This is a genomic window from Sphingomonas sp. Ant H11, from assembly GCF_000797515.1.
In the GTDB taxonomy this organism is placed as follows: domain Bacteria; phylum Pseudomonadota; class Alphaproteobacteria; order Sphingomonadales; family Sphingomonadaceae; genus Sphingomonas.
Genome location: NZ_JSBN01000075.1, coordinates 1 through 44997 on the forward strand (window position 1 = coordinate 1; position 44997 = coordinate 44997).

43 protein-coding genes, 1 tRNA gene and 6 pseudogenes are annotated in these 44997 nt (G+C 64.6%); 19 read left to right on the top strand and 31 right to left on the bottom strand.

What is annotated here, in order from left to right:
• Positions 1-1294, top strand: a pseudogene (locus tag NW75_RS14740) (ATP-dependent DNA helicase RecG); the annotation flags it as partial.
• A 137-nt stretch (positions 1295-1431) separates the two neighbouring features.
• Here NW75_RS14740 and NW75_RS14745 read toward each other — a convergent pair.
• From NW75_RS14745 to serS, 5 genes are all read right to left on the bottom strand, one after another.
• Complete coding sequence (locus NW75_RS14745) at positions 1432-1752, bottom strand: pilus assembly protein PilZ (protein ID WP_033965937.1); 321 nt, start codon at positions 1750-1752, stop codon at positions 1432-1434.
• 113 nt (positions 1753-1865) lie between these two features.
• Complete coding sequence (gene tyrS, locus NW75_RS14750; RefSeq protein WP_033965939.1) at positions 1866-3092, bottom strand: tyrosine--tRNA ligase; 1227 nt, start codon at positions 3090-3092, stop codon at positions 1866-1868.
• A 29-nt stretch (positions 3093-3121) separates the two neighbouring features.
• The gene (locus tag NW75_RS14755) at positions 3122-4225 is read right to left on the bottom strand and encodes a M23 family metallopeptidase (protein ID WP_331386154.1); all 1104 of its coding nucleotides are present in this window, start codon (positions 4223-4225) and stop codon (positions 3122-3124) included.
• 32 nt (positions 4226-4257) lie between these two features.
• Entirely contained in the window at positions 4258-5022 is a 765-nt protein-coding gene (surE, locus tag NW75_RS14760; protein ID WP_033965940.1) for a 5'/3'-nucleotidase SurE, read from the bottom strand.
• A gap of 126 nt (positions 5023-5148) precedes the next feature.
• A complete protein-coding gene (serS, locus tag NW75_RS14765) occupies positions 5149-6429 on the bottom strand; it encodes a serine--tRNA ligase (RefSeq protein WP_033965941.1) in 1281 nt (426 codons plus the stop codon).
• 44 nt (positions 6430-6473) lie between these two features.
• On the opposite strand from serS, the gene NW75_RS14770 reads away from it, so the two are divergent.
• The 4 genes from NW75_RS14770 (at position 6474) to NW75_RS14785 (ending at position 9060) form a co-directional block, all read left to right on the top strand.
• Positions 6474-6737 carry a hypothetical protein gene (locus NW75_RS14770; protein WP_137902296.1) on the top strand — a complete coding sequence of 88 codons (264 nt, stop codon included), beginning with the start codon at positions 6474-6476 and terminating at the stop codon, positions 6735-6737.
• A 39-nt stretch (positions 6738-6776) separates the two neighbouring features.
• A complete protein-coding gene (locus NW75_RS14775; protein WP_033965943.1) occupies positions 6777-7391 on the top strand; it encodes a hypothetical protein in 615 nt (204 codons plus the stop codon).
• A 742-nt stretch (positions 7392-8133) separates the two neighbouring features.
• Positions 8134-8598, top strand: coding sequence for an RNA polymerase-binding protein DksA (dksA, locus tag NW75_RS14780; RefSeq protein WP_033965945.1), 465 nt, complete (start codon positions 8134-8136; stop codon positions 8596-8598).
• Between the two features lie 81 nt (positions 8599-8679).
• Positions 8680-9060: a PilZ domain-containing protein gene (locus NW75_RS14785; RefSeq protein ID WP_033965977.1), complete on the top strand. Its 381-nt coding sequence runs from the start codon at positions 8680-8682 to the stop codon at positions 9058-9060.
• A gap of 52 nt (positions 9061-9112) precedes the next feature.
• Here the strand turns inward: NW75_RS14785 and NW75_RS23900 are convergent, their stop codons facing one another.
• Entirely contained in the window at positions 9113-9268 is a 156-nt protein-coding gene (locus tag NW75_RS23900) for a YdcH family protein (protein ID WP_081988780.1), read from the bottom strand.
• Positions 9269-9443: 175 nt separating this feature from the next.
• Between NW75_RS23900 and NW75_RS14790 the strand changes: the two genes are divergently transcribed.
• Together NW75_RS14790 and NW75_RS14795 are read left to right on the top strand one after the other, a co-directional pair.
• A complete protein-coding gene (locus NW75_RS14790) occupies positions 9444-9641 on the top strand; it encodes a YdcH family protein (protein WP_033965978.1) in 198 nt (65 codons plus the stop codon).
• Positions 9642-9759: 118 nt separating this feature from the next.
• Entirely contained in the window at positions 9760-10197 is a 438-nt protein-coding gene (locus tag NW75_RS14795) for a DUF1465 family protein (protein WP_231565226.1), read from the top strand.
• 44 nt (positions 10198-10241) lie between these two features.
• On the opposite strand, the gene NW75_RS14800 is transcribed toward NW75_RS14795, so the two are convergent.
• Positions 10242-11201 (bottom strand): NAD(P)H-dependent flavin oxidoreductase, encoded by a 960-nt coding sequence (locus NW75_RS14800; RefSeq protein ID WP_033965979.1) that lies wholly within the window; start codon positions 11199-11201, stop codon positions 10242-10244.
• Between the two features lie 106 nt (positions 11202-11307).
• On the opposite strand from NW75_RS14800, the gene NW75_RS14805 reads away from it, so the two are divergent.
• Positions 11308-13914 (top strand): M1 family metallopeptidase, encoded by a 2607-nt coding sequence (locus NW75_RS14805; RefSeq protein ID WP_033965948.1) that lies wholly within the window; start codon positions 11308-11310, stop codon positions 13912-13914.
• Here the strand turns inward: NW75_RS14805 and NW75_RS14810 are convergent.
• Positions 13911-14435: a gamma carbonic anhydrase family protein gene (locus tag NW75_RS14810; RefSeq protein WP_033965950.1), complete on the bottom strand. Its 525-nt coding sequence runs from the start codon at positions 14433-14435 to the stop codon at positions 13911-13913. The genes NW75_RS14805 and NW75_RS14810 overlap by 4 nt on opposite strands.
• Before the next feature lie 90 nt (positions 14436-14525).
• Between NW75_RS14810 and NW75_RS23905 the strand changes: the two are divergent.
• Positions 14526-14974 (top strand): annotated as a pseudogene (locus NW75_RS23905) (YaiI/YqxD family protein).
• Here NW75_RS23905 and NW75_RS14820 read toward each other — a convergent pair.
• On the bottom strand, positions 14971-15819 hold the full coding sequence (locus tag NW75_RS14820; protein ID WP_033965954.1) for a class I SAM-dependent methyltransferase: 849 nt from the start codon (positions 15817-15819) through the stop codon (positions 14971-14973). The pseudogene NW75_RS23905 and the gene NW75_RS14820 sit on opposite strands and share 4 nt — an antisense overlap.
• A gap of 44 nt (positions 15820-15863) precedes the next feature.
• Here NW75_RS14820 and NW75_RS14825 point away from each other — a divergent pair, with 44 nt between their 5' ends.
• The 5 genes and pseudogenes from NW75_RS14825 to NW75_RS14845 all read left to right on the top strand — a co-directional run bounded on the left by NW75_RS14825 (position 15864) and on the right by NW75_RS14845 (position 18297).
• Positions 15864-16589 carry a ComF family protein gene (locus NW75_RS14825; protein ID WP_033965955.1) on the top strand — a complete coding sequence of 242 codons (726 nt, stop codon included), beginning with the start codon at positions 15864-15866 and terminating at the stop codon, positions 16587-16589.
• 58 nt (positions 16590-16647) lie between these two features.
• Positions 16648-16905: a glutaredoxin 3 gene (gene grxC, locus NW75_RS14830; protein WP_033965957.1), complete on the top strand. Its 258-nt coding sequence runs from the start codon at positions 16648-16650 to the stop codon at positions 16903-16905.
• On the top strand, positions 16902-17723 hold the full coding sequence (locus NW75_RS14835) for a carbon-nitrogen hydrolase family protein (protein ID WP_033965958.1): 822 nt from the start codon (positions 16902-16904) through the stop codon (positions 17721-17723). The genes grxC and NW75_RS14835 overlap by 4 nt, the downstream gene beginning before the upstream one ends.
• Positions 17720-18185, top strand: a pseudogene (locus NW75_RS23025) (DUF1178 family protein). The gene NW75_RS14835 and the pseudogene NW75_RS23025 overlap by 4 nt, the downstream one beginning before the upstream one ends.
• A 35-nt stretch (positions 18186-18220) precedes the next feature.
• Positions 18221-18297: transfer RNA gene (locus tag NW75_RS14845), tRNA-Arg, on the top strand.
• An 11-nt stretch (positions 18298-18308) separates the two neighbouring features.
• Here the strand turns inward: NW75_RS14845 and NW75_RS14850 are convergent.
• The 7 genes and pseudogenes from NW75_RS14850 to NW75_RS14880 form a co-directional block, all read right to left on the bottom strand.
• The gene (locus NW75_RS14850; protein ID WP_033965960.1) at positions 18309-19112 is read right to left on the bottom strand and encodes a TrmH family RNA methyltransferase; all 804 of its coding nucleotides are present in this window, start codon (positions 19110-19112) and stop codon (positions 18309-18311) included.
• A gap of 108 nt (positions 19113-19220) precedes the next feature.
• The gene (locus NW75_RS14855) at positions 19221-19493 is read right to left on the bottom strand and encodes an HPr family phosphocarrier protein (protein WP_033965981.1); all 273 of its coding nucleotides are present in this window, start codon (positions 19491-19493) and stop codon (positions 19221-19223) included.
• Positions 19493-19900, bottom strand: coding sequence for a PTS sugar transporter subunit IIA (locus NW75_RS14860; RefSeq protein WP_033965982.1), 408 nt, complete (start codon positions 19898-19900; stop codon positions 19493-19495). The genes NW75_RS14855 and NW75_RS14860 overlap by 1 nt, the downstream gene beginning before the upstream one ends.
• Before the next feature lie 13 nt (positions 19901-19913).
• A complete protein-coding gene (rapZ, locus tag NW75_RS14865; protein WP_033965961.1) occupies positions 19914-20852 on the bottom strand; it encodes an RNase adapter RapZ in 939 nt (312 codons plus the stop codon).
• Entirely contained in the window at positions 20852-21277 is a 426-nt protein-coding gene (locus NW75_RS14870) for an HPr kinase/phosphorylase (protein WP_033965963.1), read from the bottom strand. The genes rapZ and NW75_RS14870 overlap by 1 nt, the downstream gene beginning before the upstream one ends.
• A pseudogene (locus tag NW75_RS14875) lies at positions 21274-22877 on the bottom strand (ATP-binding protein). The gene NW75_RS14870 and the pseudogene NW75_RS14875 overlap by 4 nt, the downstream one beginning before the upstream one ends.
• Positions 22846-23553, bottom strand: a pseudogene (locus NW75_RS14880) (response regulator). Before NW75_RS14880 ends, NW75_RS14875 begins: the two co-directional pseudogenes overlap by 32 nt.
• A gap of 178 nt (positions 23554-23731) precedes the next feature.
• Here NW75_RS14880 and NW75_RS14885 point away from each other — a divergent pair.
• The 3 genes and pseudogenes from NW75_RS14885 to NW75_RS14895 all read left to right on the top strand — a co-directional run bounded on the left by NW75_RS14885 (position 23732) and on the right by NW75_RS14895 (position 26209).
• A pseudogene (locus tag NW75_RS14885) lies at positions 23732-25338 on the top strand (phosphoenolpyruvate carboxykinase).
• An 81-nt stretch (positions 25339-25419) separates the two neighbouring features.
• Positions 25420-25842, top strand: coding sequence for a hypothetical protein (locus NW75_RS14890; RefSeq protein ID WP_033965965.1), 423 nt, complete (start codon positions 25420-25422; stop codon positions 25840-25842).
• Between the two features lie 37 nt (positions 25843-25879).
• Positions 25880-26209 carry a hypothetical protein gene (locus NW75_RS14895; protein ID WP_033965966.1) on the top strand — a complete coding sequence of 110 codons (330 nt, stop codon included), beginning with the start codon at positions 25880-25882 and terminating at the stop codon, positions 26207-26209.
• A gap of 14 nt (positions 26210-26223) precedes the next feature.
• Here NW75_RS14895 and NW75_RS14900 read toward each other — a convergent pair whose 3' ends face one another.
• Positions 26224-26673 carry an NfeD family protein gene (locus tag NW75_RS14900; protein WP_081988781.1) on the bottom strand — a complete coding sequence of 150 codons (450 nt, stop codon included), beginning with the start codon at positions 26671-26673 and terminating at the stop codon, positions 26224-26226.
• Positions 26670-27641: an SPFH domain-containing protein gene (locus tag NW75_RS14905; RefSeq protein WP_033965968.1), complete on the bottom strand. Its 972-nt coding sequence runs from the start codon at positions 27639-27641 to the stop codon at positions 26670-26672. The genes NW75_RS14900 and NW75_RS14905 overlap by 4 nt, the downstream gene beginning before the upstream one ends.
• 213 nt (positions 27642-27854) lie before the next feature.
• On the opposite strand from NW75_RS14905, the gene NW75_RS14910 reads away from it, so the two are divergent.
• Complete coding sequence (locus tag NW75_RS14910; RefSeq protein ID WP_033965969.1) at positions 27855-28748, top strand: HpcH/HpaI aldolase/citrate lyase family protein; 894 nt, start codon at positions 27855-27857, stop codon at positions 28746-28748.
• A gap of 63 nt (positions 28749-28811) precedes the next feature.
• Here NW75_RS14910 and NW75_RS14915 read toward each other — a convergent pair whose 3' ends face one another.
• Positions 28812-30002 carry an acetyl-CoA C-acyltransferase gene (locus tag NW75_RS14915; protein ID WP_033965970.1) on the bottom strand — a complete coding sequence of 397 codons (1191 nt, stop codon included), beginning with the start codon at positions 30000-30002 and terminating at the stop codon, positions 28812-28814.
• Between the two features lie 356 nt (positions 30003-30358).
• On the opposite strand from NW75_RS14915, the gene NW75_RS27825 reads away from it, so the two are divergent.
• Positions 30359-32692 (top strand): MFS transporter, encoded by a 2334-nt coding sequence (locus NW75_RS27825; protein WP_331386155.1) that lies wholly within the window; start codon positions 30359-30361, stop codon positions 32690-32692.
• A 58-nt stretch (positions 32693-32750) separates the two neighbouring features.
• Here NW75_RS27825 and NW75_RS23030 read toward each other — a convergent pair whose 3' ends face one another.
• The 12 genes from NW75_RS23030 to NW75_RS14970 form a co-directional block, all read right to left on the bottom strand.
• A complete protein-coding gene (locus NW75_RS23030; RefSeq protein WP_052192429.1) occupies positions 32751-33311 on the bottom strand; it encodes a hypothetical protein in 561 nt (186 codons plus the stop codon).
• Positions 33308-35200: a TonB-dependent receptor domain-containing protein gene (locus tag NW75_RS14930; RefSeq protein ID WP_052192430.1), complete on the bottom strand. Its 1893-nt coding sequence runs from the start codon at positions 35198-35200 to the stop codon at positions 33308-33310. The genes NW75_RS23030 and NW75_RS14930 overlap by 4 nt, the downstream gene beginning before the upstream one ends.
• Positions 35201-35512: 312 nt before the next feature.
• On the bottom strand, positions 35513-37024 hold the full coding sequence (locus tag NW75_RS14935) for a hypothetical protein (RefSeq protein WP_137902301.1): 1512 nt from the start codon (positions 37022-37024) through the stop codon (positions 35513-35515).
• Positions 37021-38274, bottom strand: coding sequence for an ATP-grasp domain-containing protein (locus tag NW75_RS14940; protein ID WP_197057832.1), 1254 nt, complete (start codon positions 38272-38274; stop codon positions 37021-37023). The genes NW75_RS14935 and NW75_RS14940 overlap by 4 nt, the downstream gene beginning before the upstream one ends.
• A 10-nt stretch (positions 38275-38284) precedes the next feature.
• Positions 38285-38743, bottom strand: coding sequence for a pyridoxal-dependent decarboxylase (locus tag NW75_RS27430; protein WP_197057834.1), 459 nt, complete (start codon positions 38741-38743; stop codon positions 38285-38287).
• Entirely contained in the window at positions 38740-39810 is a 1071-nt protein-coding gene (locus NW75_RS27435) for a pyridoxal phosphate-dependent decarboxylase family protein (RefSeq protein WP_197057836.1), read from the bottom strand. Before NW75_RS27435 ends, NW75_RS27430 begins: the two co-directional genes overlap by 4 nt.
• 166 nt (positions 39811-39976) lie before the next feature.
• Positions 39977-40369, bottom strand: a complete 393-nt coding sequence (locus NW75_RS14950; protein WP_033965971.1) for a hypothetical protein — start codon at positions 40367-40369, stop codon at positions 39977-39979.
• 304 nt (positions 40370-40673) lie between these two features.
• Positions 40674-40916, bottom strand: coding sequence for a helix-turn-helix transcriptional regulator (locus NW75_RS23910; RefSeq protein WP_033965972.1), 243 nt, complete (start codon positions 40914-40916; stop codon positions 40674-40676).
• Positions 40913-42337, bottom strand: coding sequence for an AAA family ATPase (locus NW75_RS23035; protein ID WP_052192432.1), 1425 nt, complete (start codon positions 42335-42337; stop codon positions 40913-40915). Before NW75_RS23035 ends, NW75_RS23910 begins: the two co-directional genes overlap by 4 nt.
• Complete coding sequence (locus tag NW75_RS24535; RefSeq protein ID WP_156143042.1) at positions 42334-42477, bottom strand: hypothetical protein; 144 nt, start codon at positions 42475-42477, stop codon at positions 42334-42336. Before NW75_RS24535 ends, NW75_RS23035 begins: the two co-directional genes overlap by 4 nt.
• 529 nt (positions 42478-43006) lie before the next feature.
• The gene (locus NW75_RS14965) at positions 43007-44185 is read right to left on the bottom strand and encodes a hypothetical protein (RefSeq protein WP_052192433.1); all 1179 of its coding nucleotides are present in this window, start codon (positions 44183-44185) and stop codon (positions 43007-43009) included.
• A partial coding sequence (locus NW75_RS14970; protein ID WP_231565227.1) for a hypothetical protein occupies positions 44185-44997 on the bottom strand: 813 nt, incomplete at its 5' end. The genes NW75_RS14965 and NW75_RS14970, both read right to left, overlap by 1 nt.

Here is a 44997-nt window from a genome sequence, read left to right on the forward strand (position 1 = left end):
ACGCGCTGACCGGCGCGCAGGCGCGGACGGTGCGCGAGATCGAGGGCGATCTGGCGCAGGCGCAACCGATGCTGCGGCTGCTGCAAGGCGATGTGGGTGCCGGCAAGACGCTGGTGGCAACGCTGGCGATGCTGACGGCGGTGGAGGCGGGCGCGCAGGCGGCGTTGCTCGCGCCGACCGAAATCCTCGCGCGGCAGCATTATGAGTCGCTGCGGCGGATGCTGGCGGGCTTGCCGGTCGAGGTCGCGGTGCTGACCGGACGCGACAAGGGCCGGGTGCGCGAGGCGACGCTGATGGGGCTGGCGGCAGGCACGATCGACATTCTGATCGGCACGCATGCGATCTTCCAGGAGGCGGTGTCGTATAAGGATCTGGGTCTCGTCGTGGTCGATGAGCAGCACCGCTTTGGCGTCGCGCAGCGCATGATGTTGCAGGCCAAGGCCAAGGCCGCGCCGCATTTGCTGGCGATGACCGCGACGCCGATCCCGCGCACGCTGACGCTGGCCAATTACGGCGAGATGGACGTCAGCCAGCTCGACGAAATGCCGCCGGGGCGCCAGCCGATCGAAACGCGCGTCATTTCGGAGGACCGGCTGGCCGATGTCGTCGATGCACTGGGTCGGCACCTGTCCGATGACGGCCAAGCCTATTGGGTGTGCCCGTTGGTCGAGGAGAGCGAGAAGAGCGATCTCGCGGCGGCGGAAGCGCGGGCCGAGACGTTGCGCGCGCGCTTTGGCGACCGCGTCGGGCTGGTCCATGGCAAGATGAAGCCCGCCGAAAAGGATGCGGTGATGGCGGCCTTTGCCAGCGGGCACTTGGGCGTGCTGGTGGCGACGACGGTGATCGAAGTCGGGGTCGACGTGCCCAATGCGACGCTGATCGTGATCGAACATGCCGACCGCTTTGGTCTCGCGCAATTGCACCAGTTGCGCGGGCGCGTCGGGCGCGGGTCGGGTAAGTCGAACTGCCTGTTGATCCGTGGCGGAGCGCTGAGCGAAACGTCGCGCGCGCGGCTGGCGCTGATGCGTGAGACCAATGACGGCTTCCGCATTGCCGAGGAGGATTTGCGGTTGCGCGGTGCGGGAGAGTTGCTCGGCACCAAGCAATCGGGCGAGGCGGGTTTCCGCCTGGCGACGCCCGAGATGCTGACCACCTTGCTGCCCATCGCGACCGACGACGCACGCCTGCTGATCGACCGCGACGGTGGCCTGCAAGCGCGCGCGGACAAGCGGCGCGAACGGCGCTCTATCTGTTCGAGCGCGAGGCGGGCGTTGCCTTGCTGCGATCGGGGTGAGGCGCGCCTAGACTCGATTTTGCTTAAACCGGATCACCCAAAGTCCGTTCGGGCTGAGCCTGTCGAAGCCCCCTCGCCAAACGCGAGCAGATTTCTTGGGCACGGCCCTTCGACAGGCTCAGGGCGAACGGCTTGAGCTATTTACCCCGCACCATCACCGCCAGCACCTCATAATAGTCCGCAAGGTCGATCGGTTGATCCAACTCGCATCCGATTCGGCCGCCAAGTGCCCAGCGGATTTCCGCTACCACGACACCGACCACCGGCAACGTGACGCGTAACCGGTCCCCCTCGCGATACGGAACCTCGGCGCGCGCCATGAGGCCGAGCGCCGACAGGTTCACGATCAGCAACGACACCTGTTGTGCGTCCGGGCCATAAGCCCGAGCGCGATAATGTACTTCGTCGCGGGCCAGGGCGCGCTTGTCCGCGACCTGTCCAGCCAGTGCCTTCGCCATTGCCAAACCCCTCTAATGGGCCGGGCAAAAATACGACAAAGGATGTAAAACAGGTCGCAACGAAGCCGCTTAACGTCCGCTAACCGTTATATTTTTTGAGGTTCTGTCGAGATTTACGCACGGACCAGCAGGCCGTGATGCTTCTTGCCCGCAGCGATACGGACCGGGTCGTCGCCAACCTCGACCATCAATGCCTCATCGCTGACCTTGTCCGCGCCGACACGTGCGCCGCCGCCCTTGATCAGCCGCTTGGCCTCGCCCTTCGAAGCCGCGAAGCCAAGGCCGATCAGGGCATCGACAATACCGATCGGGCCGGCGACCGCGAAGGTCGGCAGCGCGCCGCCCGCACCGCCTTCCTCAAAGGTGCGCCGCGCGGTTTCGGCGGCTTCGGCAGCGGCGGCTTCGCCCCGGCACATCGCGGTCGCGGCATTGGCGAGCACGATCTTTGCGGCATTGATCTCGGCACCTTCCAACGCTTCGAGGCGCGCGATCTCCTCGAGCGGCAGATCGGTGAACAGCCGCAGGAAGCGGCCGACATCGCGGTCGTCGGTGTTCCGCCAGAATTGCCAGTAATCATAATGCGGCAACTGGTCCTCATGCAGCCACACCGCGCCCGACATCGTCTTGCCCATCTTTCCGCCATCGGCGGTGGTGATGAGCGGCGTGGTGATGCCGTAAACCTCGGTCCCGTCCATGCGGCGCGACAGTTCGATGCCGTTGACGATATTACCCCATTGGTCGGACCCGCCCATTTGCAGGCGGCACCCGGCGCGGCGCGACAGTTCCAGGAAATCATAGGCCTGGAGGATCATGTAGTTGAATTCGAGGAAGGACAGCGATTGCTCGCGGTCGAGCCGCAGCTTGACCGAATCGAAGCTGAGCATCCGGTTGACCGAGAAATGCTGCCCGACATCGCGCAGGAAGGGGATGTATTCCAGCCTGTCGAGCCACTCGGCGTTATCGAGCATGATCGCATCGGTCGGGCCGTCGCCGAACACCAGAAAGCGTTCGAAGATGCGGCGGATCGAGGCGACGTTGGTGGCGATGCCATCATGGTCGAGCAGCTTGCGCGCTTCGTCTTTGAAGCTCGGGTCGCCGATCTTGCCGGTGCCGCCGCCCATCAGCACGATCGGCTTGTGCCCGCTTTGCTGAAGGCGGCGCAGCAGCATGATCTGGACGAGGCTGCCGACATGCAGCGACGGTGCGGTCGGATCGAAGCCGATATAACCGGGCACGGTCTGCTTGTTCGCCAACGCATCGAGCGCGGCGGCGTCGGTCGTCTGGTGGATGTAGCCACGCTCGGACAGCAGGCGGAGGAGGGCGGAGGTGTGCTCGGTCATTCCGGGCGAATAGCCGATTTTTCCCCGAATTAAATCCCCGGCAATTGCCGCTGCGGATCGACCGGGGTGCGGCCCTTGCGCATCTCGAAATGGAGTTCGGGTCGGTCGGCCAGCCCCGAATCGCCCGACAATGCGATCGTCTGCCCGCGCCGGACCGATTGGCCGCGCTGGACCAGCAACTGGCTGGCATGGCCATAGACCGTCGTCCAGCTATCGCCGTGCTTGACGATGACGAGGCCGCCCAGCGTCGGGATGCCACTGCCGGCATACGCGACCACGCCATCTGCGGCGGCGAGAATGGGCGTCCCGATCGGCACGGCGATCTTGATGCCGTTATATTTTTCGCCCGACGCGCCGGGGCCGAAATGGGCGACGATGCGCCCCCGCACTGGCCAGGCGAAACCGCCGCTAAAACGGGTCGGCTCGGCAATCGCCTGGGTGGGAGAGAGCACGCGCCGCGATGAGGGCGATGGCCGCACCGGGCGGTCGTTCGCGGCCAGTGCCGGTTCACTACCGGTGACGATATCGTCGATGTCGAGCCGGAACGCCGCGGCGCGCTCGGCGGCTGTGCTCCCATTGGCGGTGCCGGGTATGACAATGCGCATGCCGACACGCAGCGTGTACGGCTCGTTCAACTCATTCGCGGAAACGATGCGTGACCAATCCACGCCGTAAGCGCGCGCGATCGCGATCCCGGTCTGTCCGGCGCGGACAAGGTGATAGCGCCCGCCGGGAATGTCGAGCCGCTGCCCGGGCCGGATCACGAACGGTGGGGTCAGGCCATTCGCACGCGCGATCGCCTCCGACCCCGCGCCCGTACGATCCCCCACGGCGCGCAACGTGTCGCCGGGTCGGACGATATAGCTGGTCGCGGAAATGGTCTCGGCATCGGGGGTTACCGGCCGCGCCTGCCAGGCTGGTGGCGGAGCGGGAAGGGCGGAAACGCCCGCATCGATGCGTTGCGGTTCGTAGCGCTCCTGCTCGCGCTCGGCGCGATCCCCGCCTTGCGGTTCATAGGGCCGTTGGTCGTCGCGCGGCTGATAGGGGGGCGGGGTGTCGTAACCGCGTTGTGGCCGGTCGGGGGTTCGGAATGCAGGCGGTGAGTGTAGAAAGGACCAGGATCGCGATACCAAACGTCTTGCCGCGATGCCCCATACTCTACCCCCTAACCGTACAATGCCCCAAGCATAGCAAGCGAGGGGCGGTGTGTCAGGTCGAGATGCAGCGGCGTCACGGCAATGTACCCATCTTGCACAGCTTCCAGATCGGTGGCGTGGGCCGGTGTTTCCTCCGTCGGGCCGAGCGCGAACCAGTGATAGTCATACCCGCGCGGATCGCGGTTGGTGACGATCTGCAGGCGGCCATAGTCGCGAAGGCCCTGCTGCACGATCTTGATCCCCTTCACCGCGTCGGCAGGTCCGGCCGGGAAGTTGATGTTGACCAGGCTGCGCGGCTCCAGCGGGGCGTCGATCAACGGGCGCAACACGCGTTCGCCCCACGCAGCGGCGGCTTCGAACGGCACCGCGTCCCCCAGTCCCTCGCGATCATAGACCTGGCTCAGCGCGATCGAACGTACCCCCGCCAGCGCGCCCTCCATCGCGGCGGAAACCGTGCCGGAATAGGTCACGTCCTCGGCCAGATTGGCCCCGCGATTGACCCCGGACAGGATCAGGTCGGGCTTGGCCTCCCGCATGATCCGGGCCAGCGCCATCATCACGGCATCGGTCGGCGTGCCGGCCACGGCAAAGCGCTTTTCGCCATGCTGGCGCACCCGGATCGGGCGCGTCAGCGTCAGCGAATGGCCAGCGCCGGACTGTTCGTCGGCGGGGGCAACGATCCAGACATCGTCGGAGAATTTCGCGGCAATCGCCTCCAGGATTTTGAGCCCGGGCGCGTGATAGCCATCGTCATTGGTCAGCAGAATCCGCATCGTGTCGTCCTTTATGCGTGACGCCCTTTTCCGTTCGTGCTGAGCTTGTCGAAGCACCGCTCTCCCTTGCATGCCAGGCGCGGGAAGAGGGCTACCCTTCAACAGGCTCAGGGCGAACGGGCGATGTCAGCGCGCCGGTTCCAACCGGTTGAGGCCCTTGAGGTAAGGCTGCAGCACATCGGGAATCGCCACCGCGCCATCCTCCTGCTGATAGTTTTCCAGCACGGCGACCAACGTCCGTCCGACCGCGAGGCCGGAACCGTTGAGCGTGTGGACAAAGCGCGTCGCTTTCTCGCCCTCGGGCCGGTAGCGCGCGTTCATGCGACGTGCCTGGAAATCGGTGCAGGTCGAGCAACTCGAAATCTCGCGATACTGGCCTTGTCCCGGCAGCCACACTTCGAGATCGTAGGTGCGCGCGGCGGTGAAGCCCATGTCGCCGGTGCACAATTTCATGCGGCGGAACGGCAGGCCAAGCGCGTTGAGCAAGCCCTCCGCGCACGCCGTCATCCGCTCATGCTCGGCCTCGGAGGCATCGGGCGTGACGATCGAGACCATTTCGACCTTTTCGAACTGATGCTGGCGGATGAAGCCGCGCGTGTCGCGCCCCGCCGCGCCCGCTTCCGAACGGAAGCAGGGGGTGAGTGCGGTGAAGCGCAGCGGCAGTTCGGCCTCGCTCAAAATCTGTTCGCGCACGATATTGGTCAGGCTGACTTCGGCAGTCGGGATCAACCACCGGCCATCGGTGGTCTTGAACAGATCTTCGGCAAATTTGGGGAGCTGCCCGGTGCCGAACACCGCCTCGTCGCGGACCAGCAGCGGGGGCACGACTTGCTCATAGCCATGCTCGCCCGACAGCGTATCGAGCATGAATTGTCCAAGCGCGCGGTGGAGCCGCGCCGCAGCGCCGCGCACCAGCGTGAAACGCGCGCCCGCCATTGCCGCGCCGGTTTCGAAATCGAGCCCGAGCGCGGGGCCGATCGCGTCGTGCTCGCGCGGGGTGAAACCGAAGGTGCCGGGGGTGCCGTGACTTGCGACCAGCATATTGCCGGCCTCGTCGGCACCCTCGGGCACGTCGCCGAGTGGCAGATTGGGGATCGCCGCGAGTTGGGCGTTCAACGACTCGCCGAGCGCCTTTTCTTCGGCTTCGATCGCGGGCAGCCGTTCTTTCAGCGTCGCAACCTCGGCCATCAACGTGGCGGCGGTCGCCTCGTCCTTCGCGGCCTTCGCGGCACCAATCGCTTTCGAGGCTTCGTTGCGCCGGGCCTGCGCAACCTGCGCCTCGGTCATCAGGGCGCGACGGCGTTCGTCGAGCGCGACCAGTTCGGAAGCGACGGGGGGAAAGCCGCGCCGGGCGAGGCTTGCGTCGAAAGCGGCGGGATCGTCCCGGATCAGGCGGATATCATGCATGACCGGGCTATGGCGTCGCCCCGTGCCCTACGCAACCCGTTCGCGTGGGGAAGACCCGCTACGGTCGCTTTTCGCCTGCTCAGGCGAGGTTCGCGCTCGGTTTGGCGAAGCGCTTGCGCGCCACCAGCGCGGCTGCGGCCGCCCCGAACAGCAGGACCATCGGCGGTGCGGGGACGGGGGCGGGTGGGCCGCCGCTGGAACCCGTGCTGCCGCTGCTCGCGCTGCTCGATGCGCTGCTTCCGCTACTGCCGCTGCCCGATGATCCCCATCCGCCATTGGAGCTCCAGCCATGGCTGCTTGAGCCATAGCTGCTCGAGCTTGCCGAGGAACTGCTGCTGCTCGAACCATTGGACGAGCTGGCCGAGGACACGTTGCCACTCGAAGAGGAGGAGGTGCTTGAGGATGAGGAGCCGCTCGAGGCCGAGGAGACGTTCCCGCTCGAGGCCGACGACACATTACCGCTGGAGGACGAGGAAACGTTGCCACTCGACGCCGACGAAGAGGAAACGTTCCCGCTCGAGCCGCCCGAGGCAGACGAGACGTTGCCGCTGGAACCGCCCGATGCCGAGGAGACATTCCCGCTCGACGAGGAGCCGCCGGTTGACGACGTGCTCGATACCGTTGCGCCGCCTGTGCTCGTGGACGAGGATGATCCGCCCGAGCCGCCCGACGAGGAGGTGCTGCTGACCGAACCGCTGGACGACGTGCTCGAAACGCTGCCGCTCGACGTCGATGATCCGCCGGTCGAGGTCGACCCGCCGCTGGTGGAAGAACTGGTCGAAGATCCGCCGGTCGAGGTCGATCCACCGGTCGAAGTCGAAGAGATGACGATGCTGCCGCCGCCGCTGCTGCTCCCGCCGCCGCCAAAGAAACCGCCGGCGAAGAAACCACCGCCGCCGAAACCACCGCTGCCGCCGATCACGGTCAGCCCGCCGCCGCCACCGCCGCCTGAGCCCGAATAAGGCGGGTCCACAGGAACGGGGGCACCCTGTGCAGTCAGATACACAATTTGGGGCTGCGTCGTGGTGGTGGTCTGGGTCACCACCTTGCGAACGCGCGCGCCAGCGTGTCCGACCCGCATCTTGCTGGCGGCGACCGTCGTGGTGCGGCGGACGATTCGTTTGGTGACCTTGTGCGTATAGGCGCTGCGTGCCCGCGCGCCGTCGGCCACATGCACGGCGCCACCGCCGACAATCGCGCCCCCACAGGCACATGCACACAGTTTCGCCAAAGCCATCCGGACGGACATGATGCTATTCTCTCACTAACGGCGCAAATATCGCCTGGACGATACATCTCGCGCAGACTTGCATTTGATATTCCGCAAAGTGCCGAACAAAGCGTTAAGTGCAATTGCGTTAACCAACTTTTTCGTGATCCTTTGGCCACAAAACGTGACTAAGCAGTGTGCAGTATGGTTAACGTTTTCATTGTGGAACGATCCCCGCGTTAACATTTGTTTCGCACGTGACCGTGAAGACGTTTTTGCCGAGTCTGCGTCCCCGATCTCCGCACGCCCGAATGGAGTCGGCGTGAGCGTCTGGCAGTATCAATTTTGTCCGATCCTATTTTCCCGTGTCGCCCGGCATCAGGATTGCTTGTGGTGCTTCAATGGCATGGCTATAGGCCCGCATCAGGTGGGTTGACCTTGGCTCGGTCCGGAGGTGCGCAAAGCATCGGGTGACCGTGAGGGGAGAGAGTGGGATGGCGACTGTCTTGAATAGATTGGACGATTCCGAAAAGTTCGCGGTACCGCAGGTCGGTAGTGACGACGGCTACCGGCCAAGCGCCGACGAGGAGTTCATGAACCCCCGTCAGCAGGCGTATTTTCGCGCAAAGTTGCAAGGCTGGAAGGATTCGATCCTGCGCGAGGCAGCGGGTACGATCTCGCAGCTTCAGGTCGATACCCTGCGGGAGGCAGATCTTACCGACCGGGCGTCCAGCGAGACCGATTGGTCGATCGAACTGCGCACCCGGGACCGGCAGCGTAAGCTAATCTCCAAGATCGAGGCCGCAGTGCGTCGAATCGATGAAGGGGAATATGGCTATTGCGAAGTGACCGGCGAGCCGATCTCGCTGGCTCGCCTGGAAGCGCGGCCGATCGCGACGATGACGGTCGAGGCCCAGGAGCGTCACGAACGGCACGAAAAGATTTCGCGCGAGGATTGAGCGAACGGTCGCTGCCTTAAGATGTTGGATACCATTGCGCGAGTAGTCTTGCCGCGAACCAAGATCGGCAATTTGCACGCAATGGACCAATATTCGCAAGATCCGCTCAGTCCCTCATTCGATGAAGGGGCGCATAACCGTCAGGACACGCGCGACAGCTTGTTTCTGATGGCGGATTTTCGCGTGGCTGGGCAAAGCGCTACTCACTCGGTGCGGGTTCGCAACCTTTCTGCCGGGGGGTTGATGGCAGAGTTTCCAGACGGCTTGGCGCAAGGCCTGCGAGTCGAGTTCGACGTAAGGGGTGTTGGTTGGGTGCCCGGGCAAATCGCTTGGTCGGCAGCCGGACGCATCGGAGTCGCGTTCGATCGTCAGATCGATCCGCTGCTCGCGCGAAAGCCGGTCGGTCAGGGCGGGCAGACACCCGTTTTCGTGAAACCGATTTTCCCGCGCGCGCTTCGCTAATCGAGAGGTCGGTTGGTGACCCGGACGCGCCTGCGTCCGGGCCCGTCTCACGCTAGATTTGCGCAAGTTCCTGCTTGATTCGAAGCTTTTGTTTCTTTAGCGCGGCCAGTGTCGCGGTGTCCGGCAACGGTCGCTGCGTTTCGGCGGCGATCTGGCGATCGAGGACTGCATGCTTGGCCGAAAGGGCCGAGTGATGCGCGGTCTGCATGGGATGCGTACCTCCTTCATGTGCTGTTTGGGGTAGCCAATAGAACATGCGGAGCGCCGCTTGTCTCTCCCCAATTATAACGAAGTACGATGTGCGCACCGATTCGCGCGACAGGTCGATTTTATCCGTGCTGCGCGTCTGTGATTTGCTAAGGCGAGGCATCGAAGGGGGCACGATGGACGAAAGCCTGATCGCAAAACGGCTGGAGGTGTTACGCGTCGAACATCGCGATCTCGATTCTGCGATCGGGGCCTTGATCGGTTCGGGTGCGCTCGATCAGCTTCAATTGGCACGCTTCAAGAAACGCAAGCTGCGTCTGCGCGATGAAATCGCGATGCTCGAAGATCAACTCGTCCCGGACATTATCGCGTAAGGCGATGGCGTTCCCGAAGTGGGACAAGCGACAAATGGGGCGCGCGCCACAAGGCGCTACCGTTAAGGTTTTGTATATGTATGGTGGTGGCATGGGGTCCCCAGCCTATGATTCGCGCATGCAGCGCCGCGTTATCGACACGCTGTACATCGATGCCATGGTCCTGGCGGATGAGGCGCGCAGCTATTTCGACGAAGGCGGCCGCTCTGATCGCGAAGCCCTTGATCCGCTCGCGCGTGTATCGTTCAGCTGCGAATCGTTGAAGGTCACCACGCGGTTGATGCACGTCATCGCCTGGTTGTTGACCCAGCGCGCGGTTGACGCGGGCGAGATGGCACCGCGCGAGGCGCTGGATGAGTCGCGTAGATTGGGGGCTGCCCCGATGTCCGAGAGCGCGGTCGTCCAATCGATGCCTGCGACCGCTCAAACGCTGATCCTTGCGAGCATCGATCTTCACCGGCGTGTCGCGCGGCTGGACCAAATCCAGGCGGCGGAGATCGAGAGCTTTGAGAGCCCCGCCCGCACGATGCAGGATCGTCTCGCGCTCGCCTTCTGAGTCGCGGTCGCCCGGTCGCGCGCCCTAATAGAGCTACAGCAGAGCTACAGCTTCAGGCGTTCGCGTGCGGCACGATATTGGCGCTCCAGCCGGTCGACCATGTCGGCAACGGGCTCGACTCGGTCGATGACCCCAATGCCTTGGCCAGAGCCCCAAATTTCCTTCCACGCCTTGGGCTTCGCTCCGTTGCCGGTGCCGAAATCCATGGTTTTGAGGTCCCCCTCCGGCAGATTGTCGGGGTCCATCCCGGCCGCGACGATCGACGCGCGCAGGTAATTGCCATGCACGCCTGTGAACAGGTTTGAATAGACGATGTCGGCGGCCTTGCCCTCGACGATCCCCTGCTTGTACGCGGCTTCCGCATTCGCCTCGACACTCGCGATGAAGGGCGAACCGATATAGGCGAAGTCGGCACCCATCGCTTGCGCCGCCAGAATGGCGTCTCCCGTCGCGATCGATCCCGAAAGGGCGAGCGGGCCATCGAACCATTGGCGGATTTCCTGGATGATCGCGAAGGGCGACAAGCGACCGGCATGGCCGCCCGCACCCGCGGCCACCGCGATCAAGCCGTCCGCGCCCTTTTCGATCGCCTTGCGCGCGAAGCGGTCGTCGATCACGTCGTGCAGCGTGATGCCGCCCCAACTGTGGACGGCGGTGTTCAAATCCTCGCGCGCGCCAAGCGAAGTGATGACGATCGGCACTTGCCACTTGGCGCAGGTCGCCAGATCGGCCTCCAGCCGCTCATTCGAGCGATGGACAATCTGGTTGACCGCGAACGGCGCGGCCGGGCGTTCGGGATGTGCGCGATTATGGGCGGCGAGCTCTTCGGTGATGCGGTGCAGCCACTCGTCGAGCAATCCCTGCGGACGCGCATTAAGCGCCGGGAAGGACCCGACGATCCCCGCCTTGCATTGCGCGATGACCAGTTCCGGCCCGGAAATGATGAACAGCGGCGAACCGATGACCGGGAGCCGCAACGATGCGAACAAGGGGGGAATGCTCATGTCCGTTTCATAGCGCAACCGAAACGCCTGTCCAGCGGCGTTGATTTGCCACGGCGCACGAAAGGGTTATGGGGCGGAATTCTGCGTTTGTTTCCGGAGCACCCTAGTGAAGCTGACCCTTGCTGCCGCCTTGTTGATTGGAGTCGCGTCGCCCGCCTTTGCGGTCGGTCAGTTGCCGGAAGGCGTAGCACCCGTCTCGTATGACATCACCATCCGCCCAGATGCCAAAGCGATGACGTTCTCAGGCGAAGAAACCGTTACGATCTCTGTCGCGCGAGCAACCAAGACGATTGTGCTGAACGCGGCGGACCTCAAAATTACCGGGGCGACCCTCGACGGAACAGCGGTTCCGTTCACGCTCGACACCGGTAAGCAGCAATTGACGCTGACGCTGCCGACGCTCGCGCCGACCGGCCAACACCGCCTGCATTTCGCCTGGACGGGCACGATCAATACCTCGGCGTCGGGCCTGTTCGCGATCGACTATACCAATCCGGACGGATCGGCCGCGCGGATGCTGGCCACGCAGTTCGAGGCCCCCGATGCCCGTCGCTTCGCGCCGATGTGGGACGAGCCCCAGTATAAGGCGACCTTCACGCTCTCGACCGTGGCACCCGCCGCGCAGACCGCCTTTTCCAACATGCCCGCCACGAGCATTACCCAACAGCAGGACGGGACCACGCTCTATCGGTTCGCGGAAACGCCCAAAATGTCGAGCTACCTCCTGTTCCTCGGAATGGGGGACGTCGAGCGCAAGACGGTGATGGCGGGAAAGACCGAAATTGGCATCATCACCCGGCGCGGGGTGGCGGATCAGGGCGATTATGCGCTCGCCCAGGCCAAGCGCCTGCTGACCTATTATAACGATTATTTCGGTCAGCCTTATCCCTTGCCCAAGCTCGACATGATTGCCGGCCCGGGTTCGAGCCAGTTCTTCGGCGCGATGGAAAACTGGGGAGCGATTTTCTATTTCGAGCCCGAGTTGCTGTACGACCAGAAGCGCGCGACGCAGAGCGGCAAGCAGCGCATCTTCACCGTGGTTGCGCACGAAATGGCGCACCAATGGTTTGGCGATCTCGTCACCATGAAATGGTGGGACGACCTGTGGCTCAACGAGGGCTTCGCCTCTTGGATGGAAAACAAATCGAGCATCGATCTCAACCCCGATTGGAATGCGGCGGCGACGGCGGTGGCGCAGGACCGTGAAGCCGCGTTGCAGGCGGATTCGACCTCGGGCACGCATCCGATCATCCGCCATGTCGAAACCGTCGACCAGATTGGCGAGGGGTTTGACGGGATCACTTATGCCAAGGGCCAGGCCGTCATCGGCATGATGGAGTCGACGCTGGGGGCAGACACCTTCCGCGATGGCATCCGCCGTTACATGGCGAAGTACAAATATTCGAACACCGTGACCGACCAGCTGTGGACTGAATTGTCGGCGGCTGCGGGCAAGCCGGTGGCGGATATCGCGCATGATTTCACGCTGCAGCCGGGCGTGCCGCTCGTCACCATGACCAGCGCCCGTTGCGTCGGCGGAGAAACCAAGGTCACTATGACGCAGGGACGTTTCGCTTATGACGGCAGCGCCAAGCAAGTGCTGACATGGCATGTTCCGCTGACGCTTGGTGTGGTTGGGAAGCCAGTGGCGCGCGCGATCGTGCGCGGTGCCAAGCCGACCACGGTCACCGTGCAGGGATGCGGCACCGTGGTGCTCAATCGCGACGAGGGCAGCTATGCGCGCGTGGCCTATGATGCGTCGGCGCACGCGGCGATCGTCCGCGATTTCGCCAGCCTTGCGCTGACCGACCAGCTCGGCACGCTGGGGGATGATTTCGCTCTGGCGAAGGGCGGCAATCAGCGGCTCGACCGTTATTTCGCCGATGTCGGAGCGATCGAACCCGGTGCCAATCCCCTCTTGTGGCAGACGCTCGCCGGGCAGCTATCCGACCTGGGCGGGCGCTTGCCCAAGGGGGCGGCCAAAACCGCGATGCGCGCGCGCATCGTCACGACGCTGGCACCGGCGCTGGAACGCGTCGGGTTCCAGGCCAAGCAGGACGAATCGCCGCTGATCTCCACGTTGCGCGAAACGCTGATCGCGGTGCTGGGCGACAATGGGGACCCCGTCGTCGCTGAGAAGGCACGGCGCTATGTCGCCGCGCTGGCGACCGACACCAACGCGATCCCGGCGGCGATCCGGCAACCGATCCTCGGCACCTATGCCACGAACGCGACCCCTGCCGAATGGGACGCGCTGCTGAAGCTGACGCTGGCCGAAAAGAACCCGGTGGTGAAAAACGGCTATATACGCTTGCTGGGCTATAGCGATGACGATGCGCTGGCCCGTCGCGCGCTCGGCCTGCTGTCGACCGGCGACCTGACCACACCACAAAAGGCCAGCCTGTTGCGCTCGGTCGCGAGCAGCCATCCCGACATGGCGTTCGACTTTGCCGTCAGCAATCTCGCGCTGGTCAATACGCTGGTGGAAACCAGCAACCGGGCGGGCTTCGTGTCCAGCCTGGGGGCCGGTTCGGACGATCCGGCGATGCCCGCCAAGATCACCGCCTTCGCTGCCGCCAATCTGCCGCTCGCCGCACGCGGGGCCGCCAAGGCCACGGTTGCGACGATGGCGGCGCGCCGCCTTGTGAATGCGCGCATTCGCGGCGACATCGCCGCCTGGGCGACGCGTGGCGGCAGCAAAAGCGGGTCTTAATCGAATCGCTTCAACCCGGCGGCATATTTGCGGCCGTTGGCGACATAATGTTCGGCGGAGACGCGCAGCATCGCCTGCGCGTTTTCGTCGAGTTCGCGCACCGCACGGGCGGGGCTGCCGACGATCAGGCTGCCCGGCGGGAACACCTTGCCTTCGGTGACCAGCGCGCCTGCGCCGACAATCGAGCCTGCGCCGATCTCCGCCCGATTGAGCACCACCGCGCCCATTCCGATCAGCACGCTGTCGCCGACGGTACAGCCGTGCAGGATCGCGTGATGGCCGATCGTGCAATCCTCGCCGATCGTCAGCGGCGCGCCGGGATCGGAATGGCACATCGCGCCTTCCTGGATATTGCTGCGCGCGCCCACCACGATCGGCGTATTATCGCCGCGGATCACCGCGCCGAACCAGATGCTGACATCGGGGCCGAGCTGTACATCGCCGATCAGTTCGGCGCTGGGTGCGACCCAGGCATTGTAGCCTAGCGTGGGCCGCAGCCCGTCGATTTCATAGAGCGGCATCTCTCGGTCTCCTAGGCGCGGTTTCTCCCCCCGATGCCAGCACGACGGGTTCCTGTCGATCCGGCGCGGCTTTTCGCCTAGGCGCACAGTATGAGCCTGCACATCTATGTCGACGCCGATGCCTGTCCGGTGAAGGACGAAATCTACAGGGTCGCGTTGCGACGTTCGGTGGCCGTCACCATCGTCAGCAACAGCCCGATCCGCATTCCCGCCCATCCATTGCTGTCGCGCATCGTGGTCGGCGACCGCTTCGATGAGGCGGATGACTGGATCGCCGAACGTGCCGATCGCGCGAGTGTGGTCATCACCAACGACATCCTGCTCGCCGATCGCTGCTTGAAAGCAGGGGCCAGCGTGCTTGCGCCCAACGGCAAGCCGTTCACCACGGCGTCGATCGGCAATGCGATCGCGGTGCGCGCGATCATGGCCGATTTGCGCGCGGGCGGCGATGTCGTGGGCGGGCCCGCACCCTTTGCCAAGGCGACCGTTCGCGCTTCCTCTCGGCGCTCGACGAAATGCTGGTGCGGCTCGCGCGCTAGGCCTCGCTCGGCGGAAAGCGCCGCAGCGCGCCTTCGAGCGAGGCGGTCGCGCTGCCGCGGCGCGCCGGTTGCGGTTGCGTCGGGGCCGGGGACCAGCCGGTCAGATAGAGAATGTCGAATCGCTCAGGCGTCTTGCCGTCGGGATCGGCCCGCTCAGTAAAAAGTTCGGCCGCGCGCGCGAGCGTATCGCGGCGCAGCGGTGTGCGGTCGCGCAGGATATTGGAGGCACCCATGCCGCGCAGATCGCGCAGCAGCCCGCCGATCCCGCGATAGCGAACGGTCAGCGGCTCGATGTCGGCGACGGGCAGCGTGAAGCCTGCGCGCATCAGTAAATCGCCCGCCGAGCGCACATCGACTTGCGGATGGATCCGCGCCGCCGGGCGATCCCGCTCTGCCTCGCGCAGAACGCTGCGCAAGGTCGATAGCGTACCCGCGCCACAGAAGGCGGCGAGGAACAGGCCGTCGGGTCGAAGTGCACGCCGGGCGAGCGTGAGCGCGCCGGGCAAATCGTTGACGCTGTCGAGCACGCCTGCCGAAACCACCAGGTCGAACGATTCGGCGGGGAAGGGGAGGCGATCCTCGTCCGCCTGCACCCCGCCGGATTGGACAGCAAACAGCGCGCCCGCGTCGCACCGCGTGACCTTTGCCCCCGCTGGAACGGGCAAGGCCCCGTCGAAGCACCCGAGATCGAGCATGTCGGTGAAACGATGGGTCACGCTCGCCAGCCGTTCCGCAATCCCGTCGAGCATCGCCGCACGCAGGAAATCGAACTCGGCGAAGGTCGGGGCGGCGCGGTCGCGGTGGAGGCGGCGTGCCGCGCGGTCGAAGATGTCGGGAACGCTCATCGCGCGGCTTGTGCCGCTCTAGGCGTCGGGCGACAAGGGGGGCCGTGTCGCCCTGGCTCGCCCCTTTGCGCCTGATCGCCGATTTCGCGCTGCCGCCGCGCTGCCCCGGCTGCGGTGCGGTCACGGGGGAAGATCATCGCTTCTGCGCGGTGTGCTGGGGCGCGCTGCGCTTTCTCGCGCCGCCGTGGTGCGCAACCTGCCATGCGCCGTTCGCTTATGATCGCGGGGCCGAGGCGCAGTGCGCGACCTGCATCGCCGATCCACCGCGCCACGCCGGGGTGCGCGCGGCGGTGGCTTATGGCGATGTCGCGCGCACGGTCGCGCTCCGCTTGAAATATGGCGGTCGCACCGCCTTTGCCGAGACGGTCGGTCGGCAGATGGCGCGGTTGCTGCCGGACGATGCCGACGTGCTGGTGCCGGTGCCGCTCCACCGCTGGCGTTTATGGTCGCGCGGCTTCAACCAGGCCGCATTGATTTCCGCCGCGCTAACCCGCGTGAGCGGTGTCGCAAACGATCCGCTGCTGTTGCGCCGCGTGAGGGCCACGCCACCGCTGCGCGCGATGGGGGCAAAGGCGCGCGCCCGAGCCGTCGCCGGGGTTTTCCGCGTGATCGACCCGAAGGCGCAGCTGCGCCGCAAGTCGGTGGTGTTGATCGACGACATCTACACCAGCGGCGCGACAACCGACGGTTGCACCGCCGCCTTGCTGCGCGCGGGCGCGGCAAAGGTGACGATCCTGTGCTGGGCGCGGGTGCTCGATTCGGCGGATTGATGCGCCCGACATTGACCCCGACATTGACAACGACCGGTGCACCCCACATTTCTTGGCAATGCCAAAGATCGAAATCTACACCAAAGCCTTCTGCCCGTATTGCTCGCGCGCGATGAAATTGCTCGCCTCGAAGGGCGTCACGCCCGAGGAATATGACATTACGATGGGTGGCCCGAAGCGCGCCGAGATGCTCGAGCGCGCCAATGGCGGCACCACCGTTCCGCAGATTTTCATCGATGATCGCCATATCGGTGGGTCGGACGATCTGGCCGCGCTGGAGCGCGCCGGGAAATTGGACGCCTTGCTCGCGGCATGAAGATCGCGCTTGCCCAGGTCACCAGCGGGATCGATCCCGTTGCCAATGCCGAAACGCTCGTCGCGGCGGTGGCGGAGGCGGCGCGGGGCGGCGCGACGATGCTGTTCACCCCCGAAATGTCGGGCTTGCTGGATCGGGACCGCGCGCGCGCCGCACAGGTCTTGCGCAGCGAAGCGGACGATGTCGTGCTGGCCGCGGTGCGTACCGCAGCGGCGGAACACGGCATCTGGGTTCATATCGGGTCGCTGGCGGTATTGGGGGAAAGCGGGCGGCTCGCCAATCGGGCGTTCGTGATCGACGACAATGGCGAAATCCGCGCGCGGTACGACAAATTGCATTTGTTCGACGTGGATTTGCCGACCGGTGAGAGCTGGCGCGAATCCGCAAGCTACGCACCCGGTGAGGGCGCGGTGGTGGTGCAGACCCCGGTCGGCGCGCTGGGCCTGTCGATTTGTTACGATCTGCGCTTTGCCGATCTGTACCGTGCGCTGAGCAACGCAGGCGCGACCGTGCTGGCTGTGCCCGCTGCCTTTACCCGTCCGACCGGCGCGGCGCATTGGCACGTGCTGCTGCGCGCCCGCGCGATCGAGGCCGGGGCCTATGTTATCGCGGCCGCGCAGACCGGTGTCCATGCCGATGGCCGAGCAACCTATGGCCATTCGCTGGTGATCGACCCGTGGGGAGAGGTTGTCCTCGATATGGGCGAGACGGCTGCTTTGGGCTTTGCCGAGATCGATCCGGCGCGTGTCGCCGATGTTCGCGCGCGCATTCCGGTGCTGGCGCATCGGCGCGCGATCCCGGAGGTCGAATCGGCGTGATCGTGTTCGATCTGCGCTGTCGTCAGGCGCATGTGTTCGAAGCCTGGTTTGGCTCAACTACTGCGTTCGAGGATCAGCAGGCGCGAGGCCTGCTCGCGTGCCCGATCTGCGGTGATGATGAGATCGTCAAGGCCGTGATGGCCCCGAATGTGGGCGCAAAGGGCAACAGCCGCAGCGTTCCGGCGCCAAACGTCGAGGCGGCGGCTCCTCCAGCCCTCACCCCGGAGACGATGAAGGCCGCGCTCCACGCGCTCGCTCAAGCCCAGGCTCAAGCGCTGGAGAAGTCGGAATGGGTCGGGCGCGCCTTTGCCGATCGCGCGCGCGCGATGCACGTCGGGGAAACCGCCGCGACGCCGATCCACGGCGAAACGACCCTGGCCGAGGCGAAGGCGCTGGTCGAGGAAGGCGTACCGGGTCGCGGCCTTGCCGTTCCCGGTAATTCCACCCGATACGGTCAATTGATTTCGTCAGCGCCGCACAGTACCACCGCGCGCGGCGCCCCCGTAGCTCAGTCGGATAGAGCGACGGTTTCCTAAACCGCAGGCCGGTGGTTCGAATCCACTCGGGGGCACCAGCCTAAATCGGTCACGTACCCCGGCTTTGCGCCAGCACCTCATACGCCATCACTGCGGTCGCGACCGCCGCATTCAGGCTGTCGGCCTTGCCCAGCATCGGGATCTTCACCAACAGATCGCACTGCGCCGCATAAGCATCGGGCATGCCTTGCGCTTCGTTGCCGGTCAGCAGGAAGGTCGGGGCGGTGTAGCTGGCGGCGCGATAGTCGCTGTCGGTGTCGAGGCTCAACCCCACCAATTGCCCCGGTCCACTGCGCAACCACTGCGTGAACTCCGCCCATTCGCACTGCACGACGGGCACGGTGAACAAAGCGCCCATGCTTGCGCGCACGGCTTCGACCGAGAAGGGATCGACGCATTCGCCGATCAGAATCAGGCCGCCTGCACCGACCGCATCGCCGGTGCGCAGGATCGTGCCGAGGTTACCGGGATCGCGCAGTCGCTCGGCCACCAGCCAGATCGCCGCGCTCGAGCGATCGAGGCTGGCCAGATCGCGCGTAAATTCGGGGAAGACACCGACCACCGCTTGCGGATTGTCCTTGCCCGACAGTTTGGAGAGGATGTCGGGCACCGTTTCGATCGCTTCGCCGCCCGCCGCCTCGACATCGGCGACCAGCGCCTGCACCAGCGGATGCGCCGCGCTGTCGCGGGCGAAGAACAAATATTGGGGAATACGCCCGGCTTCGCGCGCCTCGGTCAGGATGCGCAAGCCCTCCGCCAGGAACAGCCCTTCCTCGCGGCGATGCCGCTTCTCGCGCAGCAAGCGCACGCGCTTGATCAGCGGGTTGGAATAAGCCGTGATTTCACGCGGCATTACAGGCGCTCCGGTGCGGCGGCGGGAGCAAGGCAGGGGATGTCGACGTCCATTCCCGCCACATGCCCTCCGCCAGCGCAGCCCGCAAGCCGGGGCGGTGCAGGCCGGTCAATCCTCGCCGAACTTGGCTTCGACCAGATCGCACAGCGCGCTGACGGCCGTCTCGGCATCTTCGCCGTCGGCGGAGATCATGATCGTGTCGCCCATCGCTGCGCCGAGCATCATCAGGCCCATGATCGACGTGCCCGTGACCGACCCCGCGCCGTCTTTTTCGACCAGCACTTCGCACGGTTGCGTCGCCGCCAGCGTCACGAACTTGGCGCTCGCCCGGGCATGGAGCCCACGCTTGTTGGAGATCAGGACGCTGCGGCTGACGGCCATCAAGCCGCCGCCTCGCCCAACACCTCGGATGCGACCGAAATATATTTGCGACCCGCCTCGCGCGCGGCAGCAACGGCATCGACGACCTTCATCGACTTGCGCGCCGATTCGAGCCGGATCAGCATCGGCAGGTTAATCCCCGCAATCACCTCGATCCGCCCGCGTTCGAGCAGCGAAATAGCGAGATTGGAGGGCGTGCCGCCGAACAGATCGGTAAGCAGGATGACGCCGCGCCCGGCGTCGACACGGGCGATCGCGGCGGCAATGTCGTTGCGCCGCGCCTCCATATCGTCGTCCGGACCGATCGCGACGGTGGCAACACGCTCCTGCTTGCCCACGACATGTTCCATCGCGGTCACAAATTCGTCGGCCAATCGGCCATGAGTCACGAGAACAAGCCCGATCATCGCTCCGCCCAGCTCATGCAACACGCGCCCCATTATTTTGCGTCTCGTCCGGCGCGCCTTCCAGTGAGTCCTGGGGAGCAGCGTCAAGATCTCGATGCGAGACCGTGGGCGAAAATCCCTCCGCGCGCAACCTGGCACCTACCCGCTCTGTCACATGCACCGAGCGATGCCGCCCGCCGGTGCAGCCGAACGCGACGGTGACATAGGATTTTCCTTCGGCTCTGTAGCGCGGAAGCAACAGCAGCAGCAGCGACTCGATCTGCCCGACTGCGGATTCATAAGCAGGGTCTGCTGCGACATAGGCGGCGACATCGGCGTCCAGCCCGGTACCGGGGCGCAGCTGCGGCACCCAGTGCGGGTTGCGCAGAAAGCGCATATCGAAAACGAGGTCAGCGTTGCGGGGCAGGCCGCGGGCAAAGCCGAACGAGGTTACGGAAAGCGTCGGTTCCCCCAGCCCTTCGCCAGAAAACGTCGTGCGGACCTGCTGCGCCAGTTCATTGGCGGTAAGCGTGGTCGTGTCGATCAGTCGATTGGCCCATTTCCGAAGGGGAGCCAGCAATTCGCGCTCGCGCGCGATACCGTCCGCCGCGGGCCGATCCAGTGCCAGCGGGTGGCGACGTCGTGTTTCGGAATAACGCCGCTCAAGCTCGCTGCCAGCGCAATCCAGGAATAGCGTACCGATGTCGTGCCCATAGACGTCCTGCAATTGCTTGATCCGCTGGACAATGCGTTCTGGATCGAAATCGCGGGTCCGCGCGCCAATGCCGAGCGCGAGCGGCTGCGTCGATTGGTCCGCTCCTTCTGGGAGGGGGGCACCTAGCAACCGATCCAGCAACAAGAGGGGGAAATTATCGACCACTTCCCACCCGAGATCCTCGAGCGTTCGGAGCACCGTCGACTTGCCGGCACCCGACATGCCAGTGACGAGCAAAATGTCCTTCGGGTCACGCATTATAGTTCCTTTGTAGCGCGGTGCAGCGCTAATTCCACCTTGATCGGGGCAGATTGTTCGAAGGCTTCAAGCTTGGTTTCGGGCAGATCGACCCCCGCGATGGTCATTACGGTCTGGCGCAGTGGCATCCGTTCGACGGCACCGCCCAGATGCACCACGAGCGCGGCGGCGACATTGTCGATATGCGGAATCGCGACGATGCCGATCCCGCGAACTTCGATCTTTCCGACAATCGTTTCTGGAGCCGAGGCAAACAGCGCACCGTCGCGAACCTCAAGGATCGTGTAATCGTCGCTGATCAGATTTGCCCCACGATCAATCAGGCGCAAGGCGAGGTCGGACTTGCCCGAACCGGACGGCCCCATCAGCAGCACCGCGTGACTGCCGATCGCAACAGCGGTTGCATAAAGCCGAATCTGCTTCACGTCGCGTTCCTCGCCGGAAGGCGGACGACCAGACGGGCACCCTCCGCGCCGTCGCTACGACTCTCGACATTGATCGTCCCTTGGTGGGCCTCGACGATCGTGCGCGCGATAGCAAGGCCCAAGCCGGAATGCTTTCCGAACGCTTCGCCCGCTGGGCGCAAGGACTGGAATCGACGAAACACCTGCTCGCGCGCGCTTTCCGGAACGCCGGGCCCCTGGTCCTCCACCGAAACCGTCAAAATGTCGTGATCGCGCGACGCCGTAATCGTGATGACACCGCCTTCGGGTGAGAAGGAAACTGCATTTTCGATAAGGTTTTCCAGCACACGTTCCAGGCGCCCGCCTTCTCCGAGCACGATCAGGGGTTCGGCAAGCTTGTTGTCGAACCAGATCCGAATGCCGCGCTCGATCCCGCGCGCGTCGCGGCTGGCGATCAGTGCCATGATCATCATGCCCAGATCGACAGGCTCGAACTTCGCGCGGCTCAATTGTGCGTCCAGGCGTGAGCCTCCGCGATGTCGGTGATCAGCCGATCGAGCCGCTGGACATCATCGCGAACGATCGCCAGCAGACGATCCTGCAGCGCGGGATCCTTGACCATCGCCATGCCCTCGACGGCGGAGCGCAATGAGGCGAGGGGGTTTTTCATCTCGTGCGTGACGTCGGCGGCAAAGGCCTCGATCGCGTCGATCCGCGCGCGCAGCGCGAGGCTCATGTCGGAGAGCGCACGCGCCAACATGCCGATCTCGTCGCGGCGCTCGGGCAGGCGCGGAACCACCACTTCGCGCGCACGCCCAAGCCGCACCCGCACCGCCGCGCGTGCGAGCCGCCGCAACGGTCGCACGATCGTGCGTGCCAGAAACAGGGAGAGCAACACCGACACGATCGCGACGATCAGCAAGACCACGCCAAGGCGAAAGCGCTCGACCCGCACGGTTTGCGTGATGTCGCGCGCGTTGATCGTGCTCATCACCACGCCGCCGCCCGGAAAGGCCGAGGCGGCGGTGATGACGGGCGTGCGATCGGGCGCGCGCCATACCGTCGCGGCGACCTTCGGCTCGGCACGCGCGGTGCGCACGTCGGGCCACGCCATTCCACTGGTTCGCTCGCGATAGAGTGGTGCGCGCGGTGCCCCGACCACGGTGTCGATGACCGCGTCCAGAAAGCGCGCTGCAGCCTGCTGCCAATCCTGTTTGTCGGGGTCTTGCAGCACGAAATTGCGCAGTCCCATCGCGCGCGTGTCGATGATGAGCTTCGCGTCCTTGTCATAAATCCGCAAGCGTGCGCCCATGTCCTGTGCCAGCTTCAGCGCGAGGTCGGGACGCTGCTTCTGCGGTACCGCGACGATCGCCTCGGCGACCAGGCGGGCCTCGCGGATCGATTGGGTGACGCGGCCGTCGACGATGCGGCTGCGGTAGGAATCGAGATAAAAGAACCCGCCCGCGAGCATTGCGAGCGCGAACACGTTCACAAACAGGATGCGGGGGGTGAGCGATACGCGCGCCGACCAGCGCAGCGACAGCGCGCGCGCATCCTCTTCGTCACGAGCCAGATCGATACCGACGGCGCTATTCCTCGGAGAATCGATATCCGGCTCCATAAAGCGTCTCTATCGCATCGAAGTCGGCATCGACTTGGCGAAACTTGCGCCGCACGCGCTTGATGTGGCTGTCGATGGTGCGGTCGTCGACATAAAATGTCGTCATGATAAGCCGCGTCCATCAACTGGTTGCGGGTTTTGACGATGCCAGGGCGCTGCGCCAGCGTTTCCAGGATCAGAAATTCGGTGACGGTCAGGGTTACGGTATCGCCATTCCAGGTAACGCGGTGCCGCGCCGTGTCCATCGCCAATCGGCCGCGCACCAGCGATGTCTCCGGGGTTGCCTCACCGTCGCCCGCGCCGCCCTGCGCAACTTCGGTGCGGCGCAAGATCGCCCGAATCCGCGCGATCAGCAGCCGCTGCGAGAACGGCTTGGCGATATAGTCGTCCGCCCCCATCGCCAAGCCTAGCGCTTCGTCGAGCTCGTCATCCTTGGAGGTCAGGAAAATCACCGGCAACATGCTCTTTTCGCGCAGGCGGCGGAGCAGCTCCAGCCATCCATGCGCGGCATCTTGATATCGAGGATCGCGATGTCGGGCGGGTTGTCGATCAGCGCCTTCAGCGCCGTCTCGCCATCCGAATAGACCCGCGTGACAAAGCCCTCGGCCTGAAGCGCGATCGAGACCGAGGTCAGGATATTGCGGTCGTCATCGACCAAAGCAATCGTTGCCGTCATCGGGCGGGATAGATCCTTGTCGTTCGCGAGTCGGCGTAATCGATTACACGCGCAGCCTCAATGCACGCTGAACAGAGCGTGTTTGACCGCGAGCAAGGCCAACGATATGCGCCACGGTGCAAAAGCATAAAATGCGAGGTCAATTGGCCCGCATGGGACATTGAGGAGACCCCACGCAATGAGCGACCGTACCCCGACCGCAGGGCTGGAGGCCCAGGGCATCGAGACCCGCGCCAACCTGCACTGGAACCTTGTCACCGCCCGCCTGATCCAGTCCGCCATCGCGCGCGGGGAGGGAAAACTGTCGGCCGATGGGCCGCTCGTCGTGGAAACCGGCGCGCATACCGGGCGCTCCGCACAGGACAAGTTCATCGTCCGTGATGCCGAAACCGAGAGCACCGTATGGTGGGGCAAAAGCAACAAGGCGATGTCGCCGGAGCATTTCGCTGTCCTGAAGGCCGATTTTCTGTCCGCCTTGCGGGACAAGGAGGATCTGTTCGTTCAGGATCTGTTCGGCGGTTCGCAGCCCGAGCACCGCGTCAACGTGCGCGTGATCAACGAGCTGGCCTGGCATAACAGCTTCATCCGCACGATGCTGGTGCGCCCGGCGGAATCGGAACTGCGCGGTTTCGTGCCCGATTACACGATCATCGATTTGCCCAGCTTCCGTGCCGACCCCGCGCGGCATGGCTGCCGCAGCGAAACCATCATCGCGGTCAACTTCACCGACAAATTGATCCTGATCGGCGGCACCAAATATGCCGGCGAGATGAAGAAATCGGTGTTCAGCCTGCTCAACTATCTGCTGCCGCCGACGGGCGTGATGCCGATGCATTGCTCGGCGAATATCGGCAAGGATGGTGACACTGCCGTATTCTTCGGCCTGTCGGGCACCGGCAAGACCACGCTCAGCGCCGATGCCAGCCGCACGCTGATCGGTGATGACGAGCATGGCTGGTCCGACACCGCCGTCTTCAATTTCGAGGGCGGCTGCTACGCCAAGATGATCCGCCTGTCGGCCGATGCAGAGCCGGAGATCTTCGCCACCACCAAACGCTTTGGCACCATCCTCGAAAACGTGGTGATGGACCCGGTGACGCGCGTGCTCGATCTCGACGATGCGAGCCTCGCGGAAAACAGTCGCGGGGCCTATCCGATCGACTTCATCCCCAACGCGTCCGAACACAATATGGGGCCGGTGCCGCGCAATGTCGTGATGCTGACGGCGGACGCCTATGGCATCCTGCCGCCGATCGCCAAGCTGAGCCCGGAACAGGCGATGTACCACTTCCTGTCCGGCTACACCGCGCGCGTGGCCGGGACGGAAATTGGCGTGACCGAGCCCGATGCGACCTTCTCGACTTGCTTTGGCGCACCGTTCATGGCGCGGCATCCCTCGGTCTACGGCAATTTGCTCAAGGAGCGGATCGCCAAGGGCGGGGTCGATTGCTGGCTGGTCAACACCGGCTGGACCGGCGGGAAATACGGCGTCGGCAGCCGTATGCCGATCAAGGCGACGCGGGCGCTGCTCAACGCGGCGCTCGACGGCACCTGAACGGCGTGGAATTCCGCACCGATCCGAATTTCGGCTTCAAGGTGCCGGTGGCGGTGCCAGGGGTGGACAGCGCGATCCTCGATCCGCGGGCAACCTGGGCCGACAAGGCGGCCTATGACGCCACGGCGGCAAAATTGGTCGATCTGTTCGTGGAAAACTTCGCGCAATTCGCCGATCATGTCGATGAAGGGGTGCGACAATCGGCCCCGAAGGTTCACGTTCCCGCCTGATGGCCCGGTCTTCGGATCGGGCACGCCCAACCGGAAAGCCCGATCCGATGACCCAATTGCCTTTTCGCCCATTCCCCGACGATGACGCCATTCGCCGCGTCGGGGGAGGGGCTGCTCGACCACAGCCTGCCGCGTGCCGAGTGGACGCATGAGGCGCATCTCGCCGCGACCACGTGGCTGGTGCGCGATCGTCCGGACATCGCCATCGATGTCGAAATTGCCGCTATCATAAGTAGCTACAACGTCGCGGTCGGCGGGGTGAACGACGACACCCAAGGATATCATGAGACGATTACCCGCGCCTACCTCAGTGGTGTGTGCGCCCATGTTGCAGCGCGACCGTCCGGGGAGACGCTGGTCGCGTGCGTTAACGCCCTGCTTGGATCACCGGCAGGACAGCGCGATTGGCCACTACGCTTTTATTCGCGCGATCGATTGTTTTCGGTGGCCGCGCGACGCGGTTTCATCACGCCCGATCTCGCGTCGCTGCCGGGCGCATGCTAATCTTGCTATGCTCGGATCAGCTCGAAAGGATGCACATATGGGATTGCTCGACGGACTGCTCGCCCAAGTCACTGAAAATGTCGACGTAAAGAACCTTGCCGCGAAGGTCGGGCTGACGCCGGAGCAAGTCGAATCGGCAATCACCGCGCTGGGCCAGGCCCATGCCGCGCCGACCGATACGGCCACGACTGCGGCCGAGACGACTGGCCTCCCCGTAGACGTGCTGCAGCAGATCATCGGCCACATCGGCGGTGAAGGGGCGCTCGCCCAATTCGCGACGCTTTTGGACGGTCCGCTTGGGAGCGCTGGCAAGGGCGCGCTTGGCGAACTCGAAGGGCTCGCCGCCAATTTCTTCGGCAAGAAATAACGCGACGGGCAGCGTCAGGCGGGCTCGACCCGCAGGACGCTGCCATCCGCGCCGACGATCCGCACCGTCGTGCCCACGGCTGCATCCGGCCCGGTCGCGCTCCACGCGCCATCGCCAACCGTCACCCGGCCCTCGCCATCGACGATCGCTTCGCAAACCACGACACGCTTGCCGATCAGTCGGGCCGCGCGATCATTGAGGAGCGGGTCGGCCGAGGACCGGTCCGACTGGCGATACCAACGCCACCCAAGCGCCACCAGCGCCCCGGTCACCACCGCAAATATCAACGCCTGGACGATCACCGGCAAGCCCGGCGCGATCAGCGCGACCACGCCGACACTGGCGGCACCGGCTCCCAGAAAAATCAGGAAAAAGCCAGGTGCCAGCATCTCGGCAATGACCAGCGCGAGCGCCGCCGCAAACCACAGTGCACCATCGCTCCATGCCACGCCGAACAGCATCATTGCGGCTTGTCCTCAAACGGTCCGCGCGGTCGCGGCGTAGCGGGAGCCGGCGGCGTCGGACTGCCCGAAATCGCCTCGCGCGCCAGCTCGCCAATCCCGCCCAGCGTCCCCATCAGCTGAGTCGCTTCGACCGGGAACAGGATCGTCTTGGCATTCGGAGACGTGGCGAACTTGCCGATCGCCTCGACATATTTCTGCGCGATGAAATAATTGATCGCCTGAACGCTGCCGCTCTCGATCGCGTCGGACACCGCCTTGGTGGCGCTCGCCTCGGCCTGGGCGGCGCGCTCGCGCGCTTCGGCATCCCGGAAGGCGGATTCGCGACGACCCTCGGCCTCGAGGATCTGCGACTGTTTGGCCCCTTCGGCGCGGTTGATCGCATTCTGCCGCGCCGCTTCGGACTCGAGGATCGTCGCGCGCTTTTCGCGCTCGGCCTTCATCTGGCGCGTCATCGCGTTGACGATGTCGGCAGGTGGGCGGATATCCTTCAATTCGACGCGCGTGATCTTCACACCCCAGCTTTCGGTGGCATGATCGACCACCATCAGCAGCCGCGTGTTGATCTCATCGCGCTTCGACAGCGTCTCGTCGAGATCCATCGATCCCATCACGGTACGCAAATTGGTCGTCGCGAGCTGCATGATGGCGAGGTAGAGGTCGCTCACCTCATAGGCGGCCTTGGCGGCGTCGAGCACCTGGAAGAACACCACGCCGTCGACCGCGACCATCGCATTGTCCTTGGTGATGATCTCCTGTCCCGGAATATCGAGCACCTGCTCCATCATGTTCACTTTGCGACCGATCTGGTCGAACAGCGGCACGATGAAGGTGAGCCCGGGTTGCGCCACAGCGGTGAACTTGCCGAAGCGCTCGATCGTATATTGATAGCCCTGGCGCACCACCTTCATGCCGAGCATGAGATAGAGCAGGACAACGACGACCAGCAGCCCTGCAATGACGAGTGCCATGAAATACCCCCGGAGCGGCGACCGCACGGGCGCGGACGCGACGTGGCACCGTTCTAGCAGATCGGGCGCGGTGGGGTAGGGGAATATAACGGTGGCACCGACACCCAATCGCCCGATCTCGCTTCGATGCAGCGGGTGTTATCAAACGCGGCCATACACCGTATGCGACTTGATGCGACTTGGCTGTTTCGATACCGTGGGAAACCCTGAACAATGAGCGATGTGCCGTCCGATATCCCCGAAGTGCTGACGATGCGCTCCTGGTTGTTCGCGCCAGGCGATAGCGAACGTAAGCTGGCCAAAGCGATTGCGAGTCCGGCCGACATCGTCCTGCTGGATCTGGAAGACGCGGTGACGCCCGAAAACAAGCCGCTCGCGCGGCAGGTTGTTCACGATGCCTTGCAGGCGAACGCGGCGGGACGATCGCGCTTGTGGGTGCGGATCAATCCGCTCGACGGCACTGCTGCGCTTACCGATCTGGCCGCGATCATGCCTGCCCGTCCCGGCGGCATCATGGTGCCCAAGGTCAACGGGCGGGAGGATGTCGAGCGGCTCGATCATTATCTCAGCGCGTTCGAGGCGGCGCACGGCATCCCGGCAGGGTCCACCCCGGTCATCGCGCTGGTCACCGAAACCGCCGCCGCCATGTTCCGCACCGGCGACTATAAGGGTGCGCCGCGCGTCGTGGCGTTGACCTGGGGAGCGGAAGATTTGGCCGATTCGATCGGGGCCAGCGACAATCGCAACGCCGATGGCAGTTATGGCTTCACCTATGAATTGGCGCGCTCGCTGTGCCTGCTCGGTGCGGCGGCGGCGGAGGTCGCGGCGATCGAAACGATCCAGGGCGATTTTCGCGATCTCGACTTGCTCAAAGCGCGGGCGGAAAAGGTGCGGCGCGATGGTTTTCGCGGGATGCTCGCCATCCACCCCGCCCAAGTCGACGTGATCAACGCCGCCTTCACGCCGACTGCGGAGGAAATCGCCGAGGCGCAGGCGATCGTCGATCTCTTCGCCGCCAATCCGGGCGTCGGCGCGATCGGGTATAAGGGCGGAATGCTCGATCGCCCGCATTTGTCGCGCGCAAAGCAGCTTTTGCGGCAAACTTGACCGCCTGTCATCAGGCCGACGCCGGGCCCCCGCGCCCTTGCGTCGGCCTTGCCGATGCGCGGCTTACGGGTGGATCAGCTCAACCGCGATTGCGGTCGCCTCGCCGCCGCCGATGCACAAGGCGGCAACGCCCTTTTCGAGTCCCCGCCGCTTCAACGCCGCGACCAGCGTGGCGATGATCCGCGCGCCGCTGGCACCAATCGGATGGCCGAGCGCGGTCGCGCCGCCATTGACGTTCAGCTTCTCGCGCGGAATGGCCAGCTCGCGCATCGCGATCATCGCCACGGTGGCGAATGCCTCATTGACCTCGAACAGATCGACGTCGTCGACCGACCAACCGGCGCGCTCCAGCACTTTGCGGATCGCCGCGACCGGCGCGGTGGTGAACAAAGCCGGGGCATGGGCGTGTGCGGCGGTCGCGACGATTCGCGCCTCCTGCGACAGGCCGCGCTGTTCGGCCACGCTCGCCCGCGTCAGCACCAGGGCGGCCGCCCCATCGGAAATGGAAGCGGAGGTAGCAGCGGTGATCGTGCCGTCCTTGGCGAAAGCGGGGCGCAGGCTGGGGATTTTCTCGGGCTTGGCCTTACCGGGTTGTTCGTCTTCGCTGACGACGACATCGCCGCCGCGGGTCTTGACCGTGACCGGAACGACTTCGTCGGCAAAGCCGCCGCCGGTGATCGCCGCGTTGGCGCGAGTCAGGCTTTCGATCGCGAAACTGTCCTGCTCGGCGCGGGTAAATTGATAGGCGGTGGCGGTATCCTCGGCAAAGGCCCCCATCGGTTTGCCCCTGTCATAGGCATCTTCCAGACCGTCCATCATCATCGAATCGATGACGACGTCATGGCCAATCCGCGCGCCCGAGCGATGTTTTGCCAGCAGGAACGGCGCATTGGTCATGCTCTCCATACCGCCGGCCACTACTACGTCGACGGTGCCCGCCATCAGCGCTTCGGTCGCCATGATGGTCGCCTGCATGCCAGAGCCGCACATCTTGTTGATCGTGGTTGCTTCTACCGAATCGGGCAGCCCCGCGCCGAGCGCCGCCTGGCGGGCGGGGGCCTGGCCCAGGCCCGCAGGGAGCACGCACCCCATATAAATCCGATCGATGCTGTTCGGGTCGACCTGCGCCCGTTCGACTGCCGCACGCACCGCCGTCACGCCGAGTTCAACCGCGGTGACGCCGGAAAGCGCCCCCTGAAAGCCACCCATTGGCGTACGGGCGTAGCTGGCGATGATGACGGGGTCGTTAGGCATGGATCTTCCTTTTATACATCAGAAGGCGCGGGCGAGGGGCATTCTCTCGATATCGGACATGGGCTCATAGCGGCAGCGTTGCCAGACATCGCGGCAAATTTCGCGAGCTTCCGAGCTTTCTTCGCCGATTTAATGGCAGGCTTGCGCCCAGCCCGACGACGAGATTGTGGTGCAGCCGCACGACTTCCTGATCGTGAAGCGGCGTCCCTTGCGCCGTTTCTCCGACGGGGCTGATGGAAGAAAATGGTCGTAACATTTTGAATATTAACAAATAAGTTAGGTCATATGTAAGTATGGGTTCGCGCGGGGCAAGAGTTGGGTAAAATCCTGTCTTGAACCGCGACAGGATGTGAATGATGACTGATATTCAGAGGGCCAGCCGTACCCCCCCGGAGGAGCGGATCGCCGATGCTGAATCGACCAGCGCGCCGAGCCTCCCGTTAACGCGCGGTGCCACCTTTGCGATGGCGGCCGCAGCCGGGATCGGGGTTGCCAATATCTATTACAACCAGCCGATGCTGGGCATCATCGAACGCGAGTTTCCGGGCGCTGCGGCCGGCATGATCCCGACGGCGACCCAGCTCGGTTATGCGGTCGGCCTGTTCCTGCTCGTGCCGCTGGGTGACCTTGTCGAGCGCAAGCGCCTGATCCTGCTGCAATTCGGTGTGCTGGCGCTGGCTTTGGTCGCCGCTGCGATTGCCCCGACGGTTATCCTGGTGATCCTCGCCTCCTTGCTGGTCGGTGCTGCCGCGACGGTTGCGCAGCAGATCGTTCCGTTTGCCGCCCATCTGGCTGCGCCCGAACGCCGCGGCGCGACCGTCGGCACCGTTATGTCGGGGCTGTTATGTGGCATCCTGCTCAGCCGCACGTTGGCCGGGTTCGTCGCGACGCACGCGGGGTGGCGCGCGATGTTCTGGCTCGGTCTGCCGATGGCGCTGTCCGCTGGCGCGATGATGGCGTTCTCGCTGCCGCGCAGCAAGCCCGACTCGACCCTGCGCTATGGAGCATTGATGCGCTCGCTCGTCCATTTGTGGCGCGAATTCGGCGCGCTGCGGCTGGCGGCGGTAACGCAATCGCTGCTGTTCGCCGCGTTTACGGCGTTTTGGACCATCCTCGCGCTGCGGCTGCAGGAACCGCGCTTTGGCCTTGGGGCCGAAATCGCCGGACTCTTTGGCGTCGTTGGTGCGGTCGGCATCCTTGCGGCACCGATTGCAGGGCGGATCGCCGATCGCTACGGGCCGCACCAGGTGATCGCGATTGGCGCGCTGCTGACGCTGCTTTCCTGGTTGATCTTCGGCGTGTGGACCTTGCTGGCCGGCTTGATCGTCGGCGTCATTCTGCTCGATTTCGCCGTGCAGAGCGCGCTCGTCTCCAATCAGCATATTGTCTACGCCTTGCGGCCGGAAGCGCGCTCGCGGCTGAACACCATCTTCATGGGGGGCGATGTTCCTTGGCGGCGCGGTCGGCTCGGCCGCCGCGATGACCGCGTGGAAGGCGGGGGGCTGGGACGCCGTCGCTGCCCTTGGCGGCGCGTTCGCACTGGTTGCGGTCGCGCTGCAGATCGCCAGCCTGCGCAGAAAGCACTGATGATGCGGATCGTGATCGTAGGCGGGTCGCTCGCAGGTCTGTTCGCTGCAGGGCTGCTGCGAAAGGCCGGGCACGATGTCCAGGTCTATGAGCGTTCGCGCGCCGGGCTTGCCGGGCGCGGTGCTGGACTGGTTCCGCAGGAAGAGGTGTTCGTCGCGCTTCGCGCGCTTGGGCTTGATGATCTGGCAACCATCGGTGTGATGGCGCGCGAGCGCATTTTCCTGGATCTTGATGGCACCATCACCGGGCGCGTTGCCGCGCCCCAGATGCAAATCTCCTGGGACCATCTTTATACCGGATTGCGCGACGTGCTTTCGACATCGGACTATCATGTCGGTCGCGATGCGGTGCAGGCAGGAACCGACGACAGCACGGCATGGGTGCAGTTCGAAGACGGAACGCGCGTAACCGCCGATCTGGTCATCGGTGCCGACGGGATCGGGTCGACGGTCCGCGCGGCCGTGATCGGAACCGCGCAACAGGCGACCTATACCGGCTATGTCGCCTGGCGCGGGTTGGTCCCCGAAAGCGCGCTTCCCGACAGTGCCGCGCAAACGCTGCTCGACCGGTTCGCCTTTTACACGGGCAATCGATCGCAGGCGCTCGGTTATGTCGTCCCCGGGCCGAACGGTGAATTGGAGCCGGGGATGCGGCGGTACAATTGGGTCTGGTATCGGCGCGCGGACGATCTCCAGCGCACGCTCGCAGACCGCACTGGCCAGGTTCATGCGTTCTCCCTTGCTCCAGGACAGCTTTCCGAGCCGGCAAAGTCTGATCTGCGGTCTGCCGGTTCGGCGCAGCTTCCGCCGCAGTTTCACGATGCGCTGCTGGCCGAGCCAAACCCGTTCGTTCAGGCGATCTTCGATTATGAAACCCCGCAAATGGCGCGCGGACGGCTGGTACTCATCGGTGACAGCGCCTTTGTGGCGCGCCCGCACACGGCGATGGGCGTGGCAAAGGCAGCGGGCGATGCGCTGGCGCTGACAAGCGCATTGGCCGAAGCCCCCATCGAAGCGGCGTTGCAGCGCTATCAACGGGCGCGCCTGCGGATCGGCCACGCGATCGTCGACTTCGGGCGGCGGCTCGGCACGTTCATGGAGTGAAGGGCCGCCGTGACATTCCCCGGGGGAGCAGGCCTGCCCTGGCAAGGTGCCGCGCTCTTCAAAACAATTTGCGAAGACCCAGGCGGACGGACCGACCGAGCGGATCAAGACAAGCGGCTTGAAAGCGATTGGGCGTTGCCCCCGTCCGATCGCGCACCTGGATTCGGTCGTTCAGCATATTTTCCACCGTGAACTGGAGCGACATCTGTTTGCTCCAGGGGCGGTGGGCGATCTTGGCGATATCGAGCGATCCGTAGAGCGTGAGCCAGGTTTTCGCGGAGAAACGAAGATCGGAAACTGCCGACGCACTGCGAATGCGGGTTGGTGCTTGCAGTCTGGCATACACCCCGACGTTGAACGGGCCGTAATTTCCGCCGACGGTGCCATCAACATCCCACTCGGGCCGTCCGCTGGTCCCGTCGATTGTCGCTCCATTGAGGAGATCGAGCGATGGTAATCCGTTCCGCAAGACCAGACGATCCTGCAACCGATAGTTGGTCGTCAGGTTTATATATAGGAACGGGCGCGGTTTGGCCGGTTTCGCCGGAGGCCCGTCCTTGTTCGGCGCAGGCGGCGGTGGTGGGGCGCGGCCAATCGGGGTCTGGAGGTTCAGCGTCATCCGCAACTTCTTCTCGTTCTCGCGCGCAGATTGACCGGACGCAGATCGACGCTGATCAGGGTTCCCGCCAAATCCCGGAGGAATAGCCCTGAAAACGCGACCTGAAAGTCCGGTGTCAGGCTTCCCAACGTGGCGGACTGGTTATCGATGGTGGTGTCGAGAAAATCGATCCCGAAGCGGAACTCCCGGTCTTTGAAGGGTTGTAGCGCAAGCCCCAGCGTCGTCGTTCGCCGTCGCTCGGGCATCAGTGACGGGTTGCCCCCCACAAGCGTGGAAACCAGCACACTGGCACCGGCGGTAAAATCAAAAAACGGGGTGTTCGGCGTCGTAAAGGTGGGGCTGACGAGCAGGCCGATCGCAGGCGGCGTTCGCGTTTCGGTGATGGAACCAGTCAACTGCACGGGCCGCACCGGGGTCCAGGTGAATCCATAGTTCGAACTGGTCAGCCGCCCGTAGCGGGAGACATCTGACACACCCACCATGCCGTTTACCGTCAACTGGCCAAGAATGGGCAGCACACCGTTCTGCGCCGAGGCGATGGGTATCACGGTGTTGAAACTGGCTCCGCCGATCGATCGACTGACGGCCCCAAGGTCGATCGCTTCGCCATTGCCATGGGTCCCGCTGACCGAACGACTATAATCCGCAGAAACCGTGACTTGCGCATCACCGGCAGGCAGATGGGCGAGCGAGCCATTCACAACCGCTTTGCTCGCAACCGTACTGGTCGAGGTACGGCTGTGGTTGACGGTGCGTTGCGCCGCGCTCGCGACGTCGAGCGCTGCCATGGGATCTCCGCCGCCCGTGACCGCGTCCTGAAGCGCATCAAGTGGAACACCCGTTTCTGAGTCCGCCCGGGAGAATACGCGGTCATAGCTAGTGGTCACGTTCCACGACCACCGTCGGATACTGCCCTGAAGGGTCAGGCCGCCATGCGCGGTCAGCGTGGAGCTGTTCTGGTGCAGCACCGCCCCGGGAAAGGCGCGATAGACCAGTACTGGCCCGGAAAAGGGCAGCGCCGTTGTACCTCCGGGCACCTGAATGATGCCCGAGGCGAGCCCGCTCAACCCGCTGTTGCGGTCTGCCTGAACGGAAAGGTTGAGCGAACCGTCCACGCTCTTGCCAAGCGGTGCCCCGAAGGCTCCTTCGGCGTGAAGCGTATCTGTACGCTGCTGCAACGTGCGGTAGGCACCGGAATCGGTCATCGCCCGGCCGGAATTGACATAATTGTCGAGCGATTGACGGGCCGCGACGCTTTGAGGAACGGCGGCGATGGTAACGGGATGGCCTGCAAGGCGATCCAGCGAAGGGTCGATGCTGCCACCGCCGACGCCGGTGACGTTGCCGCCAACGGCGAAAAGGGAGTCGGGATCTGGCGCGATCGCTCGCTGGCTTTGTAGCAGGGGATCGAGATGGAGATAGTAGAGGCTGAGCGAGGCCCGCTTCGGCCCCTCGATACGCGCGCCATTCACTTCGACATAGTTGGTCGCACCGCCGCCCTCGGTGGTCGAGCCGCCCAGTTCCTGCAAAGTCACCGACCGAAAATGCTTTTTGGTGATGAAGTTCATCACCCGCATCGTTGGCGGAAAGCCGAAGCGAGCGGCCTCCTGCTCGGGCAGGACCTCGACACGTTCGATCGATTCCGGAGGCAGGCTCATCAAATCGCCGAATCCTGAAACGCGTCGACCGTTAAGCAGGATGGCGGGTTCACCGCCACTGGCGGAGGTTGCCACGCCCTTAAGGCGTTTCATCAGGTCCGCCATGCTTGTCGGCCCCAGCGCCAGCAGCGCGGCGCTGTCGAACACGGCAAGCGGTTTCACCGTCTCGATGGCAGTGCCTGCGGTTCGATGCCCGGTGACGACGATGTCACCTGTATCGCGGTCCGTCATGGAACCTGGCGTCAGCGGGTCGGCGGGTGCGGCAGAGGCTGGCTGGGTTTGTGCAGCCTGGGAAACGTCGGCGAGGCCGACGGAAACGAGCGCGAAAGATGGCCATGCCCAGCTTGAGGCCTTCACGCTGTTCCCCCACGGCCGCGTACCCGCAATGGCGGCGTACCCCTTGGTAAAACGAGCTTATATCAAGCACCTTGGCGGAATTGTGGCGGTCGCGGAAACCGTTCGGGCGGAACCCGCGCGCTGGTCTGATTTCACATGGAGCAGCGCTCGTGCGGGGGGGACGATCGGTCGCAGCCAAAACGCCCGTCAGGCGGCGATCGATCGCCGTTCGACGCTGAATCCACAAGACGCCATCGCGACGCCGTCAAGCGCCTTCATGGCGTGGTTGATGATTGCCACAAGGCCGCCCTCGCGGTCGGACGCATCGACAATCAGCCGCGCGCTCAGGCATAGCCGCAGCGCGGCGACCTTCTCGCCATGGCGTAGGCCACACGCGACCGGCTGGCCCAGCCGGATCGCGGGAACGTTCGGACCGCCTCGCGCAACTCTCTCAAAGACATGCCGCGTTTCGACCGCGTTGAGCGTGCCGATGCCGTTCTGCCGATTGAGCAGGAACGGGAAGATGGTCGGTATGGCATCATAAGACAGATCAAATCCGCTTGGCAGCAGCGGATGCCGGTCAAGCGAGCGGGTTGCCAGCGGTATGAAGGCACCATCGTGCCGCAGGCGATCCTCCACCGCCTTCCCAAACGTCCTGACGGTGCGCTCGATCTCGGATGATGGAATGGCCAGCAGCGCCTGCCACTCATGGAGGGCAGCATGCCAGCGCAACAGCAGGCCGAAATTGGCGCGGTCCGGCAAGGCTTGCCGCGCGCGCCAGCCCGAGGGCAGCTCCGCGGGCGCACAATAGTCCGCCATTTGCGGGGGCAGTTCGCGGTCGCGCCAGCGCTTTGCGAGCGACGGCGGGCAGAACAACGCGCCGCTGAAACTGGGGCCGCCCAGAAATTTCGATCCCGTTATCGCAAGGGCGAACCCCTGCGCGAGATAGGCCCGAATGGTTTCCGGTGTGAGGCGCAGCTGGCAGCCATCGATCAGGAAATCGATGCGGTCGCCATAACGTGCCCTCAGGCGAAACACCGTATCGAGACGGGGGGCGATCAAACCGGTCTTGGACACATCCGTGACGACGACCAGGCAATTGTGGCCGCTTTCAATCGCGGCGGCGATACGGGCGTTGATGTCGTCCTCAACACCGTCTTCATCTCTTAGGCAACCGGCATCGTCCCGTACGGCAAAGGTCGCGTTGGTTATGCCCGATGCAATCGAACTGCCCGGCAACCGGCGCGCGCCGCTTGGCGAATGCGCCATGAAGTGCGAGCCCGAAGCCGCACTCGCCACCGAACTGCCGGTTTCGCTCGGCTCGAGCGTCAGGGTGAAAAGGGGTGCGTCCGGCTGGCGAAACAAAAGCGTCGCCAGCAAGTGCAGATCGGTGCCGGAGGGTGATAGCAGGACCTCGACTCCTGACGATGCCGCACATCCGATACAATCGAGCAGGCTGGCGCGGAGACCGTCACATTCCGCCTGATAAACAGCGGTTTCTCCCCGCGCGACACTCTCGCCCAGAAGATACCGGTGATAGTGTTGGACCGCCGCAAAGGCGCTGCCCGAAATCGACGAAGCGGTGGACGAGCTTAGCGCGCGTTCCGAGGCAGCCGGACGCGGTCCGTATCCATACATATTGCACCCCGTCTGCGGATCGAGCGCAAGCCGCTCATCCCCGCCGCTGACGAGCAAGTGCAGTAAATCGAGGGCGCTCACGCGGCGCACTCATAGCCGACCCTCGCAACGCGCCCGCATAGGTGACGAACGCGTCGAAAAGCTTCTGCATCGCCACTTTTTTTGTACGGGAACGTCTCCCCGTCATCCATGTCGTGAACGAGCATGGCGACATCGACCTCGAAAATCAGCAGCCGTCCGTCGGGCAATTCGGCACAGTCGATCCCGAAATAATCGAGCCCGATTCGACGATTGAGCGCGGCGAACGCAGCAGCGTGCCGGTGAGCGAAATCGGTATCGAAATGCTCCATCCATGCCGCCTCGACGGCGCGTTTATCGGCATTTTCGGCCATGCCGGCGCTCAGATAATGCACGATCCAATGGTCGGAGAGCGCCAAATGACTGGGGAACGCCTTGCCGCCGATAAACACCACGCGTTGTTTGCTGAACAGTCCGTCGTTTCCGCGATAATCGATAAAGGGCGCGATGAAGAACTTCGCACTCTCATCGGTGGCGAGATACGCCAGCGCGGCGTCGGGCGAGTCCAGGCGATCGAGTCCGCCGCCGGCATGCGTGCCGAGGGGGCGCACAATGATGGGGAAGGCAAGGCTCGCGACATGGTCGGCGAGTTCGGTTGCTCCCGAGCCGATCGATTCGAGCACCGCCCGATCGACCTTGGTGGTTGGCGGGACGCACAGCGACGCCTCGGCCGCAAGCGACGCGCTGACGTCATCCCGCGTCAGCCCCGCGATCCGGCGCGGATCGGCATTCATCACTGGACCACCGAGCGTGGGCAATAATTCCGCCATCCGCGCCAGGACGGCGCGATGCTCGGTGGCCTCGCCAATCGCCAGCAAGGCGACATCATGTTCGGGCAGGCCGTCCAGATCTGCGGTGTCGGCATCGACATAGCGCAGCCACAGAACGGCGTCGGAACCGTTGAGCAGGAAATCGACCGGCGTGTTGGCCATGAAATCGCCCGGCGTGACGAAGGCGAGCACCTTCAGGCCCGAGCCATCACCGTGGACGATGCAAAAGTCGCGCTGAAGTGCGATGGCCTGATCGAGCAAGGCACGCGCTTCGTCGGCGCGAAAATGGCAATAGAGCATCATCGACAGATCGATCATCGCTGCCGCGTCGCCCACGTCCGCCTCGATCCGCTGGATGGTGTGTTGCCATAAAGCGGTCATGTCGCGGCGCTCAAAGGCCACTGGCAAAAGGCGATGCATGCCGAGCGTCTCGGTGCGTGGACCGATTACGGGCCGGTTGAGAAGGGGGTGGTTGACTGGCATCGATATATCCTCAGCGCCGCGAAGAATGGCCCGCGCCAAACCGCAATACTCCTTCGACAAGCGCGTCGAGGTCATCTGCGGTGGTGCGGTGATTGACGAAAGCGGCGCGGATTGCGGGCCGATCTTTCACCAGCGTCAGGGACGGTGCGACGCGACCGGCATTGTGCAGATCCTCAACGATCGCACGGTTGATCGCGCCATCCCCGCCAACGCCGTCGGGCGCGTAACCGAAGCAAACGATGTTGAGCGCGACGGGAGCCAGAAGTTCCAGATCGGGTTCGGCCGCGATCCGCGCAGCCAATACGCGGGCCAACTGGCAGTTCGCAGCCATGGCCGCGCCCAATGCCTGGGTCCCGTAGGTCTTGAGCGTGAACCAGGTCTTGAGCGCCCGGAAGCTGCGCGAAAGATCGGGGCCGATATCGCATGGCCAGTCCCCGCCCGCCGCGAGGCCGGTCTCGGCGCGGGTCAATAGCCCGCGGGCGACGCGAAGGTCTCTTTCAGCCAGATGCCCTCGCGAACGAGCAGGAAACCAGCGTCGTAGGGGACATGCCCCCATTTGTGGAAATCGAACGCCAGGCTATCGGCGCGCTCGATTCCGTGCAGGAGCGGCGCGATCTCGGGCGACATCATGCCCAGCGCACCCAGCGCGCCATCGATATGAAAGTGCAGGTCCTCCTCGCCCGCAAGATCGGCCAGGGCGTCCAGGTCATCGATCGCGCCGCTGTTGACCGTACCGGCGGAGCCCACCAGCAGGAAGGGCGTCAGGCCGGCGGCGCGATCCGCCCGGATGTGTGCCCGGAGCGAGCCCATATCGATCCGCCCCGCAGCGTCGGTCGCGACGCGGGTGAGCGCGTCGGAGCCAAGTCCCGCCATTTCCAATGCTCGGGGAACGCAGCCGTGAACTTCGTTCGACGCATAAGCAACCAGGCGCGGTGCCTTCGTCACGCCGACTTGCCGCACAGCCGCACCGCATATCCGCGTTCGTGCGACCAGCAACGCGACGAAATTGGCTTGCGAAGTTCCGGTCAGGAACAGACCGTCTGCTGTTGCGGGAAAGGCGAAGATCTCGCGCACCCAGTCGCGAATCTGGCGCTCGATCAGGATCGGCATATGGTTGCGCCCGCCCAAATTGGCGTTCAGCCCGCCGCTGAGCATTTCGGCCAGCATGCCGACGGGCGTCCCCGCACCCTGCACCCAACCCATGAAACCGGGATGCAGATTGCCGCCGGCATAAGGAAGGATCGCGTCCATGAAGCTTGCGTGCACGCTCGCCAGATCGGTTGGGGCCACCGGTACCGCTTCGCGCGCAACGGCCAGAGCGTCTGCGGGCACCGGACGCCAGGCCGGTTGCCCGGAAAGTCCTTCGAGATGGTCGATCATGTCATCGAGCATCCGATGCCCCTGCGCGCGCAAGCCTGACCAGTCCGCCGGATCGAGCGATGTCGCGCAGCGAAGCGGTGCGCGCGCGCTGTCGAAGCCGGGGCTTATCGGCTCACCATCATCGGACGCGACAGAAGCGGCTGGATCGAACGTCACCGCTGCATCGCCTTTGCGTCGTCGGGCTGCGCCCGATTTGAACCCGAAGCGGCGTCCAGGGCGGACCGCGCAGGAGCGAAACGCCGTGAGGTGAGATCGGAGGTCGCCGGGGCGGTCTCCGGCGTTCCTGCCCGGCTGCGGTCGCGATGCTGTGCCTGTCTCCCGATCACGCGAGGACGTTAATGTCGGTTTGGCTGGATCCGTAGGCAGCGGCGGGAATGGGCTTGGGCGGTGGCGGTGCGTTCGGGTCGGCCGACTTGCTGATCTGGCCGTCACGCGCTTGTTGCAGGGCCTCCGCCGCTTGCCGGATTGCCGCTGTGTCGCCACTCTGGAGCGTCGCCCCAAGCGCGGCGAGCGGGCTTTTGACGGGGGGCGTCCGATTGGCGGTCAGGCGGGCATACGCCGCTTTCGCCGCCGTCGCGTCACCCGATTGGGCGGCCGCCATCATCTTCAGATAGTCTTGCTTGTGTTGTCGCAAGGCCGCCATCTGCGTGGTCGACGATATCGACGCGGTCGGTGATGCCGACGATATCGCGTTCACGCCCGTGCAGGTGCCCATGATGCCAGACTTCCCGTTGCCAATGCTTCGACTTCCCCATCTTCATTTTAGGAAGCAATTTGGCCGAAACGCCGAACCTGCGGAAAATTTTGATAGTTACAGGCGCGCTAACCGAGGAAGGCCCTCGATTTCGGGGAGATTATTCCGGGTTAAATAGCCCCGCCCGCCACGGTCGGGGGGCACTATCGCCGATTGGCGGAAGAGGTGGAAGCCGGTGTGATCATGCTAAATGTCCCCATTTACGTTTAAAACTGAGCGCCTGGTTTGTTTGGTGCCCCCGTGGATGCCCCCGTTGCGGCGCAGGTCAGGCGGCGGAGCGGCGTCCGTTGAGCCACTCTTCGATGCTCGTTTCCCACCATCCGACCGCGCGAGCGGTAAGGGGCACTTGTTTGGGGAAGGCCCCTGCATCGATTTGGCGGTATATGGTCGCTCGGCTCAGCCCGGTCGTCGCGATCACGTCGTTGATGCGCAGGAACCGGCCTCGGTCGCTTGGCCGGCCGAGATGTTTTGCTTCGGCTAGAGTCGGTCGGTGCGTCGATGCAGTCATGACTTACCGTCCTGCCGCGACGCGGTCGCTTCAGTCAGGAACTCGCGCATGAATGCTTCGAAGGCGAAGGCATGATCGAGGCCGCGATTTTCTTCGAAGATATCGTTGACCGCCTTGACCACGTCCGACGTCGTGACGCCGCGCGCGACCCCATCCGCTTTATCGCGGGTGAAGGCTGCGCGCTTCGCCCGGCCGGGGATCGACGCGGCCATCGCACCTGAAACGATATGCTCGAGCAGGAAATGCTTGTGGCCGCGCTCGATCATCTCGGCTTGGAAGTCGACTTTGATCGTCTGCGCATCGATGATGATCTTCTGCGGATCATGCAGGCATTCGACCGCAGCAAAGACGAGCTGCTCGAGCTTGCTTTCGCTGTCGAGCAGCACGCCCGCGAAGTTCTTGCGCAGGATCGACTCGATCGCTTCCGGCGTCGGGCGCTGGACGACGATCTTGAAGTCGCAGCGGCCATCGCGCAGCACGGCCTGGTCGATGACGTTGGGGCGGTTGGTCGCCAGTAGGACGAACGCGCCGCTTTCCTGCATGCCGTCCATTTCGGCGAGGAATGTCGCGACCTGACTTTCCTCCCATGGTGCGACGCGGCGCACGCGGCCCGTGCGATCGGGCAGCAGCACTTCGGCCTCGTCCATGAAAACGAGCAGCGGGTGGCCGTGAAACGCCTGATATTCGTGAGCAAAGGCGAAGATCGCTTTGATCCGTCCCTCGGTCTCGCCGATGTACATCGACTGCAGTTCGGCACCCGAGATCGAGATGAATTCGGTCGCGGATCCATAGAGTCGCTTCATCTCCGATGCGGCTGCGCGCGCGAACATCGTCTTTCCGCAGCCCGGCGGTCCCGAAAGCATCGCCCCCTTGGGCATCTTCAGGCCATAGGCGTCATACAGCGCCTTGTGCGTGACCGGGGCCTGGATCGCGTCGCGCAGCTGCGCGAGTGCTGCATCGTTGCCGACGATATCATCGAACGCCTGTTCGGGGGCGGCGATGATCCATTGGGCGACCGCCTTGCGCGCATCGCGGTACGATGTCGGGGGCTTGGCCTTGCCGTCGCTCGCTGACGTCGAGGACGGATTGCTCTCGCCGCTGGAGATGTCGTAACCTAACAACATGTTATTGACCAAGCGGTCGCTCATGCGCCGCATCGCCTCACGGGCGTTGTCGTCGACAGAAACAGAGAAGCTGCGATTACGCGCCGGTGCCGGATCCGGGCTGCGGTAGGCAGCGGACTGTTCTGCGCTGGAGAAGCGCGATGCGGTGTCCGGGTTACAGCTCGGGCATGCGGGATCGCCGCACCCGCGCAGCTGGTGCTGTTCCTGTTCGGCGCGGCGGGTTTCTTGCGGCCGGCTGATTTTGCCTTTTCCCCGGTAATTGGGGTCATAGGGCGATCCGAAGGTATCCCAGCTCATATGCGCTCCGCTCGGTTGATTGTGGTCTGGTTGGGCCCGGAGATCAGAAGCTGGTCGGCGCAGCCGCTCGCATATTCGGCGGCGATCGGCTCGGCGATCGAGCGCTCGGTCGGCACCGTCGTGTTTTCAGCGTAAGCCATCGCATACCTCCTCGAAGGGGCGTCGATGCGCGCAGCCAAGGTCGCCGCGCGTGGCACAGACGGGACATGCTTCGCGGGACCAGGCGGGCGGGCGGCGATCCCCAAGAATGGTCGGCATCCTTGGTGCCGGCGGCCGATCAAGGGACTGCACCAGAGTGGTTCTCATGCCGCCGGCGGAGCGCGCAGCCGCGTGCCGTTGCCCTTCGGTGATAGGGGTTCGCTTCGGAGCGGTAGCCGGGCTTGGCTCGCGCGCGATCGGTCCACCTGCGATCAAGGCGCGAACCTTCGCGACGGTTCGCTCGGTTGGATGAGACGCCTTTCTGATCGTGTTCAAGGCAGCGGAGGGGTTGTCAGGATAGAGCGGCGCGATGAGCGCGCGCGCTGTGACGCAACGGTGCCTAGCCGCAGCCTCGATTTCCGCGATCAGCTCGGGTCCGCTCGGGCGCTCAGTGCGATGAACCGGGAGCATCACAGGCACCCGTCGCGACGCCGCCGAGCGTCATCATGGGCCCCGGACGTCGTAATGGGGTTATGGTGATGATCTTGGCACCATTGCGCACCCGTTCGAGTTGCTCCTCGAAAGACTTGGGGCGAGCAGCTTCGGCTTGCCGGGCGGCGATCGCGGCGGCCTTATCCGCTGCGATTTCCGCGACGATCTGTGCTTTGGCGGCGTCTGGTCCGATTTCTGCAGCCAGCTGCCGGAACCGGCGCAACATGCCAGCGGGAAGCCATGAGGCCTCGCGCGCCAGGCGGCGCGCTTCCGCGCTGCGCCCGAGACGGTTGGGGGCTGGAAGTGTTTCTCCCTGCGCCGCCAACTCAGCGGCCAACTGATTCCGGATGCGATAGGCGGAACAACCGCCAATCCCCAGCGCCGCGCGGCCCGGGCTACCGGCTCCCGTGCAAGGAGCCGTTCGCGCAAAGCGGTGATCGATTCCGGCGGGATATAGTTGGTGGATGCCTTGGCGGCACCGATACGCCGACCAGCGAGGTCACATCCGGGAAGGCACTCGCCCTTGCGCGCCAGGCGCTTGACCAGGCGATTGCGGATACGGCCGACGGTGGTGTTGCTGACGCCCGTCTGTGCGGTTACCCGCTTGGCGCCAAAGCCCTCGAGCAATAGGCCTTCGACCTCCCGCTTTTTTGCGACAGCCACCTTCACCCCCGAATAGGCTGCACCCGCGCCCGGCGGAGGAAGGGGGGCTTTGTCGCGCGCTTTCAGATCGGCCTGATAGCGGCGGCGCTGCTCGGCGACGCAGCTGGCGCTGACGCCAAGGCGAAGTTGGATATCCAAGCCCTTCATGCCCTTGCGCAGCGCATAGCGCAGACGCTCAAGTCCCTCCGGCGTGAGCCTACCCGTTGCATCGCGCTCTGCAGGCCGGAATCCCTTGCGCGGGCACAGCGCGATCAGGACCGCGTTGCAGGCGGAAGCTTCGGCCACCCCCATATGCGCGCCTATCCGGGCGAAGGACCAGCCTTCGACTTCGCGGAGCCGAATGGCTTCCTCCAGGCGTTGGCCCTGCAGCTTGGGCTCGGGCGCTTTTGCGGTGCAGACGGTGCGCAGGCCGAGCTTGTTGGCCATGACGTAGATCGCCTGCCATGACCGATCCGGCAGGGCATCGGCAACGCCATTGAGGCCCAGCGCCGGATAGAGCTCGATCAGGACCGCGCGCTCTTCGCTCGTCCATGCGGGGGATTTCGCGCGGGGCATCACTCAGCCGCCTGAAGCATGTCGTCGGCATCGGCCGCCTCGGCCGGCACGTTGCCGCGGAAGCGCAACAACGGATGCACCCAGTTCGCCGCAGCCTGCGCCATCGATGCGCGGGTCGCGGGATGTTGTCCGGTGACGACCTGCAGCACCTGGCGCGAGATCTCGCTACCCTTCATCCGCGCCCAGGTGCCGAAGGTCACGCGCTCGACCATCGGCTCGGCGATGGCGAGGCACGGTCCCTTGTCGAGCAGATTGAGCAGCTCCACGGTCGGCTGCCAGAAATCGCGCAGGCCCTTATCGGTGCCGAGGCCGACCATGTCGGCCAGCGCGTCGTGGAGCGGCACGCTATAATCGCCGTAATTGAGCGACCGTTCGATCGCGAGGCCCGCGACGATCGTCGCGGCGAGGGTTTTGAAATCCTTGTCCTGTTCGCGATAGGATTGGAACGCGGCGACGAGATCGTCGCGGCTGAAGGCCGGGCACAAGTGCATGTCGCGCATGGCGTCCATCCACAGCCGGCTGCCCGGCATGGCCTGGATCAGGCTGCGCGCGCTGTCAGGCCCGGGCGAGGCCGGGGCTAGGCGGGACACGCCGATCGCGTTGCCCGGCGTGTTCGGGGTGATCATCTGGCGCAATTGCGACCAGACCAGGAAATCGCGGCCCACGGTGCCGCCGTCGCGCGCATTGCCGACCAGGGCGGCGCGCAGGATCGATCGACGCAGCGCGCGGAAAACATCGACGCGTCTTGCGTCAGGCCGTCCTCTTGCTTGATCGCGGCATCGGCCGCGCGGCGCGCATCGAAGCCCGCGACC

What these genes read in the sequence shown, in the direction of transcription:
- NW75_RS14745 (WP_033965937.1), bottom strand. Translation starts at nt 1,752, where the DNA reads ATGGCGAAGGCACTGGCTGGACAGGTCGCGGACAAGCGCGCCCTGGCC.
- tyrS (WP_033965939.1), bottom strand. Translation starts at nt 3,092, where the DNA reads ATGACCGAGCACACCTCCGCCCTCCTCCGCCTGCTGTCCGAGCGTGGC.
- surE (WP_033965940.1), bottom strand. Translation starts at nt 5,022, where the DNA reads ATGCGGATTCTGCTGACCAATGACGATGGCTATCACGCGCCCGGGCTC.
- serS (WP_033965941.1), bottom strand. Translation starts at nt 6,429, where the DNA reads ATGCATGATATCCGCCTGATCCGGGACGATCCCGCCGCTTTCGACGCA.
- dksA (WP_033965945.1), top strand. Translation starts at nt 8,134, where the DNA reads ATGGCGACTGTCTTGAATAGATTGGACGATTCCGAAAAGTTCGCGGTA.
- NW75_RS14785 (WP_033965977.1), top strand. Translation starts at nt 8,680, where the DNA reads ATGGACCAATATTCGCAAGATCCGCTCAGTCCCTCATTCGATGAAGGG.
- NW75_RS23900 (WP_081988780.1), bottom strand. Translation starts at nt 9,268, where the DNA reads ATGCAGACCGCGCATCACTCGGCCCTTTCGGCCAAGCATGCAGTCCTC.
- NW75_RS14790 (WP_033965978.1), top strand. Translation starts at nt 9,444, where the DNA reads ATGGACGAAAGCCTGATCGCAAAACGGCTGGAGGTGTTACGCGTCGAA.
- NW75_RS14795 (WP_231565226.1), top strand. Translation starts at nt 9,760, where the DNA reads ATGCAGCGCCGCGTTATCGACACGCTGTACATCGATGCCATGGTCCTG.
- NW75_RS14800 (WP_033965979.1), bottom strand. Translation starts at nt 11,201, where the DNA reads ATGAGCATTCCCCCCTTGTTCGCATCGTTGCGGCTCCCGGTCATCGGT.
- NW75_RS14810 (WP_033965950.1), bottom strand. Translation starts at nt 14,435, where the DNA reads ATGCCGCTCTATGAAATCGACGGGCTGCGGCCCACGCTAGGCTACAAT.
- NW75_RS14820 (WP_033965954.1), bottom strand. Translation starts at nt 15,819, where the DNA reads ATGAGCGTTCCCGACATCTTCGACCGCGCGGCACGCCGCCTCCACCGC.
- grxC (WP_033965957.1), top strand. Translation starts at nt 16,648, where the DNA reads ATGCCAAAGATCGAAATCTACACCAAAGCCTTCTGCCCGTATTGCTCG.
- NW75_RS14835 (WP_033965958.1), top strand. Translation starts at nt 16,902, where the DNA reads ATGAAGATCGCGCTTGCCCAGGTCACCAGCGGGATCGATCCCGTTGCC.
- NW75_RS14850 (WP_033965960.1), bottom strand. Translation starts at nt 19,112, where the DNA reads ATGCCGCGTGAAATCACGGCTTATTCCAACCCGCTGATCAAGCGCGTG.
- NW75_RS14855 (WP_033965981.1), bottom strand. Translation starts at nt 19,493, where the DNA reads ATGGCCGTCAGCCGCAGCGTCCTGATCTCCAACAAGCGTGGGCTCCAT.
- NW75_RS14860 (WP_033965982.1), bottom strand. Translation starts at nt 19,900, where the DNA reads ATGATCGGGCTTGTTCTCGTGACTCATGGCCGATTGGCCGACGAATTT.
- rapZ (WP_033965961.1), bottom strand. Translation starts at nt 20,852, where the DNA reads ATGCGTGACCCGAAGGACATTTTGCTCGTCACTGGCATGTCGGGTGCC.
- NW75_RS14890 (WP_033965965.1), top strand. Translation starts at nt 25,420, where the DNA reads ATGACGCCATTCGCCGCGTCGGGGGAGGGGCTGCTCGACCACAGCCTG.
- NW75_RS14895 (WP_033965966.1), top strand. Translation starts at nt 25,880, where the DNA reads ATGGGATTGCTCGACGGACTGCTCGCCCAAGTCACTGAAAATGTCGAC.
- NW75_RS14900 (WP_081988781.1), bottom strand. Translation starts at nt 26,673, where the DNA reads ATGATGCTGTTCGGCGTGGCATGGAGCGATGGTGCACTGTGGTTTGCG.
- NW75_RS14905 (WP_033965968.1), bottom strand. Translation starts at nt 27,641, where the DNA reads ATGGCACTCGTCATTGCAGGGCTGCTGGTCGTCGTTGTCCTGCTCTAT.
- NW75_RS14910 (WP_033965969.1), top strand. Translation starts at nt 27,855, where the DNA reads ATGAGCGATGTGCCGTCCGATATCCCCGAAGTGCTGACGATGCGCTCC.
- NW75_RS14915 (WP_033965970.1), bottom strand. Translation starts at nt 30,002, where the DNA reads ATGCCTAACGACCCCGTCATCATCGCCAGCTACGCCCGTACGCCAATG.
- NW75_RS27825 (WP_331386155.1), top strand. Translation starts at nt 30,359, where the DNA reads ATGACTGATATTCAGAGGGCCAGCCGTACCCCCCCGGAGGAGCGGATC.
- NW75_RS23030 (WP_052192429.1), bottom strand. Translation starts at nt 33,311, where the DNA reads ATGACGCTGAACCTCCAGACCCCGATTGGCCGCGCCCCACCACCGCCG.
- NW75_RS14930 (WP_052192430.1), bottom strand. Translation starts at nt 35,200, where the DNA reads ATGACGGACCGCGATACAGGTGACATCGTCGTCACCGGGCATCGAACC.
- NW75_RS14940 (WP_197057832.1), bottom strand. Translation starts at nt 38,274, where the DNA reads ATGCCAGTCAACCACCCCCTTCTCAACCGGCCCGTAATCGGTCCACGC.
- NW75_RS14950 (WP_033965971.1), bottom strand. Translation starts at nt 40,369, where the DNA reads ATGGGCACCTGCACGGGCGTGAACGCGATATCGTCGGCATCACCGACC.
- NW75_RS23910 (WP_033965972.1), bottom strand. Translation starts at nt 40,916, where the DNA reads ATGACTGCATCGACGCACCGACCGACTCTAGCCGAAGCAAAACATCTC.
- NW75_RS23035 (WP_052192432.1), bottom strand. Translation starts at nt 42,337, where the DNA reads ATGAGCTGGGATACCTTCGGATCGCCCTATGACCCCAATTACCGGGGA.
- NW75_RS24535 (WP_156143042.1), bottom strand. Translation starts at nt 42,477, where the DNA reads ATGGCTTACGCTGAAAACACGACGGTGCCGACCGAGCGCTCGATCGCC.
- NW75_RS14965 (WP_052192433.1), bottom strand. Translation starts at nt 44,185, where the DNA reads ATGCCCCGCGCGAAATCCCCCGCATGGACGAGCGAAGAGCGCGCGGTC.